This window comes from Vibrio diabolicus (genome assembly GCF_011801455.1).
Taxonomy (GTDB): Bacteria; Pseudomonadota; Gammaproteobacteria; order Enterobacterales; family Vibrionaceae; genus Vibrio; species Vibrio diabolicus.
In genome coordinates this window covers 56963-114633 of the sequence record NZ_CP042452.1, presented here as the reverse complement: position 1 = coordinate 114633, position 57671 = coordinate 56963, and the positions used below count along the sequence as shown (strand labels likewise).

Annotated in this window: 57 protein-coding genes (1 of these 57 cut by a window edge); 28 read left to right on the top strand and 29 right to left on the bottom strand. The window is 46.9% G+C overall.

The genetic code is table 11. The features are described from left to right. The 4 genes from FR741_RS15935 to FR741_RS15920 form a co-directional block, all read left to right on the top strand. Positions 1 to 237 carry the 3' portion of a glucose 1-dehydrogenase gene (locus FR741_RS15935; protein ID WP_167427174.1) on the top strand. Its footprint begins 495 nt before the window's first position, so 237 of the gene's 732 nt are visible here — the last part of the coding sequence; its start codon lies off the left edge, out of view; the stop codon is at positions 235 to 237. Position 238: 1 nt separating this feature from the next. After that, entirely contained in the window at positions 239 to 709 is a 471-nt protein-coding gene (locus tag FR741_RS15930; protein WP_085344580.1) for a GNAT family N-acetyltransferase, read from the top strand. A gap of 118 nt (positions 710 to 827) precedes the next feature. Then, positions 828 to 1295, top strand: a complete 468-nt coding sequence (locus FR741_RS15925) for an HAD family hydrolase (RefSeq protein WP_085344581.1) — start codon at positions 828 to 830, stop codon at positions 1293 to 1295. 33 nt (positions 1296 to 1328) lie between these two features. Next, positions 1329 to 1841 carry a GNAT family N-acetyltransferase gene (locus FR741_RS15920; protein WP_074190229.1) on the top strand — a complete coding sequence of 171 codons (513 nt, stop codon included), beginning with the start codon at positions 1329 to 1331 and terminating at the stop codon, positions 1839 to 1841. Here the strand turns inward: FR741_RS15920 and FR741_RS15915 are convergent. From FR741_RS15915 to FR741_RS15905, 3 genes are all read right to left on the bottom strand, one after another. Continuing rightward, positions 1825 to 2352, bottom strand: a complete 528-nt coding sequence (locus tag FR741_RS15915; protein ID WP_005391876.1) for a hypothetical protein — start codon at positions 2350 to 2352, stop codon at positions 1825 to 1827. The two genes, FR741_RS15920 and FR741_RS15915, sit on opposite strands and share 17 nt — an antisense overlap. A gap of 238 nt (positions 2353 to 2590) precedes the next feature. Then, a complete protein-coding gene (locus FR741_RS15910) occupies positions 2591 to 2875 on the bottom strand; it encodes a hypothetical protein (RefSeq protein WP_047009765.1) in 285 nt (94 codons plus the stop codon). 67 nt (positions 2876 to 2942) lie between these two features. Continuing rightward, entirely contained in the window at positions 2943 to 3842 is a 900-nt protein-coding gene (locus FR741_RS15905) for a DMT family transporter (protein WP_167427173.1), read from the bottom strand. A 92-nt stretch (positions 3843 to 3934) separates the two neighbouring features. Here FR741_RS15905 and FR741_RS15900 point away from each other — a divergent pair, with 92 nt between their 5' ends. After that, positions 3935 to 5371: an aminotransferase-like domain-containing protein gene (locus tag FR741_RS15900; protein ID WP_167427172.1), complete on the top strand. Its 1437-nt coding sequence runs from the start codon at positions 3935 to 3937 to the stop codon at positions 5369 to 5371. A gap of 96 nt (positions 5372 to 5467) precedes the next feature. Here FR741_RS15900 and FR741_RS15895 read toward each other — a convergent pair whose 3' ends face one another. The 3 genes from FR741_RS15895 to FR741_RS15885 all read right to left on the bottom strand — a co-directional run bounded on the left by FR741_RS15895 (position 5468) and on the right by FR741_RS15885 (position 9274). Next, positions 5468 to 6604, bottom strand: coding sequence for a glycerate kinase (locus FR741_RS15895; RefSeq protein ID WP_048625545.1), 1137 nt, complete (start codon positions 6602 to 6604; stop codon positions 5468 to 5470). A gap of 16 nt (positions 6605 to 6620) precedes the next feature. Further along, positions 6621 to 7973, bottom strand: coding sequence for a GntP family permease (locus FR741_RS15890; RefSeq protein ID WP_005391886.1), 1353 nt, complete (start codon positions 7971 to 7973; stop codon positions 6621 to 6623). Positions 7974 to 8131: 158 nt separating this feature from the next. Next, positions 8132 to 9274: a sugar diacid recognition domain-containing protein gene (locus FR741_RS15885; protein WP_005460816.1), complete on the bottom strand. Its 1143-nt coding sequence runs from the start codon at positions 9272 to 9274 to the stop codon at positions 8132 to 8134. A gap of 234 nt (positions 9275 to 9508) precedes the next feature. Here FR741_RS15885 and FR741_RS15880 point away from each other — a divergent pair, with 234 nt between their 5' ends. Continuing rightward, a complete protein-coding gene (locus tag FR741_RS15880; RefSeq protein ID WP_005391896.1) occupies positions 9509 to 9682 on the top strand; it encodes a hypothetical protein in 174 nt (57 codons plus the stop codon). 69 nt (positions 9683 to 9751) lie between these two features. Here the strand turns inward: FR741_RS15880 and FR741_RS15875 are convergent, their stop codons facing one another. Continuing rightward, entirely contained in the window at positions 9752 to 10114 is a 363-nt protein-coding gene (locus tag FR741_RS15875) for a hypothetical protein (protein ID WP_047009761.1), read from the bottom strand. 283 nt (positions 10115 to 10397) lie between these two features. Here FR741_RS15875 and FR741_RS15870 point away from each other — a divergent pair, with 283 nt between their 5' ends. The 5 genes from FR741_RS15870 (at position 10398) to FR741_RS15850 (ending at position 14620) form a co-directional block, all read left to right on the top strand. Further along, a complete protein-coding gene (locus tag FR741_RS15870; protein ID WP_167427171.1) occupies positions 10398 to 12245 on the top strand; it encodes a M3 family metallopeptidase in 1848 nt (615 codons plus the stop codon). 65 nt (positions 12246 to 12310) lie between these two features. Beyond that, a complete protein-coding gene (locus tag FR741_RS15865; protein WP_140288289.1) occupies positions 12311 to 12847 on the top strand; it encodes a DUF924 family protein in 537 nt (178 codons plus the stop codon). 25 nt (positions 12848 to 12872) lie between these two features. Beyond that, complete coding sequence (locus tag FR741_RS15860; RefSeq protein WP_167427170.1) at positions 12873 to 13583, top strand: HAD family hydrolase; 711 nt, start codon at positions 12873 to 12875, stop codon at positions 13581 to 13583. A gap of 96 nt (positions 13584 to 13679) precedes the next feature. Beyond that, positions 13680 to 13997: a DUF4144 domain-containing protein gene (locus FR741_RS15855; RefSeq protein WP_025506254.1), complete on the top strand. Its 318-nt coding sequence runs from the start codon at positions 13680 to 13682 to the stop codon at positions 13995 to 13997. A gap of 137 nt (positions 13998 to 14134) precedes the next feature. Further along, a complete protein-coding gene (locus FR741_RS15850; RefSeq protein ID WP_029846111.1) occupies positions 14135 to 14620 on the top strand; it encodes a VOC family protein in 486 nt (161 codons plus the stop codon). A 72-nt stretch (positions 14621 to 14692) separates the two neighbouring features. On the opposite strand, the gene FR741_RS15845 is transcribed toward FR741_RS15850, so the two are convergent. Further along, a complete protein-coding gene (locus FR741_RS15845) occupies positions 14693 to 15607 on the bottom strand; it encodes a LysR family transcriptional regulator (RefSeq protein WP_171058451.1) in 915 nt (304 codons plus the stop codon). Between the two features lie 141 nt (positions 15608 to 15748). Between FR741_RS15845 and FR741_RS15840 the strand changes: the two genes are divergently transcribed. The 4 genes from FR741_RS15840 to FR741_RS15825 all read left to right on the top strand — a co-directional run bounded on the left by FR741_RS15840 (position 15749) and on the right by FR741_RS15825 (position 19202). After that, positions 15749 to 17056 (top strand): DUF1254 domain-containing protein, encoded by a 1308-nt coding sequence (locus FR741_RS15840; protein WP_053313895.1) that lies wholly within the window; start codon positions 15749 to 15751, stop codon positions 17054 to 17056. A gap of 151 nt (positions 17057 to 17207) precedes the next feature. Further along, on the top strand, positions 17208 to 18050 hold the full coding sequence (locus tag FR741_RS15835) for a LysR family transcriptional regulator (RefSeq protein WP_167427169.1): 843 nt from the start codon (positions 17208 to 17210) through the stop codon (positions 18048 to 18050). Between the two features lie 154 nt (positions 18051 to 18204). After that, the gene (locus FR741_RS15830) at positions 18205 to 18630 is read left to right on the top strand and encodes a VOC family protein (RefSeq protein WP_167427168.1); all 426 of its coding nucleotides are present in this window, start codon (positions 18205 to 18207) and stop codon (positions 18628 to 18630) included. A gap of 59 nt (positions 18631 to 18689) precedes the next feature. Then, on the top strand, positions 18690 to 19202 hold the full coding sequence (locus FR741_RS15825) for an O-acetyl-ADP-ribose deacetylase (protein ID WP_046875590.1): 513 nt from the start codon (positions 18690 to 18692) through the stop codon (positions 19200 to 19202). 132 nt (positions 19203 to 19334) lie between these two features. Here the strand turns inward: FR741_RS15825 and ygjK are convergent, their stop codons facing one another. The 3 genes from ygjK to FR741_RS15810 all read right to left on the bottom strand — a co-directional run bounded on the left by ygjK (position 19335) and on the right by FR741_RS15810 (position 24500). Then, on the bottom strand, positions 19335 to 22025 hold the full coding sequence (gene ygjK / locus FR741_RS15820) for an alpha-glucosidase (RefSeq protein ID WP_167427167.1): 2691 nt from the start codon (positions 22023 to 22025) through the stop codon (positions 19335 to 19337). 115 nt (positions 22026 to 22140) lie between these two features. Continuing rightward, entirely contained in the window at positions 22141 to 22908 is a 768-nt protein-coding gene (locus FR741_RS15815) for a transcriptional regulator (protein ID WP_167427166.1), read from the bottom strand. Between the two features lie 455 nt (positions 22909 to 23363). Continuing rightward, positions 23364 to 24500, bottom strand: a complete 1137-nt coding sequence (locus FR741_RS15810; protein WP_167427851.1) for an MBL fold metallo-hydrolase — start codon at positions 24498 to 24500, stop codon at positions 23364 to 23366. A 180-nt stretch (positions 24501 to 24680) separates the two neighbouring features. On the opposite strand from FR741_RS15810, the gene FR741_RS15805 reads away from it, so the two are divergent. Continuing rightward, complete coding sequence (locus FR741_RS15805; RefSeq protein WP_005460845.1) at positions 24681 to 24926, top strand: Rho-binding antiterminator; 246 nt, start codon at positions 24681 to 24683, stop codon at positions 24924 to 24926. A 96-nt stretch (positions 24927 to 25022) separates the two neighbouring features. On the opposite strand, the gene FR741_RS15800 is transcribed toward FR741_RS15805, so the two are convergent. The 3 genes from FR741_RS15800 to ompW form a co-directional block, all read right to left on the bottom strand. Next, the gene (locus FR741_RS15800) at positions 25023 to 26513 is read right to left on the bottom strand and encodes an MDR family MFS transporter (protein ID WP_167427165.1); all 1491 of its coding nucleotides are present in this window, start codon (positions 26511 to 26513) and stop codon (positions 25023 to 25025) included. Next, entirely contained in the window at positions 26510 to 27535 is a 1026-nt protein-coding gene (locus tag FR741_RS15795; RefSeq protein ID WP_167427164.1) for an HlyD family secretion protein, read from the bottom strand. The genes FR741_RS15800 and FR741_RS15795 overlap by 4 nt, the downstream gene beginning before the upstream one ends. Positions 27536 to 27749: 214 nt before the next feature. Continuing rightward, on the bottom strand, positions 27750 to 28394 hold the full coding sequence (gene ompW, locus FR741_RS15790; protein ID WP_167427163.1) for an outer membrane protein OmpW: 645 nt from the start codon (positions 28392 to 28394) through the stop codon (positions 27750 to 27752). 496 nt (positions 28395 to 28890) lie between these two features. On the opposite strand from ompW, the gene FR741_RS15785 reads away from it, so the two are divergent. Genes FR741_RS15785 through FR741_RS15775 form a run of 3 tightly spaced genes read left to right on the top strand, consistent with a single transcriptional unit; the run spans position 28891 to position 30521 of the window. After that, complete coding sequence (locus FR741_RS15785; RefSeq protein WP_167427162.1) at positions 28891 to 29541, top strand: Qnr family pentapeptide repeat protein; 651 nt, start codon at positions 28891 to 28893, stop codon at positions 29539 to 29541. 9 nt (positions 29542 to 29550) lie between these two features. Next, on the top strand, positions 29551 to 29862 hold the full coding sequence (locus tag FR741_RS15780; protein WP_048625536.1) for a cupin domain-containing protein: 312 nt from the start codon (positions 29551 to 29553) through the stop codon (positions 29860 to 29862). 38 nt (positions 29863 to 29900) lie between these two features. Then, positions 29901 to 30521, top strand: coding sequence for an HAD-IB family hydrolase (locus FR741_RS15775; protein WP_048625535.1), 621 nt, complete (start codon positions 29901 to 29903; stop codon positions 30519 to 30521). 116 nt (positions 30522 to 30637) lie between these two features. Here the strand turns inward: FR741_RS15775 and FR741_RS15770 are convergent, their stop codons facing one another. Both FR741_RS15770 and FR741_RS15765 read right to left on the bottom strand, forming a co-directional pair. Beyond that, positions 30638 to 31816, bottom strand: coding sequence for a lytic polysaccharide monooxygenase (locus FR741_RS15770; protein ID WP_167427161.1), 1179 nt, complete (start codon positions 31814 to 31816; stop codon positions 30638 to 30640). Between the two features lie 215 nt (positions 31817 to 32031). Next, positions 32032 to 32472, bottom strand: coding sequence for an Lrp/AsnC family transcriptional regulator (locus tag FR741_RS15765; RefSeq protein WP_029862756.1), 441 nt, complete (start codon positions 32470 to 32472; stop codon positions 32032 to 32034). 114 nt (positions 32473 to 32586) lie between these two features. On the opposite strand from FR741_RS15765, the gene FR741_RS15760 reads away from it, so the two are divergent. The 3 genes from FR741_RS15760 to FR741_RS15750 all read left to right on the top strand — a co-directional run bounded on the left by FR741_RS15760 (position 32587) and on the right by FR741_RS15750 (position 36334). Further along, entirely contained in the window at positions 32587 to 33171 is a 585-nt protein-coding gene (locus FR741_RS15760) for a LysE family translocator (RefSeq protein ID WP_006740964.1), read from the top strand. A 255-nt stretch (positions 33172 to 33426) separates the two neighbouring features. After that, positions 33427 to 35349 carry a S9 family peptidase gene (locus tag FR741_RS15755; protein ID WP_167427160.1) on the top strand — a complete coding sequence of 641 codons (1923 nt, stop codon included), beginning with the start codon at positions 33427 to 33429 and terminating at the stop codon, positions 35347 to 35349. Between the two features lie 211 nt (positions 35350 to 35560). Beyond that, positions 35561 to 36334, top strand: a complete 774-nt coding sequence (locus FR741_RS15750) for a siderophore-interacting protein (protein WP_167427159.1) — start codon at positions 35561 to 35563, stop codon at positions 36332 to 36334. A gap of 86 nt (positions 36335 to 36420) precedes the next feature. Here the strand turns inward: FR741_RS15750 and FR741_RS15745 are convergent, their stop codons facing one another. The 4 genes from FR741_RS15745 to FR741_RS15730 form a co-directional block, all read right to left on the bottom strand. Continuing rightward, on the bottom strand, positions 36421 to 37587 hold the full coding sequence (locus FR741_RS15745; protein WP_167427158.1) for an oligogalacturonate lyase family protein: 1167 nt from the start codon (positions 37585 to 37587) through the stop codon (positions 36421 to 36423). A gap of 56 nt (positions 37588 to 37643) precedes the next feature. Further along, positions 37644 to 39416, bottom strand: a complete 1773-nt coding sequence (locus FR741_RS15740; protein ID WP_005487072.1) for a sodium:solute symporter family protein — start codon at positions 39414 to 39416, stop codon at positions 37644 to 37646. 300 nt (positions 39417 to 39716) lie between these two features. Further along, complete coding sequence (locus FR741_RS15735; RefSeq protein ID WP_167427157.1) at positions 39717 to 41945, bottom strand: right-handed parallel beta-helix repeat-containing protein; 2229 nt, start codon at positions 41943 to 41945, stop codon at positions 39717 to 39719. Between the two features lie 15 nt (positions 41946 to 41960). Continuing rightward, a complete protein-coding gene (locus tag FR741_RS15730; RefSeq protein WP_167427156.1) occupies positions 41961 to 42638 on the bottom strand; it encodes an oligogalacturonate-specific porin KdgM family protein in 678 nt (225 codons plus the stop codon). Between the two features lie 129 nt (positions 42639 to 42767). Here FR741_RS15730 and FR741_RS15725 point away from each other — a divergent pair, with 129 nt between their 5' ends. Beyond that, positions 42768 to 44507 carry a sodium:solute symporter family transporter gene (locus tag FR741_RS15725; RefSeq protein WP_167427155.1) on the top strand — a complete coding sequence of 580 codons (1740 nt, stop codon included), beginning with the start codon at positions 42768 to 42770 and terminating at the stop codon, positions 44505 to 44507. 185 nt (positions 44508 to 44692) lie between these two features. On the opposite strand, the gene FR741_RS15720 is transcribed toward FR741_RS15725, so the two are convergent. The 7 genes from FR741_RS15720 to kduD all read right to left on the bottom strand — a co-directional run bounded on the left by FR741_RS15720 (position 44693) and on the right by kduD (position 49653). After that, on the bottom strand, positions 44693 to 45316 hold the full coding sequence (locus FR741_RS15720; RefSeq protein ID WP_167427154.1) for a bifunctional 4-hydroxy-2-oxoglutarate aldolase/2-dehydro-3-deoxy-phosphogluconate aldolase: 624 nt from the start codon (positions 45314 to 45316) through the stop codon (positions 44693 to 44695). Between the two features lie 11 nt (positions 45317 to 45327). Further along, positions 45328 to 46257, bottom strand: a complete 930-nt coding sequence (kdgK, locus tag FR741_RS15715) for a 2-dehydro-3-deoxygluconokinase (protein ID WP_005482884.1) — start codon at positions 46255 to 46257, stop codon at positions 45328 to 45330. A 98-nt stretch (positions 46258 to 46355) separates the two neighbouring features. Next, positions 46356 to 47267 carry an alpha/beta hydrolase gene (locus FR741_RS15710; protein WP_167427153.1) on the bottom strand — a complete coding sequence of 304 codons (912 nt, stop codon included), beginning with the start codon at positions 47265 to 47267 and terminating at the stop codon, positions 46356 to 46358. 77 nt (positions 47268 to 47344) lie between these two features. Then, on the bottom strand, positions 47345 to 47980 hold the full coding sequence (locus FR741_RS15705) for an RpiB/LacA/LacB family sugar-phosphate isomerase (RefSeq protein WP_005460779.1): 636 nt from the start codon (positions 47978 to 47980) through the stop codon (positions 47345 to 47347). A 40-nt stretch (positions 47981 to 48020) separates the two neighbouring features. Beyond that, the gene (locus tag FR741_RS15700) at positions 48021 to 48341 is read right to left on the bottom strand and encodes a cupin domain-containing protein (protein ID WP_005467181.1); all 321 of its coding nucleotides are present in this window, start codon (positions 48339 to 48341) and stop codon (positions 48021 to 48023) included. A gap of 7 nt (positions 48342 to 48348) precedes the next feature. Beyond that, on the bottom strand, positions 48349 to 48873 hold the full coding sequence (locus FR741_RS15695) for a YgjV family protein (RefSeq protein ID WP_005497706.1): 525 nt from the start codon (positions 48871 to 48873) through the stop codon (positions 48349 to 48351). Between the two features lie 18 nt (positions 48874 to 48891). Beyond that, entirely contained in the window at positions 48892 to 49653 is a 762-nt protein-coding gene (kduD, locus tag FR741_RS15690) for a 2-dehydro-3-deoxy-D-gluconate 5-dehydrogenase KduD (protein WP_005482916.1), read from the bottom strand. A gap of 255 nt (positions 49654 to 49908) precedes the next feature. Between kduD and kdgR the strand changes: the two genes are divergently transcribed. From kdgR to FR741_RS15675, 3 genes are all read left to right on the top strand, one after another. After that, positions 49909 to 50691, top strand: coding sequence for a DNA-binding transcriptional regulator KdgR (gene kdgR / locus FR741_RS15685; protein ID WP_005460804.1), 783 nt, complete (start codon positions 49909 to 49911; stop codon positions 50689 to 50691). Positions 50692 to 50774: 83 nt separating this feature from the next. Further along, positions 50775 to 52643, top strand: a complete 1869-nt coding sequence (locus FR741_RS15680; RefSeq protein ID WP_005482867.1) for a DUF294 nucleotidyltransferase-like domain-containing protein — start codon at positions 50775 to 50777, stop codon at positions 52641 to 52643. A gap of 2 nt (positions 52644 to 52645) precedes the next feature. After that, positions 52646 to 53356, top strand: coding sequence for a 3'-5' exonuclease (locus FR741_RS15675; protein ID WP_167427152.1), 711 nt, complete (start codon positions 52646 to 52648; stop codon positions 53354 to 53356). Here FR741_RS15675 and FR741_RS15670 read toward each other — a convergent pair whose 3' ends face one another. Beyond that, positions 53357 to 54226 (bottom strand): LysR family transcriptional regulator, encoded by an 870-nt coding sequence (locus tag FR741_RS15670; RefSeq protein WP_167427151.1) that lies wholly within the window; start codon positions 54224 to 54226, stop codon positions 53357 to 53359. Between the two features lie 80 nt (positions 54227 to 54306). Next, positions 54307 to 55113 carry an arylamine N-acetyltransferase family protein gene (locus FR741_RS15665; protein WP_167427150.1) on the bottom strand — a complete coding sequence of 269 codons (807 nt, stop codon included), beginning with the start codon at positions 55111 to 55113 and terminating at the stop codon, positions 54307 to 54309. 293 nt (positions 55114 to 55406) lie between these two features. On the opposite strand from FR741_RS15665, the gene FR741_RS15660 reads away from it, so the two are divergent. Together FR741_RS15660 and fghA are read left to right on the top strand one after the other, a co-directional pair. After that, on the top strand, positions 55407 to 56555 hold the full coding sequence (locus FR741_RS15660; protein WP_167427149.1) for an S-(hydroxymethyl)glutathione dehydrogenase/class III alcohol dehydrogenase: 1149 nt from the start codon (positions 55407 to 55409) through the stop codon (positions 56553 to 56555). Positions 56556 to 56616: 61 nt separating this feature from the next. Further along, positions 56617 to 57456, top strand: coding sequence for an S-formylglutathione hydrolase (gene fghA / locus FR741_RS15655; protein WP_167427148.1), 840 nt, complete (start codon positions 56617 to 56619; stop codon positions 57454 to 57456). The last annotated feature ends 215 nt before the right edge of the window (positions 57457 to 57671 follow it).

The following is a 57671-nucleotide window of genomic DNA, read 5'->3' as shown; positions in this document are numbered from 1 at the left end:
CTATCGCTTGAATTGGCAAACCGAAATATTCGCGTCAATGGCGTTCGACCTGGTTTCATTTACACCGATATGCACGCCGATGGTGGAGAACCAAACCGAGTGGATAGGCTCAGCCCTCAAATACCACTGAAACGGGGCGGTACGGTAGAAGAAGTGGCGAATGCGATCGCTTGGCTACTCAGTGATGAAGCTTCTTATGTTACAGGCTCTTTTATCGATCTTTCAGGCGGTAAGTAAAATGGAAGTCAACATTCGACAAGCAAGTCCCGACGATTTGGATGCAATTTTTGAATTAAACCTACAAATCAACGCACTGCATTTTGCCAATGCGCCTGAAGCTTTTGTAGCACCTTCGGAAGACGACCGAGCGTTCCTCACTCAGGCTCTCGAGAATGATGAACGCTTGTTTTTAGTCGCAGAACATGAAAAGGAGGTAGTCGGCTTTTTAACCGCGATGATCACTCAGAATGAAACCGTCAGCTTTCTGATCAAAGATCCAATTTGTCGAGTAGGAACGATTGTCGTCAATGAAGAACAAAAGCAGCAGGGTATCGGTCGCCAAATGCTTGAGGCCTGTGAGCAATGGGCGCGCGATGCCAATGCTACACAAGTTCGATTAGAAGTGATGGAATTCAATCAACCAGCACAGCGGTTTTACGACAAGCAAGGTTTTAAAACTAACTCACGCATTATGCTGAAACATTTGTAACGATAACGACAATTAAGCGCTTTTCACGACTAAAGCCACCTAAATCGCATTTATCGATGCAATTTATCCCCTGATTTTAGAAAAGACGATATGATGTGCGGATAAAGGAGATTCGAACATGATTTATCTTTTCGATTGGGGGAACACCTTAATGGTGGATTTCCCTCACGCACAAGGAAAAATGTGCGATTGGGAACACGTAGAAACGATTCCTCTGGCCAAAGAAACACTGGCAACACTTTCCCAAAATCATGCTATTTACATCGCGACCAGTGCGTCTGATTCCAACATGGAAGAGGTTCAGCGTGCATTCGTCCGCGTCGACTTAGACCAGCACTTAAATGGCTACTTTTGTTTTGCCAATCTCGGCATCGCTAAAAAACAACCTGAGTTTTATCTTGCTATCGCAAAACAGCTAGGGGTTAACGTGAGTGAGTTAACTATGGTTGGCGACTTGCCTCATAAAGACATTTACCCTGCAATGCAAGCTGGCGTAAATACGATTTGGTTTAATCCAACAGGAGCCAATGCGCCAGCCGATCCCATTCCGAATCAAATTCGCTGTTTATCTGAACTCGTACCTTAACCATCACTAACCTGCACTAATCAAGGAAGATGAATGCAAATCAGACCCATCCAGGTAAGCGATATTGAGCGCTTTACCGAACTGTGGAACCGAGTCTATGCCGAAGGTAAATACCTGCGCAGTCCGGCTCCAGATAAAGACACCCTGACCAATATTTTACGTCGCGTAGAACTTGAATCGATTCCTCAATTTGTTGCTTTGGACCATCACGTTCTGATTGGTAGTGTAGAGATTTTTCCTGCCGAACTGTGCGGTTATGAAGGTGGTCAACTCACTAGCACAGGCATTTTAGGTATTCATATCGATAGAACATTCAGAGGAAAAGGGCTAGGTAAGCAGCTATTGTCTGTCGCACTTAAAAGTGCCTGGGAATATGGTTACGACACCATTGTACTTAATGTTTATAAGGACAACCTTGCCGCGATAGCGTTGTACGAACGATTTGGATTTGAGCACCATGGTGAACTAGGAGAAGTCACTCTCCCCAATGGCGAAGTGTTGATGAGTCAGAAGATGATGTTAAGCGCGCCTAACAACCCTCAGTAACGTGCCCTCGGACGATAGACTCTGTGGATGCTTGATTTACATAATAGAAATAGCATGCCTCTTCTGCCAAGGTATACCCTTGCGGCCAAATGTACACCACCCGATCAAGACCTGACTGGTCGACAAATTGATAATCGGGAATAGACACAAAGTGGGTACTATTTGGGTGTTGCTGACCAATAATACAAAAGTCACTGCCTTTGCAGGGAACATCAATTTTGGACACGCCACTCTGCGGCAAATCGATTTCTAATAACGCGCCAATGCTATTGGCGCTCGCTTCTGGCATACCACTTAAGGTTTTTACGTTCCTATCAATATAGTGGACTTGGTTTTGCTCGGCAGCATTGTCTATCACCACTCGGGCGTTAAAAAATTTAAGCGCGGTACCCAATGACGAATTGGAACTGTGTAACATCGACGCATAGGCTTGGCGATGAATGTGGAGTAGTGTTGGCAACGCAGCCAAAGCGATGAAAGCCAAAGTGGCGAGCACTATGGTGATTTCCATCAGAGTAAATCCCTTTAATCTCACTTTTTTATCTCAGCAGAATGAATGGTCGTTTGCCTCACATCCATGTGAGACCTTGCCAATATATCGCTGATTTAAAACGTTTAAAGCCCTAGTAGATGACAAACAAGAGTCATGGGCCAAAGTTGAGACCGCTCGCCAAGTTACTATGCAAACGCACACATTTATGTGTCAATTTTAGGACTTTATTTATCAATCACTTATTTACTGAAGTAGATTACCCGAGTAGTGGAACGTTATTACGCACAAGTCCGCGACGTACGTTAGTGCACATCTTCCCGAAACGACGGATCTCATCAAACTGCGGAATCACACCCCGCTCCATTGCCGACTCCCAATAAGTAACCTCTGAATCGACCATTTCTAATAATTTCTTTGGACAACCGATGCACTGCCCTTCCGGCCCACACACAAAGGTTTCCGGTTCGTAAATCGGTAGTTCAGCTTTTACTTGCTCGATGATATTACGCATCGCGGTCATTCGATCTGGCTTTAACGTCATCACTCTGCTCCACGGATTAAGATGAAGCAGAATTGTACTCACTGGCACGTTAATGTCCCTACCCAATTTAGGTATATTCTGTTTGAACCGATTTTTTTATCGTCAGATCTGGCTTTTTAACCACTAGATAGACCGCCGTGGCCGCCAATGCAAAGCCAGAAATGCCCATCCAATCAAACGACTCACCAAACGCGAGCCAAGCTTGAATCGCGGTTGTTGGCGGCACTAGGTAAAACACAGACGCCACACTCGAAGACGCGCCATTTCTCACCATGTACAGCAGCAGCAGGATAGCCACACAAGAGAGCACGACGACCAACCACAACACGGTCAAAATAAACTCCAGTTTCCACTGAACTTGCATGGTTTCAAACTGCATCGCAACAGGCAGAAACATGATGAGTGCGGCCAAATATTGCACCGTCGCACCACCAACCATATCCACCTGTTGGCAATATTTCTTCTGATACAGCGTCCCTAACGTTATACCAACCAAAGACAGTAAACAGACTCCAATGGCTAAGAACTTATGTTGCTCAGACTGCCACTCCATGTTTCCCATCAGCACCATAGCGATGCCGACAAAGCCTAGAGCCAAACCCAGCCATTGCGAGGGTTTAAATTCCTCACGAACAAACACCACCAGCAAAGCCGCGGTTAAAATCGGCTGAATGCCCACCAACAACGAACTCAGCCCGGCAGGCATACCCAAATCAATAGCGAAATAAGTGCCGCCTAAATAGAAGCCATGGATCAACACACCCACCACACAGCTGTGCCAGAAATCGCTTCCTGTTGGCAACCTTCTACGCAACATCGCCACAAGAACCAAAAACAGTAAGACATTGAATGCCATACGGATAGAAAGTAGTGTCGCTGGCTCGGCATACTGCAAACCAAAACGCGCACCAACAAATCCAGAAGCCCAAAGGATGACAAATACAAAAGGGATGGCTCGGATTAACATGATCGCCTCACTCACGCTTGTTTTATGTTTTGAGATACTGTTAATGTAATTAGGTACAGTGTTTTCAAAAAGTGACAGATGGAAGTGTTTTTATGGGCACAGATTTATTGGAAAGCGGTGAAGGGAATAAGTACCTCGTGGTGGAAAAGCACCTTAAACAAGCCATCAATGGTGGCGTTTACCAAGTGGATGATCGACTGCCCTCCATTCGCTCATTGAGCCAAGAATTAAGCGTCAGTAAAAACACCGTGATTCGTGCGTATCAAGAGCTGGAAGCGCAAAACTTGGTGTACTCGGTTCCCAAGTCGGGTTATCGAGTAAAAATCGCCTTGCCGACCTCTCGCTCAATTCCGGATCCGACTCGCGTGGATTTGCTCTCGATCTGCAAAGAAATCCTCACGTACCCTGAATACCAAGAGCGTTTGCCCGCAGGCTCTGCCCACCCAAACATTGACTCCCCCGCGATCAAAAGCTTGTACGCCGAGATTGGCCGCCACAGCCGCCAGCAAACGCATGTACCGAGCCATTACCAATTGCCACCCGGTGATCACCTCTTAATCAAACAACTGGCGAAAATCACACAAGATTTGGGCACGCCAACCAAGTTGGATGAGATCATGGTGACGCACGGCGCGCAGCAAGCAATTAGCCTAGCGCTGCGCGCAACGACACAAAAAGGCGATATCGTCGCGGTGGAGTCCCCTTGCTATTTTGGTAATTTATTGATGCTCGAATCACTCGGCCTCAAAGTAGTGGAAATTCCGAGTTGCCCACGAGACGGTATGTGCCCCGAAGCCTTAGCAAAAGCAATGGCGACATGGGACATAAAAGCGATCATCGTAACGCCAAACTTCACCAACCCAACTGGTGCCATGATGCCGCTAGAAAAGCGCCAGCAATTGCTATTGTCGTCTGGCAATATTCCTATTATCGAAGACGATGTGTTTGGCGGGTTAAGTTATAACAAGCCTTTGCCAAGCTTGAGGTTGCTCGATGACAAGCAACGCGTAATTTACGTGAATTCGTTATCCAAAACGCTCGATTCGCGTTTGAGAATTGGTTGGATGTTGGCGGGGCGATATCGAGATCAAATTGAGCAATATCTACTGTGTGAGAACATGGGCAGTTTGAATCTGATGCAATCTGCCGTGGCAACGTTTCTAACGTCAGGCAAGTATCGAACGCATACTGCGCGAATGGGTCGGGTTTATCAAAACAACATGCGCCGATTCATCCAGATGCTTCATCAATACTTAGATGAATACGAATCTCTAAAAAATCGATACCAGATCAACGCCGTGCAAGGTTCGTTCTTGCTTTGGTTGCGCCTGCCCAAAGAAACGGACAGCTATGCGTTGTATCAAGCGTGTAATCAACACAGAATCAGCCTACTTCCCGGTACCGTATTTGGCACTCAAGGACAATATCGACATTGCGTGCGCCTCAGCGTAGCAAACTTTGGTAGTGAAACCGATTGGATTCACGCGATGCAAACACTGGCAAAGTTGATAGCAAAGCATGTTCGTTAACTCGCTCTTGCTAAATGAACTTATGCCCGCATACGTAGACTGGTAACAACAAAAAACTCCACGCAAAGGTGGAGTTTTTTCGTATCGTTATCGCCCTCAGTGCGACTTAATTTGCCACATTCTCGCGACGTTTTCGGCTAAATTGGCAACGTTGACGTCGGCCTCTTTCATGGCCTCAGGTAAGCTCATCGCCCTTGGTACACAAGCAAACACCGCATCAATGCCGCACTCATAAACCGCCTGATAGTTGTCGCCCACACAGCCTGCTAATGCAATGACTGGTAAATTACACTGCTTAGCCACCTGAGCAACGCCCATCGGCGTTTTGCCATGTGCGGTTTGATGATCGATTCGACCCTCGCCTGTAAATACGATATCCGCATCCGCAACATGCTGAGCAAGTTTGACCGTTTCAAGCACAATCTCAATTCCCGGTTGCAAACGTGCTGGCGTGTACCCAAGCAAGGCCGCTCCCATACCACCAGCAGCACCCGCCCCTTCACGAGTCAGTACGTGCTTACCCGTCGCTTGTTCCGTCAACTCGCCAAACTTGCGCAATGCGTTATCGAGCAGAGTGACGTCTGACGCCGTCGCTCCCTTTTGTGGGCCAAAGATAGCCGACGCGCCTTTGTCACCACAGAGTGGGTTATCAACATCGCACGCTACCAACACTTCGCAAGTTGCTAAACGAGGGTCAAGACCAGAAATATCGATGGACGCAAGCGCCGCTAACCCGTCTCCATTTGGGGTAATTGCATGACCAGATTCATCAAGAAACGCCACCCCCAACGCGGTCAACATGCCCACGCCACCATCATTGGTAGCGCTGCCACCCAAACCAATGATTAAGCGTTGAATACCTCTGTCTAGCGCGTGTTTGATCAGCTGTCCGGTACCAATGCTGCTGGTCAGTTTTGGGTCGCGAGCATCACTCGGCACAAGGTGCAGCCCACTGGCCTCCGCCATTTCAATAACCGCGGTTTCGCCGTCGCCGAGGATGCCATAAAACGCTTCAACATCATTCCCTAATGGCGCGGTCACCGTTGTGAAGACTTGTTCGCCTTGAGTTGCATCAATCAAAGATTGAACCGTGCCTTCGCCACCGTCTGCGACCGGAACCGTAACAAACTCAGCATCATGCCATACGCGAGCAAGACCTGTTTTGATTGCCTCGCTCACTTGTTTGGCGGTTAAGCTTTCTTTAAATGAATCAGGTGCAATTACCACTTTCATACGTATTTCCAGAGACTTATAAGAGAACGAGGCTCAAAATGTACACCAATGCCATTGCCGTGACACCTTGAACGAGCGTAGCCATGGTTTGCGCGCGGTACGCTAAGCCCACCGACATGCGACTAAACTGCGAAACTACCCAGAAGAAACTGTCGTTTGCATGAGAAACCGTCATCGCACCTGCACCGATCGCCATCACCGTTAATACGCGGCCCATTTCTGAATCGAGCCCCAATTGCGTAAGCATAGGCGCAACCAAAGCCGATGTGGTCACCAATGCAACCGTTGATGACCCTTGCGCCGACTTTAGCGCAGCCGCAACGATAAATGGCATGAAAATACCCACGCCCAGCGCCGATAGCGTCGTACCTAAGTATTCACCTAGCGGCGTGGCTTTTAATACCGCGCCAAATGCACCACCCGCACCGGTAATCAAAAGAATAGGCGCAGCAGCCGTAATACCTTGGCTGATTCGCTCGCCAAATTCTTCAATCTTGTTGTCTGACTTGAGTAGGCGAACAGAAAGGAACAGGCCAATCACCAATGCCGTTAGTGGCTGTCCTAAGAAAGTCAGAACATCAAACACAAAACCTTCGCCCAACGGTAAGCTTGGGAATTTCGCGATAGAGCCAAAACAGATCAATAAGATAGGAACAAAAATAGGAGCGAATGCTTGGCTCGCCGTTGGCAATTTGCCGTAAGACGCTTTGAGTGCTTGCCAGTCTTGCTGAATTTCTTCTACGGCTTCAATGCCATCTGGTTCAACATGTTGGAATCGGTTCGCCCACAGCATACCCGCTAACGCCGCAACCGCTGCAACAAACACACCCACACCAATCACTAAACCAAGGTTAGATTCCAGGCCTAAGTTACCCGCAGCGGCAATCGGGCCAGGAGTTGGCGGCACAAACGTGTGCGTCGCGTATAGGCCAGTAGCCAACGCCACACTCATCGCAACGCTTGAGGTTTTTAAACGCTTCGCGAGTGATTCTTTGAGCGAGTTCAGAATGACAAAGCCTGAATCACAAAATACCGGAACAGAAACGATGTAACCGATGATGCTCATAGTCAATGTTGGGAAACGCTCACCCAACACTTTAATAACCGTATCAGCCATGGTGATCGCCGCACCACTTTTCTCCAAAATAACACCGATGATGGTACCTAAAACGATAACCAAGCCAATGTAACCAAGGATGCCGCCAAAGCCAGAAGCAATGGTTTTGGCAATGCTATCTGCCGGTAAGCCGTAAGCAAATGCCGCAAGGAACGCCGCGATGATCAGCGCTAAAAAGGGATGTAATTTGAATTTGGTGGTCGTGAGCACAATAAATGCGATCACCCCGAGCAGGATTAATATAAGGTTCATGATAACTCCATTTATTCTTATTTTGCTGAGCGAGTCCGTGTTGGCTCACTCAACATGTAGGGACGCATGAATTATTAATCGTTTGCTTTCGAATTCCTTTAGGCGGAGTGACAAATGATGTGGTCAAAAAATGACGCGTATTGTGCAAATGCACAATATCACGCCATTTTTGAGAGCCGAGTCGCAATATAAAGCTCCGCTAACCCCACAAAATTGGTGGTTGGCAGCCCTGTTATCTCGGTGATTTTTTCTAACCGATAACGCAGAGTGTTCCGGTGAATAAACAGCATTTTAGAGCATTCCGTCACATTGCCATTGCATTCAAACAATGCATCTAGGGTTTTCAGCAATTGCCCAGACTTGTCTTTCTCTTTCAATCGTTTCACGCCATCAATAATTTGTTCACCTTGCCAAATATCCGCCAACGGCGCTAACAGCACAGGCAAACGAAGTTCATCGAACAGGTACTTACGTTTCTCTGGGTAGAACTGCTTGCCAATGGCTAATACCTGCTTCGCGCTTTGGTATGACAACGCGACATCTTTAGGCTCATTAAACAGCTGCCCTAGCGCAATGTGAAACGTATGCGAATCGTGATCGCTTAAACGCGACATCAACTTATCAATGCGTTCACTTTCGATTTGGCTATCCCACTGCTTGGCGGAATGACACGGTTTCAACACCACAATTTCATTCACCGAGACAATCGCAACCAGATTGTTACGCTCCGGATATTCAAGCAGCTCAACAATATTGCGCACGCTCTTCATGCTTTTTGAAGCGGACGGCGTCGAGACTTCAATCACCGTTGCCACTCTTGGTTGAGTCACATCGATAGAAAGACGCATCGCCCAATCTTTCAGCTCTTCATCGGTCAATTTGCCATTGATCCAAGCCAGAATAAACTCTTCGCGATGACGTCTGTCCCACTGAAATTTTTCCACCAGCGCGGCTTGCTCGATTGTTAGTTCAGCGGTCATTTTGACCAGCTTGGCGAAATCTCGGATTTTCTCCGGCTCGCCTGTCACACCAACAATACCGACCACGTCGCCATGCAATTTCAACAGCATATTGATTCCGGGTTTGACACCTTGCAACGTCAAGCATTGCTGCTCATTCAGCTCTAGTGAATCGCCGTGATTCAACGCCAATACCGCGCCATCATGCACTTGCCCAACGCGTTTGGGATCGCCACTGCCAATGATGATGCCTGCGGAGTTCATCACATTTACGTTGTGACCAATGATGGACATGGTTCGATCGACAATTTGCTGTGCTAGGGAGTGGTCGAGAATAACCATTTCGATTTTCCAGATTGACAATTTAATCATTCAATAAATCACAAATAGCCAACTGTCGCGATGATGCAGTTAAAAATAACTGAAGCAGCTCAAAGCATTACTCAATTAACCACACGATAAAAATGGATTAAACCCTCATTTTGAGCTGAGAGTTATATACTTAGAACAAAGGTCACCGATGCATTCGTCACTGTGCATCGATACCGCTCGTCTACCTACAGAGGAGGAAACAACATGGAATTACGTAATAAATCGGGTGAAGTCGCAAAAATTGCAGATAATCTCACTTTGAAGGAAATCACAGAAATGGGCTACACCGTAGATTTATGCGATGAAGCATTTGACCCCGGTGAGCATTGGAAAGCGGAAGGTAAAACGCAAGGTATGGGCGAGTACCCAGAGGAGTAAACGTCCTGACGGGCCAGCGCACGAAGCGCTCCATAAACAGAAAAACCGAGCGACTTAACGCTCGGTTTTTTACTTTTGAACTTCTTGAATAAACAAGCCCATCTCTTCAAGATAATTGCCGTTTGAGCATCCCCAATCGGTGACTTCAATCAGCTCGGTAACTAACTGTCCAGATTCATCATTTTGTACTCGTTGCACAAACGCTTCAAAGCGTTCTAACTGCGCCTGAGTTTTAATGCCATGCACAGCATATTCTACAAGCAAGCCGTTGTATGTCTGCCAGCGCTGTTCACCTGAAACATCACTGCTTAAAATTACAGAGCACTTTTGTTGAATGTTCTCAACCGCATCATTTCTTGGCGGCGTGACAGAAGAGCATCCAACCAAAATCGTACCTAGCGCCAATAGCGTAACTTTTGTCTTATTTATCATATCGTTTCCATATGTACTGCCGCGATATAGAAATATTATTACACATGACAAAGATCATCGAGAGCGCCTAGCAGATTAATTAACTGATGAACTGTAAACCCCGTGCCAATCTAAACACTGCGCACTCCAAACTCGTAACAACTCTTGCTAACTCATTAAAATGTAAACAAATAGTAAAATCACGTTTACGCAGTACACTACCAGCAAATTAATTTGTCCCTCCTTTATTATCAACAAGCGTGCAATAATTAGGGGTCTACTCCCAACCATTTGAAGGATCAAAATGACCGCAACGGATTATCTCAACGACCTCAATCAACGTTACCTCTCGATTCACCGCACCAAAGAAGATTTCTTTTGGGAAACTTACATGGGGATCAGCGATGACCATGATGGCTCGACGCAAGCACAAACGGCGTGGACAAGCTTTTTGAGCAACGCCGAGCAAATTACTGCCATCAAACAACAGCTTGAAGCCGCGGACTCAATTACCGACCCACAAGAGAAACAGCAAACCATTACGGGTCTTTCTGGTTGGCTAGCGATGTTTGAATCTCACGCAATCGAGGGAGAAAAAGCACAAGCGTTGAAAAATCAGCTCATTGCCTTTGAAGCTGAACTATTCGAGAAAAAACAGAACCACGTACAAACGTTTACCGATGAAAACGGCAAGCAAGTGGAAGGTTCACTGCCAGTATTGAGCTCAACCATTCGCACCAACAATCATGAAGAAGTTCGCCAATCGGCTCACCAAGCGTTGCTGAACCTTGAACAATGGCTACTGCAAAACGGCTTTATAGAACTGATCAAACTGCGCAACCAGTTCGCTCGCTCACTGGGTTATGCGACCTTCTTTGATTACTCCGTACAAAAAACGGAAAAGATGAGCTCTGAGCAGCTATTCGAGATTTTGGAAGATTTCGAACAACGCACGCGAGATGCGCACCTAAACAGCTTAGAAAACTTGGCGAAAGAGAAAGGCGCAAGCGCACTAACGGGTTTCAACTTTGTTTACTCGTTCGCGGGTGACGTCATGCGTGACCTTGACCCATACGTGCCGTTCTCTAAATCTCTGAGACGCTGGGTAGAATCGTTTGGTCGTCTGAATATTGATTACTCTGGCGCGACGCTAACGCTGGATTTGTTAGACCGCAAAGGTAAGTACCCGAACGGGTTCTGTCACGGCCCTATCCCTTCTTTCTACAATCAAGGCGAATGGGTCGCAGCACAGGTGAACTTCACCAGCAATGCCAAACCAGACCAAGTGGGCAGCGGCTACGATGGCATTAACACGCTGTTCCACGAAGGTGGCCACGCAGCACACTTTGCGAACGTAAAAATGAACGCGCCTTGTTTCTCGCAGGAGTTTGCGCCGACTTCAATGGCTTACGCAGAAACTCAGTCGATGTTCTGTGACAGCCTGTTAACCGATGCCGATTGGCTAAAACAATACGCACTGGATGATGAAGGGAATCCGGTTCCTGATGAGATCATTCAAGCGATGATCAACAGTCGTCAGCCATTCAAAGCTTATGAAGAACGTAGCATCTTGGTTGTGCCGTACTTTGAACGCGCGTTATATCAACTTAGCGATGACGAGTTAACGCCAGAGCGCATCACTAAGCTGGCTCGCGATTGTGAAAAACAGATCCTTGGTTTGGAATGCAGCCCTCGCCCACTGATGGCGATTCCACATTTGCTATCCGACGAAGCGGCTTGTGCGTATCAAGGTTACCTACTCGCGCACATGGCGGTATACCAGACCCGTGCATACTTCCTTGAGAAGTTTGGCTATCTGACGGATAACCCAGAAATTGGCCCACTGCTGGCAAAACACTACTGGCACGCAGGCAATCATTTGTCGCACAACGAAACCATTTTCAGCCTGACTGGCGAGGGGTTCAATGCTAAGTACTTGGCAGATGTATGTAATCTATCGCCAGAGCAAGCGTGGGAAGTACAGCAGAAGAAAATCGACTCACTTGCAACACGAGAACGAGCACCAGTTGCTTCACTGAACGCGACAATTAAAGTCGTCGACGGCAGTAAAGAACTGGCAAGCAACGTCATCTCTGACGAACAAATGTGTGACGATTTTGAACGTTACATCGTAGAGACTTACGGTCGATAACACGCCAAAAGCCAGAAGCCACGCTTCTGGCTTTTTGCTATTAAGGCACAACAAAAGGAAGCGCCATGCATCAACAAATCATCAAGTTCTGGTTCGAAGAGCTAACGCCTCAAAACTGGTTTGAAAACAACCCAGAACTGGACAAACATATTGCATCACGATTTGCCTCGGTACTAGAACAAGCCGCTCGTTGTGAACTGTTTAATTGGCGTGACAGCGCACAAGGACGATTGGCCGAAATCATCGTCCTCGATCAGTTTTCACGGAATGTGTATCGCAACACCCCAAAAGCATTTGCGCAAGACCCGCTCGCATTAGCATTGGCTCAAGAAGCAATTCGGTTAGGACACGATCAAGAATTAGTGCCTGAGCAGCTAAGCTTTTTGTACATGCCGTTTATGCACAGCGAATCTCGCCTCATTCATGTCGAAGCAGAGAAATTGTTTCGCGCATCAGGGCTTGAAAATAACTACGATTTTGAGCTAAAACACAAAGCCATCATCGACCAATTTGGACGTTACCCACATCGCAACGCCATCTTGGGTAGAGAAAGCACACCCGAAGAGTTAGCATTTTTGCAGCAACCCGGTTCCAGCTTTTAACCATCAATAACAACGAGAACGTTGAATGAAATTAGACGCCATATTGTGGGATTACGATGGGACACTCGTAAACTCTGTACCGAAAAACATCGACATCACCAAAGCGATCTTAGCCATCGTTGCCCCGCATTTAACTGGCGATAATTTACCGAAATATCTCCATTCAGAAGCCAACTATCACTACGCAAACCACGCGGCGAAAAACTGGCAAGAGCTCTACGTGGATTACTACGGCATGTCCCATGATGAAATGCTAAAAGCTGGTGGTTTATGGGCAGAGCATCAAGAGAAAAACCAAACACCAGTAACCCTGTTTGAAGGCATTGATGGCGTGATTAAAGAGTTTGCGCAGCTGCCTCACGGCATTTGCTCTCAAAACTCACAAAGCAATATTCGTCGAGTGCTGTCCGACAACGGCATCAGCGCGCCGTTTAAATCCATCGTCGGGTATGATGACGTCTCAAACGGGCACCAAAAGCCCAATGCTTACAGTGGCATCAAATGCGTTGAGTCGATTTTTGGTTGCGCAGAAAATCGACAGCTGATGTACATCGGTGACCATGAAGCCGACACGCAATTCGCACGCAACATCGAACAGCAGTTGGGTGGCCAAAGTAAGGTGATTGCCGTTGCAGCAGCGTACAGCGGCGCGATGCCAGAGCGTTGGAGCGTGCAACCAGATTACGTGGCAAGAACGGTTGACGAGCTGTTTTCGATTATTGCTCAACACATGTAATTTTTGACTGCGGTTTAAGGCCAACACCTTGAATATCAGCGCTCACCTTGCCCTTTCAGACATTGAAACAATTTTAGCCACTACACTGGAGGCCCCATGGTTACATGGCCATGTTTATTGAAACTCGATGGCGACGATGAACTTATCTATTTGCGTTCTCATGCCGATCTTGATTCCGAATGCGAAGCGCTCATTTTGGGGCCAGATGATTACGTAATTGACTCAAATGGCAACACGTTCGGGTTGCAATACAACGATTCGAACACCACCGTTTTACAACCGGAAGAACGCACTCTGTCCGTCGAGGAAGTTACGTCGCTCATCCAGTCGCATGAGTTTAGTCTCGCACAAAGGTGCATCATCAAAATTCACTTCACCTCGGTACAGCAAGCAGTTGAGGCATTAGCCAATTAGCTCGAACTCTGCTCCATTGATTACATAAAATTATTATTTTTATAATTTATGATAATTTCATGTGATTAAAACCGCACCATATACTCTCCCACATCGAAACAAAACAACGTTTAAGCACACATGTTGGGAGCAAACAAATGAAAATGAATCATGTCGGTATTATGGTCGGAGATATGGATAAAGCGGTTGAGTTTTACACGCAAGCGCTTGGTCTAAAAGTCGTTATGGGTAACACGAAAGTGATTGAAGAACGCGAAACCGCAATTGGCAGAATGTGTATTGCGGTCTTTGGTAAGGGCTTTAAAGGCTTCAACATTGCGCATCTAGTGACAAGCGATGGCATCGGACTTGAGTTATTTGAAATGAAAGAGCGTCAAGAGCGCCATGAAGTGGATTTTTCTCGCATCGGTATCTTCCATTTCTGTTTGCAGACGGACGACTTTGAAGGTGCAATCAAGCGCACTGAAGCGTTTGGTGGCAAAGTTCGTATGGACATCATGCGTTACCACCCAGAAGACGATAACAAGCCTGCGAAAATGGTTTATCTAGAAGACCCATTCGGCAACCTGTTCGAGCTTTACTCGCACACTTATGAAGAAACTTACGCTTCTGAATACGAGTAATTACATCATGCAACACAACCGGGATCAGTGCGTTACTGAACCCGGTTGTTCAAACCGTTTCACCAACCATTGTTACGACTCAATGCCTAACGACTTCATCAACGATTCAACGGTATTGTTAACCCACAATATCAACGGATCATTACGGCGCTTTACGCTGTAAACGTAACCGAAGTTACCCTCTAATTTCGGCAGCGCGTCATCAAATTCGATAAAAGAAAAACGCTTATCTAACTGATTGATCAAGTGACGCGAACAAGGAAACAGCACATCGCTATCCGCAACCAAATTCAAAATGGTGTTGATGTGCGTGGTACGCAGTTGAATTCTTGGGACAACTGAAAAAGGCTGTAATAAGCGCGAGATGTGATCTTCTTTTTCATTCCAATGTTGGATGATGTGAACCGCGTACGCGTACTCTGAAATGTCATCCAAATACATGCGTTTGCCACCATGCGGATGCGTCGCGCGACAGGCCAGAGCAAAGTCGTCCCGCCCGCCTTTTTTCTGAACCAGATGCTTCGGCAATTCCATAGGGAAATAGTTGATGCCAAAAGCGATTTCACCCGCATCGATTTTGTCTGGCGTGGTTTCCGTCCAGTCTTCGATCACCAAGTTCATAAACGGCGCTTCTTTGGCTAGCAGCTGAGTAAACGCGGCAGAAAACCATTGCGCAATGGACGAGTTGATCGCAACACGCAGAACACAGCTTTCGGTCGCAGGATCAAAACTATGAGAAACATTCACTAGCTTGTCGATGTCGTTGATGATCCCAGAAAGCTGCGCTTTGATCTCTTCGGCTTTCGGCGTGAGCTCCATATTGGTGCCCTTACGCACTAAAATGTCGTCGTTAAACAAATCCCGAATTTTACGCAAGCTTCGACTCACAGCTGGCTGGCTGGTGCACAAACGCTCCGCAGCCGTTGTGGTGTTGCGTGTTTCAAGAATCACCGCAAGCACCTTGAGCAAATTGTAATCAAAGTTCATCAACGTTATCTCTTTAGCTTTTCTCAAAGCATATCACTTTTGATATAGACTAAATACTCACAATTCATTTCTGTAATAAACGGGTTAACGACTAAGCTTAGCTGGAAACATATCCTCACAAACAAATGGATGAAACCAGCCATGAAACAAAAATTACTCGTTACTCTATTGGGATTATCAGCGCTAGGAGCCAGCTCTGTATTTGCGGCTAACACCAATGTTGATCTTGCAGAAGATGCTTATATCTACGGCTACTCTATCGATGAAGCGTACAAGTTTTTCTATCACACGGCGGTAGAAAACAACTATCCACTGAACCGCTTTCAGAATATTCGTGCTCTAGCTGATGACTCTTACACCGCTCACCCAACCATTAATAACGATACGCTTCACCTTATGGGCTGGTTAGATGTTGCTGCAGAACCTGTCATTGTGAGCGTGCCTGATATGGATGAAGGCCGTTACTGGATCTTGCACACAATGGACATGGGCCACTACACCAACGCAGCGTTCAGTTCTCGTACTCGCGGAACAAAAGGCGGCCAGTTCATGTTTGCAGCACAAGATTGGCAAGGTGAAGTGCCAGCGTCTGTCGACGAAGTGGTTCGCGTAGACAGCAATCTTGTGAAGCTGATGGGTCGCATCATGGCAGTGAATGACGAAGACGCAAAAGTCGCGCTTAACTACATGGACCAATGGAACATTCGTACCCTATCGGAATATTTAGGTAAGAACGGGCCAAAACCAGTACAAAGAACGTATCCAGATCCAAAAAATTCAACATGGCTTGAACGCGTGAACTTCGTGCTATGTGATGGCTCGATGGGCAATGCAGACAAACAGTGGTTGGACAAATACCAATCTATCGGCGTTGAACCATGCAAAACTGACTTCACACCTGAGCAGCTAAAACTGGCAAAAGTTGGTGAGAAGAAAGGCATGGAACACCTCGTCGAACTTGCACCTAAAATGACAGATGCTCGTACGTTGCTTGGTACACGCGATACCTTGGGTGATGCGCCACGCGATATTTTTGCAGAAGGTACTTACCTTGGTCAGTGGGGTTTACCACCTATCGAAGCGTCTTACCGTAAATCAGATTTCGACAGCACTGGTCAAAAACTGGATGGTTCGAAGCATGATTACGTGATGCGCTTTAAAGCGCCGAACGTCAGCGAATTCTGGTCTGTTACTATTTACGGCAACGACAACCGTTTGATGGCGAAAAACGACCTAAACCGCCACAGCCGTGGCGACCGAACCATGAAAGCGGACAAAGACGGTTACTACACCATTTACATGAGTGCGAACGAGAAAGGCCGAGCAGACGATCCAAACTTCTTGCCAGTACCTGAAAAACCGTTCTACGCCATCATGCGTTTTTACGGCGCAGACGATGCAATCCAAAGTGGTGAGTATCAAATGCCTGAAATCAAAGTAGTCAAATAATTCGTTTTAACGAACCACTACTCTGTCGCCTCCTTAGCTCGTAAGTGCGTTAAGGAGGCTTATTTCAAGGTGGGTGCCTAGGGCGAACATCTAGCCCAAAAATCAAAGATACGCCCACTGAATCTAGTGATTATTTTTATTTAGGTATCGTATGGATTTTAATCTAATCCAAACCTTTTTAATTGTTGCTGAATATCAATCTTACTCTCGCGCCGCAGAGCACCTAGGGCTAACTCAGCCAGCGATTAGCGCATCCATGAAGCGTTTGGAAAAAGAAACCAACAAATCGTTATTTGTGAAGGATGGGCGACAAATCAAACTCACTTCTGTAGCGCATCAGTTGCTACCTAAATTTCATCAGGCGTTTGCGATGATCAATGATGCCATTTCCGATCAAAGCACTTTCCGCCTGAGCTGTAACGAAGCGCTGCTCCACCGCATCACACCAACCAACACGATCAGCATTTGCGCCGATACGGATTTACCTTCGTTATTGAACGATCTACGACTTAAACAGATCGATTTGATTATTAGCCCAACGACCATTCATGACCCATCATTTATCAGTGAGTCAATTTTTGAAGAGCCAATGGTGGTGATTTGTCGTCAAGATCACCCACGTATCGCAGGAAAAATCGAACAAGAACAGTTTTATTCTGAAAAGCACTGTCGGTTTGTCGGAGACGAAGACTTCCCAGTTAGCAACACCGAAATTCACCAGCCAGGGCTGCAAGAGCGTGATGTGGAAATGATGACAACATCGCTCTCTGGCATGATGCTTTATGTGGCGAAACACGATTGCTTAGGCGTGCTTCCCCTGTCTTTGGCGCAGAAATGGCAATCGGCTTTGAATCTGCAAGTCATTCAAACTCCAATGTTTTCCGAGCCAGTCAGCTATAAGCTGATTTTCCATAAACGAGATGAATCCAGCACTTCCCATCAATGTTTGCGAGCTTGGGCGCGTGAGCAATTTGCTACAGGCCTAAACGCCTGACTCGGTCGCACATCAAGGCGTTTCGCCAAAAACTCTTTCTCTCTTCTTAAACGCACTCTTTATGACTAAATGCGCATATGTTAAAAATGGCTTAACGATCAATATGGACGTTCAGGTCGTATACTTTTCCATAACCGCACAAAAGGAGTGAAGCATGCCCACCAACAACCCAATCGCAATCCAAGCCCTTGATCATGTCGTGTTAAGAACGTGCAACCTCGACGCCATGTTGCATTTCTATCGAGATATTTTGGGCTGCCCTGTCGAGCGCGAAGTAATGGAGCTTGGTTTAACCCAGCTCAGGACTGGTAACGCATTGATTGATGTGGTGACGGTGGACAGCGAGTTAGGGCAACTTGGCGGAAAGCCACCAGCTCAAAATGGTCGTAATATTGACCATTTTTGCCTGCAACTAGCGCCTTTTTCCGAAAATGAAATACTGGAATATCTGCGTTCGAACGGCATTGAAACCGAAGAGTTTGCGAAGCGGTATGGCGCACAAGGGTTCGGTAGATCACTCTATATACATGATCCGGAAGGAAATGTCGTCGAGTTAAAACCTCAAGTGATTGATGAGTAAGCTACACTTAACTGTGTTACTGACCATTTGTTTCTCATCATTGTAGAAGGCTCAAAAAAATGAACGCGATCTCGTTAGTCCAAGGCGACATTACCACCGCACATGTCGATGCCATCGTGAATGCAGCAAACCCGAGAATGCTCGGCGGAGGTGGCGTCGATGGTGCCATTCATCGCGCAGCAGGGCCTGCGCTTATCAATGCGTGTTATGCCGTTGATGATGTCGACGGTATTCGATGCCCGTTTGGTGACGCACGCATTACTGAGGCTGGCAATTTAAACGCGCGTTACGTCATTCATGCCGTTGGCCCGATTTACGATAAATTCGCCGATCCAAAAGCGGTGTTGGAATCTGCATATCAACGTTCGCTGGATCTCGCGCTCGACAAGCATTGCCAAAGTGTGGCACTGCCTGCGATTTCTTGCGGAGTGTATGGTTACCCGCCCCAAGAAGCAGCAGAAGTCGCGATGGCCGTTTGCCAAAGACCGGAATACGCGGCACTCGACATGCGCTTTTACTTGTTTAGTGAAGAGATGCTTTCGATTTGGCAACGCGCCCTGACCCAGCACTAAAATCTGTGTGACAAGAGACATAAAAAAACCGGACTGCCAATACAGTCCGGTTTGTCTTATTTATCACTGAATTATCGTTCGTTAAGCGCTACGAATGCTAGGGGGTCATCCAAAGCGCCTAATGTGTGCGATCTAGTTTTTGAAGAATCCGTTGTACATCATGTACAAATGCGCCGCAGACCAAGAAAAGTTCGACGCACCTTGTACCGCGCCCGTCTCTGGGTTGTAGTTTTCACGAATTGGCATGTCACCCGTCATACCTTCTGCGTTGTTAAACAACTCATTCGCCATTGCAATCGCTTCTTCTTTGTAGCCGTAGTTTTCCATTGCACGGAAGCCAAAGTACACTTGATCTAGCCACACGCGACCACGCCAGTACACATCTTTACCGTAAGCAGGGTTGGTTTGCGATGCGGTCGGCAAAGGCACACCCGTTCCTTGGAATTTATCTGGCGTGTTGAACTCGTCTTGATCACGCATCACCGCGATCACTTTATCGGCATGCTCTTGCGTTGCTGCACCATTAAACAGCGGCGACCAACCTTCAGGGCCACGTCCACGCTCTACAATCGGCAAACCCGCACAGCCATTTGCAAGAGGCTCAGGAGTAGTGCCATCTTCAGCCACATTTAAGTGAATGTCGTAGAAGAATCCTGTGCTTTCATCAAACATACATTGGTTAATGTACGTCTTGATTTTTTCTGCGCCGTTAAGGAATTCTTGCGCACGATCTTTACCTTCTACGCCATCGGACACCAACTTCGCCATTTCCGCTAAGTATTTGTTGTCTGAGTACATGTAAGAGGCTTGATCCACCGATTCTTGCAGCATAGAGAAGCCAAGCAGCTCACCGTCCGCTGCGTTATTGTTGGTGCGGTTTTCTGCAAAACGAACTTCCCAATCTTTCTTCGCTAGATCGAGTTTCGCTAAGTTTTCCGCTGACGTATTGCTGTACACCCACTCTTCGCCTTCCAGCTTGATGCTGTTATCAAAGCCGTACGCACTTGCCGCGTAGCGACCAAGTTGATCCACATTTCTGTCTGGATTACTGATGTCTTCAGCTTGCGAATTCATGTTGTGGATATTGTAGATAAAGCCAAAACGAGCCGCGTTATCCATGCCCGATTCCCAGCCCGCCGCTTCTTGTGCGCCGACGTGAATCGTCATGTAATCCACTTCATCGAGAATCTTATTGTAAGACGCCATGCCTTTTACTTTGTAAGAATTGCCGTTTTGCTCGATGATGTCTTCTGCAGGAATAATGGTCGTGAAGTTAGGATCGCGCGTTTCTACCCAAACGTACATCACGCCTTCTTCCGTGTTGTGTGCTGGGTCTACTGCCGCGCCGTATTCAGGCACACCATTTTGGTTGTGGTCGCGGTTGGATAGCCACCAATCGTGGTATGCCACCAACTTCGGATACATTTCATCAATGAATTTTTGCGCGTCTTCTGGGCGATCAAACTGGTTCACGAGAGCGTAATACACCTCCATCACAGACCATGCCGCCAACGATGGTTTCGTATTGCGTTCGTTCCAGTTTTCAGAGCCAGCACCACCACGACTAACAGGTTTGGTGTACGTCAACACATCCAGCAAGTAGCCTTTATCTTGCGGACGAATCTTGTCATCAGCTTGAACTTGCTCTTGGAATACCGTGCGAATGTTGTCCATCGCAACATCTGGGTTGAAATGCGCCATCGCGTACGCTCGTTTCCACGAATCCCACGGCCATGTTAAGTTACCAGAGAACCAACGCGCAGTGACCGATGGCGTGACTGTCGCTTGTTCAATATCGCCCGCCGCAGAGCGCCAGTTACCGTTTAGGGTCTCCATCGCTTTTACCGCTACGCGAGCTTGGTCTGCTGTCGCTTCTTTGTTGATAAGACCATTCGCTAAATAGCCGTCCCAACGCGCTTTCGACGCTTCCATGTATTGAGTTGGATTCGCCAATACATCTTGCAATTTCAACGATTCTAACTGCACTTCTTTCGCATTGTGCAGGTTAGAATACGCCGTATAAACCGCCGATGTTTGCTCAGCTGGTAGGCTCATCTCCGCGGTAGAACTGAATGAGGTTTCGTTGGTGAACGTCTTCGTCGGTAGAGAACGAGTAATGCGGAACTCGGCATCGCGGTCATTACGGATCGCCCAGTTGTCTTTCATCTCGCTAAAGTTAATTTTAATGCCGTTTTCGATGGTCGAAATCTGGCGCTTGTAATCTGGGTAGTACTGCGCCACGGTTTGGTCTTTGCGCGTCGACAGCGCGTATTTCACCAACTCGCCGTCCCACTCCAACGCCAAGTTCATATCACGATCAGTTTTGTTAGTGATGAGCGTTTCCACCAGCGAAGAGCGGTCAGTCACGAAGCGCAGCACCATTTGCACGTGAATATCGTCCAAGTCCAACACCTGCACTAACGCACCTGGAATGGAATAGACTTTCGCTTCTGCGTTCGATAAATCGTAAGTTTGGCCACTCACTTTGTCGGTCAACGTGAGCTTGTCGAACGTTTGGCCAGACATAAAATGCGCGTACTCTTGCGTCACTTGCATAATACCGCCGAAAGCGCCATAACCCGCCGCATCTTCAGGTAGCAAATGGCCATGCCACGCGCCGTTGTCCGTGAGTGCATTGTACTTCAGGTTCGAATAACTGTCGTAATCACGCAGGTAAGTTGGATTACCAGTGCGATCAATCACGTTAGTAAATTCTGACGTTGGCGCCTGTGGTAAACGGATTTCAGTTTTATCATTGGAACCACATCCAACAAGCGAAATAGTAGCCCCGATCAGAATGGCAAGTGTGCTCTTTTTAAACATACTTTTTCCCTATTATTTACGTTATTTTTATATTCTCATTTATATAAATGAGTGTTTTTAGTGTGCAGAAGCCCGGCTCGCACTAAATAAGCACAAGCTTCCGATAATTATTCTTTTATTTTTCTTTAGCGACAGTGATGGATTTTAATAAATCGCCATTAATATTCGGAATTGTGTCAGCCAAAAATATCTGATTACCAGGTGTAAAAGTGAGTAAAACGTTTTTTAGGCGTTGACTGTTTTCACTGGTTTTATTTTGAACATCAAACTCAATTAATTTGTTGTACACTTCATTTGCCAGTTTTTCTTCTTGTTCTTCGGTAATCGCAATACGTCCAACACAAATTGGAGGTCGAATATCGTGGCTAAACACTTCTTCACGAAAGCGCTGTGCAAATAGCGAGTCTAAATTTGAACCTTCTTCAAAAATAAAGCGGCCTGTATCTTTAAATTGATAGTGTTTATCCCCTTTCAGTTCAATGTAATCCATCATTTCTAGTGCACGTAAATAGAGCGCAACGGAAGTATCACTCAGCTGGTATCTCCGAGCGATCTCTTCTAAAGACCACTCAGGTCGACGCAAAAGATAAAGAAAATCAAATAAGTGAGGATATTGATGGAAAATCTCACTGTTGGTGTCGGTGATAAACTGTTCACTCTCTTGCTGCAGCTGCTTACCTCGCATGGATAACTCAACCAAATCCGTATCAAGGTGCGTGGCGTACAACAAGATTTTATCTAAACCAAGAGACGTATTGTGAAGCTGCCTTTTTATAGTAGAAAGCGGGATTCCAAGTCCAATAGAAAGCTCGGAATATCCAATGCCTTTTTCTTTTATTTTTTCTCGTAAAGCAGCAAGTAAATACGTTGCAGAATTATTCATCTAACAATGCCTGTATTTTATTTATTCAGCATCCATGATGATAAATTCAAGAGAGTCCTACTCTTGTGATTTTGGTCTCAATATTCTATCTTGTTGGCGTAAAACATATCTTATCCATTAAATTTTTTACTTTTCTTTAACTGGATGTATTTTACCCAATCTGAACAAGTTATGGACATTGCTCTATGGGCTTATCAAGATAATAGTCAGTATAATTGTTTTGAAGAGTAAAATTAAGATGGCAAAGATTTTTACTAAAACTTTTCTGATAAGAGCGCAAATTTTCATATGAAAAGTATCAAAAAATGACACCAATCGATTTATAAAAGCGTGAGATCACAATTGGAAAGTGAACCTATGGAAATTTTGAATTTCAATGACCAGTAAAAACCTTGTTATATTCTGAAAATAACAAGGTTAATTTATAAAATAATTATTGAAGTAAGATCATGTTATTAAGTAAAAATTATATCTGGCTCACATATTTCTTTTTCTCGCCACCATTGTTTATTTATATGTTCTTGATGAACGTAAAAACTCTCCCCCGGCATTGGCGTCAGCAGCGTTATATGTTCTTTTTGACAATGGGTAAGCAAATCTAAAATCGGTTCGTCCCAGCGGTGAGTAAACAGTTCGTATGTAGCCCAATGTACTGGCAACAGTTTTTTCGCATTTAAATCGCGAAACGCTTGCACGGTATGATGAGCCTGCATGTGCCCCCAGTTTTCGACCGGATAACCTTGGTCTTTCACATCGGCAGCCACTTCCAAACAGGCAATGTCGATTGGCCCACATCGCTGTGCGATCTCAGAAAAGTGCGAATCGTAAGCTGAATCGCCACTAAAATAGAGCGTCTCTTCTTTGCCTTTGATGACCCAAGAAGCCCACAAGGTCGAGTTTTTATCGAAATAAGTACGACCCGAATTATGGTTAGCGGGCGTACAAATCAGTTCGATTCCAGCATAGTGCACGCTATCCCACCAATCGAATTCCACGATGTTGTCTGCGCAAACGCCCCATTTTATCAGATGCTTGCCAACCCCTAAGGGCACATAAAACGTCACGGGTTTATCGGCGTAGAAACGTATGGTCGACGCTTCTAAATGGTCGTAATGATCGTGCGAAATCACGATAATTTCAGGAATCGGCAAACAATCTCTGGCGTGAGTATTGGGAATATTGCGTTCAAACCACGCTTTTGCGATGAACGGAGAAGCGTAATCAAATACCGGATCGGTCAGAATTCGAATGCCATCGACCTCCACCAGCATAGTGGAATGGCCCAGCCAAGTAAGGCGCATCGATTCACTTCGCTGCGCAAACTGCGTGGGTTGAATTGGGGAATGTGGCAGATGTTCGTTAGGACTCAACGGTGTTCTACCACCAAGATAACTCCAACAAACCTGCCAGAACGATTGCGGACTAGGGACATTTGGCATCTCGTTTTTAACGCGGCCGTTTTCAAATTGAGGCGAGTGGTGAACACGGTGCGCCAACTGCTCATGGTAGGTTTGAGGCGGAATCAGTGAACTTGGCTTTTGTGTCTTTTGTTCACTCGTTAGGTATGTGCGCTTAAGTATCGTCTCAGACATATCGTTGTTTTGTCTCGCTTGCGAACGCTCAACAGTAGGTTTATTAAAACGTGCGTGTATGTCTATTTCGTGACCAAAATGAGGTGTAAGATGAAGATTCAGTTTCAATCAAACGTCTTCTATTTAAGGATACGGTTCTCAAACCTTCTGAATACTGCGTCGGTTTGAAAGGAGAAAACTATGGTGACTTGCAGCCAATACGATTTTATTGAAATCGCCTGTATGTTTAAGCTCCCTATCGAGATCACACTAAAAAATGGTGAAACTCATCAGGGCAACGCGTTCGACACAGGCTACGACATGCAGCGACAAGAGTGCTTGTTTTTAGATATGGATGGTGAGCACACCGCTTTCCCGACTGAACAATTAGTCGCAATGCGCGCGCTCAAAGCCAATCCGCATTTTGACGAAGTGACGTTTGAGTAAACGTTCTTCTTTCACTGACGCCGTCCAATAAAAAACGCCTCTCAAGCTGACACAACTTGAGAGGCGTTCTCTTACACGGTTCACCTGAACTTGTTGTTATTCACGCGACCGGATGAAAACTAGCATCGGCATCATGATCACGAACATCACTCCCACAAGCTGGAAGGTGTGCACAAACGCGACCATTTGCGATTGCTGCTGCAACATCTGTTGGTATTGGTCTAACGCAACCGGGTCAGTAATGGAAAGCCCCTGATTGGCCGCCCAGTCATGCAAGTTGGGGTTATAAGGATTAATACCCTCTCCCAGCGCATGCCATTGCTGCTGACTATCTCGATATTGGAACGTGGTGGCGATAGAAATACCAAACGAACTACCAATGGTACGGAACAGATTGTAAATGCTCGCCGCCGCGACAGATTGCTCTTTCGGAATCGTTAAATACGCCAAGGTGGACAGCGTCGAGAAGGTTAAACCAAGCCCCATGCCCTGAATCATACTCGGCATCACAATCCAAAATGTATCGATCTGCAGTGAGTATTGCGTCATCAAATAACTACCAATCCCGATGCAGCTCAAGCCAAAGACTATTTTGATTCTGGGATCGAATTGCGGATTGAGTTTAATCACCAAAATCAACATCGCCGCTGACGCCAATCCACGCGGTGCCATTAACAAGCCAGTGGTTGAGACCGGATAATTCAGCAAGCTTTCCAACAACATCGGTTGTTGAGTCGTCAGACCAAACATCGCCATCGACACCACAGCAATCATCAGCGACGAGACCATAAGATTTCGGTCTTTAAGCAGCCATAATGGCGCTATTGGGCTTTTGGTTTTCCAACTGCGATGGATCCACATGACCAATCCCATGACCGCGAGCAATATCGCCGTCTGAATCATGCGTGAGTTGAGCCAGTCTTCTTCGTTACCTTTATCCAACACAAACTGCAACGCGCCCACACCTAACGCCATGTAACCGATGATCCACCAGTCAAAGTTAGGTTTGGATTTGTTGTCGATATGGATATAGCGATAAATCAAAGAGGTACAGATCAAACCGAATGGCAAGTTGATGTAAAAAATCCAGCGCCAGTTAATGTTGTCGGTGATCACACCACCTACAACTGGGCCCAAAATAGGACCAAGCAAAATGCCGATGGAGAAAATCGCCATCGCTTTGCCTTTTTGCTCATACGGATAGATCTGCACTAACGTCGACTGCGCCAATGGAATCACCGACGCGCCGAAAGCGCCTTGGATAATGCGAAATAGCACCATCTCTTCAAGAGACTGTGCTTGCCCACAAAGCGCACTGGCAATCACAAAACCGATCACAGCAACCAGCATGACTTTGCGTTCACCAAAGCGCGACACCCAGAAACTGGTCATCGGAATGAAGATCGCTTCCGCCATGCTGTAACCCGTCAGCACCCACGTAATTTGGTCTGCTGTTGCGCCCAACGCGCCCATCATGTGCGATAGCGACACGTTCGCAACGGTCATATCGATTAACACCATGATGGCAGAAAGCATCACGGCGACGGTGGCAATCCCCCGTTTGTCTGCCGTAATTTGATGGTTCATTGCACGCTACTTTGCAAATCAATGGTGACTTCTGAGCTCGCACCCACGCGAAGTTGCGGCGCATGAGCCGGTACTTCTAATGCCAAACGTACAGGGAAACGCTGTTTGATTTTAACCCAGTTACCCGTTGCGTTTTCTGGTGGCATCAAGGAGAACGACGTACCACTCGCAGGTGATAGCTGTTCTACCGTTGCTTTCCACACCACGTCTGGGTACATATCAATCACCACATCCGCATGCATGCCAGGTTTAATGTGAGTAAGATCGGTTTCTTTAAAATTCGCGCGTACCCAATAGCTATCTTTTAAAATCACAGGGAACAGCGTTTGACCCACGCTAACGACCGAGCCTACGTGCGTATTGATCTCACCGGCAATGCCATCCACTGGTGACGTAATGTCGGTGTAGCTCAAGTTCAGCTCCGCTTGCGCTAACTGTGCTGCCGCTTGTTGAACAACCGCAGCCTCTGCGCCTTCTTCACCACGGTTCGCAATGGCTTTTTCTACCGTCGCGCGCGCTTGCTCCAGACTCGCTTGGGCATTGGCAAGTTTGTTTTTCGCCGTATCTAAATCTTGGTCCGAGGCCAGTTTGCGTTTCACCAAGGAATCCGTACGTTTGTATTCTACTTGCGCTTCTGTCAGGTTAGAGCGCGCCGCATCTAAGCCCGCAACGGCTTCAGTTACCTGCTTATCGGCAACGTCATGTTGCTGGACCGCCAATTGGTATGCCGCTTTTGCTTGCTTCACTGCCAACAAATATGGACGTGAATCTATCTTCAGCAGTAGGTCACCTTTGTTAACAGATTGGAAATCTTTGACATCCACAGAAACCACTTGGCCTTTTACTTGAGGCGCTACCGACAAAATTTTTGCCCTAACGTAGGCATCTTCCGTGCTTGGATGACTGTCTGAATACTGCCAAGACCAATACATCGCACCAAATGCGATAACACAGAGAGTAAAGAAAAGAGTTTTTACCAGCTTAGATCTGGAGGAAGAATGCTTCGCTATGTCGCCGCTCATTTATATTGTCCACTTGTTCAATTATGTGATCAGTGTAGGACTTTTCGATCTTCCGACAATAAAATGATCTGCAAGGTAAAGATCCAATTTTGCATGTTGCTAAGTGGAGTAAATGATGTGCAATCAAAACGAGGATAAAAAAGAGGGGCAGTCCCCGTAACCGCCCCCAAAGTCATGCCAATAATAGTAATGTGCGTGTAACTACTGGTTTTTCTTAGAACTTGTAACCGCCGCTGATCATAAATACCCAAGGGTTAATTTTGACGTCGGTTTTTTGCTTCGCTCCACCTGCTTTGTAAGTTGCTTCTGTTTCAATGTTTGCGTACCACGCAGCAGCGTTGAGGAACCATTGATCGTTAATCATGTAGTCCACACCAATATTCGCTGCTAGACCGAATGAGTCCTCCAACTTAAGATCTGAAAGGCCAGCGCCTTTACCCGTGCTATTGAAACCCTCATCAAAGAACATGGTGTAGTTGAGACCTGCACCAACATATGGACGGAACTTACTTTGTGGCTCGCCAAAGTAGTACTGCACCATTAGCGTTGGTGGAAGATGTTTGGTGTCCGCGATATCACCAAGACCTAACAAATCTGTTGAGATATCGTGGCTGAATGGTGTTGCTGCTAGAAGCTCTAGGCTGATGTTATCTGTGAACATGTAGCCAAACGTCAAACCAAGCTGCGTATTTGAATCCACTTTCAATTCTTCTTGAGAACCAAGAATCTTATCGCTGCTGTCATTTGGAACGACAGACGCCGCACCAACACGAAGAACGAAGTCACCTTGTTTATGAGCGAAAACACTTGGTGACACGAGTGCAGCAACCACTGCTAGACTGCAGATTGTTTTTTTCATTTTTTATTTCCTTTTATAGGGCTTCGTTATGTCGTACCCAAAGGTGTGCCTGCTGACTGGCCTTAGATTTCAAGTAAACTCATCGCCTTGAAGCACACGGGCATCTATATTTTTTTGAGCTGCGCGCAATCTAGCACATAGAAACCCTACTATTTTGATGGAAATCAATTTGTGAAAAATATAGGTTTTTTGTATAGAGAAACGCCATACCGATCAACAAATTATGCAAATCGGATACAATCCTGTAATGCAAACTGTGCGTGTGAGAAGCTATACATGCTCAACAACACGAATCCTCTCGCTAAGGTCCGTAGACAGCAAAAACTTTTTTCTTCCTCTACGTCTTCTATTTTCAAAAAACCACCTACTTAAAACGCTCATTTGACCCCTTAAAATCGCGATTTGAGGGGTTTGTAAAACACTGAAATACAAGAAGTTATTTTTCTGGAAAATCAGTCACTTGGAGTGCTAGTCTGCTCGCAGCTAAGGAGAAGATATGTTAAAAACCGATCTCATTTTTGAACGAGAAAACTTTTCTCATCACGATTTTCAGAATGCCATCTTTAAAAACTGCCACTTTTATATGTGCAGTTTCGACCATGCCGATCTGCGCGATGCTAAGTTCATCGACTGTCGCTTTATCGAATCCAAAGCGCTAGAGGGGTGTAGTTTTCGCTTCGCGAACTTAAAAGATGCCAGCTTTACAAACTGTATGTTGGCGATGAGCCTGTTTAACGGCGCAAATTGTATGGGCTTGGAGCTGCGTAAGTGCGATCTCAAAGGGGCAAACTTCCAAGGTGCGAACTTTGCTAATCGCGTCAGTAACACCATGTTTTTCTGTTCTGCTTTTATTACTGGCTGCAACCTCACCTACTGTAACTTCGAGCGAGTGTTACTAGAAAAATGTGACCTCTTTGAAAACCGTTGGAACGGAGCGAACCTCGCGGGGGCAACTCTTAAAGGCTCGGATTTATCTCGCTGCGAATTCTCGCCAGAACAATGGGGAGCCTTTAACGTTGAGCAATGTGATCTGACTCATGTCGAACTAGACGGGCTGGATGTTCGCCGCGTTTCTCTGTTTGGTGTTAAAATTTGTGATTGGCAACAAGAGCAATTGCTTGCGCCTTTTGGACTGATCATTATCTAAGGAAAGGCCATGAACCTGTTTAAAGACTTACCGAATAACCTCGACGAGGAAGTGTTCGAAGACCTGCTGACCCACAAAAACCTGCGTATAGAACGCATTGTCTCAACAGGGCAAACCTCGCCCAAAAGTGGCTGGTACGATCAAGAAGAACATGAATGGGTATTGGTTCTTAAAGGAACTGGAGAGCTGACTTTTGAATCAGGTGCAGTGAAACGACTTGAGGCAGGCGATCACATTACGATTCCAGCTCATACTAAACACAAAGTGAGCTGGACTGACCCAACGCAAGAAACCATTTGGTTGGCAGTGTTTTATCAATAAACACAAAACGATCTTAAATCGAAAAATAGGCGCTGAATTTGCTCGATACTACCAAGCCGTCACTGGCACTGTTTGATTTTGATGGCACCATTACCCGAGAGGATATGTTTAGCCTTTTCCTCCACTATTCTGCTTATGGCCTGCGCAAGCGAGTAGGAAAGGTCGCTATCATGCCATTTTATGCGCTGTACAAACTCGGAGTGTTACCCGCTCGTCTTATGCGTCCGCTCAGCAGTTTTATTGCATTTTCAGGGAAAGAAACGCAGCAAATTGAAGCGATTGGCGCTCAGTTTGCCCATGAAGTGATCCCGCTGTACTTACGGCCAGAAGCGATGGAAAGGTTGGCGTGGCATCAACACAGAGGCGATACCATTGTGGTGGTGTCGGCATCACTCAATGCGTATCTCAAGCCTTGGTGTGAAGCGAACGGTTACCGCTTGCTGTGCAGTGAACTGATCTCAGAACAGCCAAAACTGAGTGGCTTTTACCAGCAAGGTGATTGCAGTTTAGAAAGAAAAGTCTCGCGCGTTAAGGCGGCGTTTTCGCTCGACGAGTTTGAGTCTATTTATGCCTACGGTGATACACACGAAGACATTCCGATGCTCAAACTGGCAGACTACGCGATGCTCAACTGGATCGAGTGGAGAGCAAGCGAATAACGATATGTGCTCTGATTTTCAAGACAACCACTCCGCCAAAGTGGTCGTTTTAGACTGAAAAAACAAACCCTTCTCACATGAGAAGGGTTTTATTGATCAGGGCCCGAATAAATGGCTTAACGCCATACACCCCATTGACCCGTTGTGCCTGGTTCCTCACCAGACGTCCACCACTGGGCAGTCCATTCTTTACCGTTGTGCGTCACCACATCACCTTGGTCGTAAACGGCCGTCTTGTCCCATAAGTTGGTTGGTTCAACTGGTGGCGGTACATCCGCTTTGATCAGTGACAACGCATAACTGAAGTCTGCGCTTGGCGCTAATACTTGGTTCGCATTCACGTTCTTACCATCGAACATGTAGTGGTTCATCTCTTGATGCCAAATGCCCACATACCAATCGCCCGTTTGCTGCGCGTTAAATTGATCCGCAATTTCTGCCGCCCAAGTCGTCGTATTGTTTGCGCTGATTGGCAGTGAAATATCAACAATTTCATTGCCTGTCGCATTAAGCGTACGGAAACGGATGGTGTCACCCGCTTCTACTGGTCCAAAACCTTGCTGAACAAAGTAGCCCAGAGATGTCAGATTATTACCCGGTTCGGTTGGATCAACGGGGTCAGTCGGCAGCGTCGTACCTGTTCCGTTTAACGTAATGTCACTACAGTTGTAGAAACCTTCACCAGCCACATCAATGCGCTGCCAACGAGTATAAAGCACTGCATCGCCCGAGCGCTCAGCTGGGAAAGTCACCTGTATACGGTAGCGTTTTTCCGCATCAACATACACATCACCTGCGGTGTCGATCAGCTCTAAATCACTCCAAGTAAGAGGCTTTGAATCATCATAGGTCGGCTTGGTGAGATAGAATTCCCAGTATGATGGGTTGTGCGGCGCCTTGCCGTAAAACACCAATTCAATCTGGTTATTTGCATCTGGCGTAACATTGGTGCGCTGCCAGTTTGGAGAAGGAATGTTCAAGCCTTTCTTAGCCGCATCTCCAGCAGAACACAGTTCGCCGTCACGGACTACGGCTTTAACATGCTCCATATCTCGGTAATTTGGTACGTTTGCTGCAATTTCACTGCGTTGCACAAACGGGTAAGCACCAGATTCTTCAAAAGCCGCTTTACACGCTTGGTTGGGGATCTCATTAGTCCAAAAACCACCGTCTAAATAACACGTATTCTGACGAGCACTTGGAAATTCTACCCAGCCGTGGGCGTTGACGTTAAATGAGCTCAATGCGGCAACAGCGCTTAAGCTCAAAAGAGGAAGTGTTACATGTGATTTCATCGTTCATCCTTAAATTTGCTGACTCGCCGCTCATGAACACAAGCGGTTTAAGCAAAACTAGCAGGATGAGATTATTTCGAAGGTGAGAATAAAGGTGGAAATTGTAAGAGTGCCATCTGCTTTCCAGCATTTGTTGTGTACTTATCTCATACTCGACTGACTCTTTCGAGTCACTTCAAATTCATGTGCCACAAAACCATGCCACTCTTGACCGACTAACGTTCGTCTTTCGGTGTGTCCATTACCACCATGGTTGTGATCGACTTGACGTGCTCACACTCACCCAGTACATCGGCATGGAACGCTTTATATGCGGCTAAACTTTGCGTTTCTACGCGTATTAAATATTCATTAGCTCCCGTAATATTGTGACATTCCACCACTTCATCCACAAAGCGCACGTGTTCTTCAAAACCAAGCTGTGCTTGCTTAGAGTGCGAGGCCAAACCAATCGACACATAAGCGACAAAACCCACGCCAAGTTGCTGATTATCCAGTACTGCTCGGTAGCCTTTGATCACGCCTTTACGCTCTAAATCTTGCACTCGGCGTAAGGTTGCAGACGGAGATAAACCAACGCGTTCCGACAGCTCCACATTGGAGATTCTTCCATCTCGTTTGAGCACTTGCAATATTCTTTCGTCAAATCTATCCATGATGATGTTTCATTGCTTATTTAGTTTCTAATCATCAAATAAAAGCACAATATTGACCTCAGTTCTACTTATAGTTGTTCTCAACTTATCGAGAACTGATTCAAGGAACAATCTATGGAATATCATCAACTGGGCGCTTTGGCGTTGTTCGCTTTTGTCTCCACTTTTACGCCGGGTCCCAATAACATTATGTTGATGACCTCAGGGGCAAATGTTGGATTTAAACGCACCATTCCACACATGTTGGGCATTACCTTCGGTTTTGGTGCCATGCTGATTTTAGTAGGCATTGGTTTGATGAGTCTCTTCAACGCTTACCCGATTACTCACTCCATTTTGAAAGTATTGAGCTTGAGTTATTTGCTGTACTTGACGTACAAAATCGCCACGAGCGGCAAAACCGAAGCAAAACACGATTTTCGCCCAATGTCTTTTTTAGGGGCGGTGGCATTCCAATGGGTGAACCCGAAGGGTTGGTCGATGGCGTTGACGGCCATTACGGTATACACCAGTGGCGGTTCTTGGCTTGAACTGACTTTTATCGCGGGTATCTTCTGCTTAGCTAACTTGCCATCGGTAACATTTTGGACTGCGGCAGGCATGCAACTTCAACGCTGGTTGACCACATCTAGGCGTGTAAAAGGGTTTAACTATGGGATGGCAGCGCTTTTACTGCTGTCGACTATCCCAATGATATAGAAGACAAAATATCCGTAAAACCGTGATCTAATACAAAGTTCAGGTAGATACTGAATCAATAATCATAATCTAACGCCACTTTTGGACAATGCCAGGGTCATAGTAGCGAAGCAATGCGCTATTTATTAAAAGCACGCTAATCATAAGCCACAGCTATTTTTATGTTCGTTGCTTGCTCGCAGTAACTGCGATGAATCTATCACCCTGGCCAAAAGCTCATGAGCTTAAGGTCCTTTACACAAGGAGCGTTACACAATGCACACTCGCAAGCTTATTCTTGCTGCCACTTTTGGATTATTATTGGCGGGTTGCAGTCAAACATCCACTACAACCGATGCTGAAATGATTCCACCCGAGTATCCAGTGGATTATTTCTTTAAAAACAGCGAAGTTTCTAGCTATCAAATCTCTCCTGCTGGTGACTACATCTCAATGATGAAGCCATGGCAAGACCGTAAGAACGTCTTTGTTTATCCCACAGATAACCCCGATCAGATAAAACGCGTCACATCCGTAACAGGGCGCGACATTGCATACTACTACTGGGTTGGCGAAGACACCGTAATTTACTCTCGTGATACGGGAGGAGATGAGAACTTTTATCTCGTGACGGTTAATGTCAAAACAGGCGAAGAGAAAACCATCACACCGACATCCGGTGTTGTGGCATACGTTATCGACACACTAGACAATCAACCCGATGACATTTTGATTTCGAGTAACGAGCGTAACCCGCAAGTCTTTGATGTCTATCGACATAATCTAAAAACAGGCGAAAATACTCTCGTCGCGCAAAACCCGGGCAATGTGCGCTCATGGGGTACCGATCACGATGGCAACATTCGTGTCATCACCACATCAGATGGTGTTAATACCTCCGTTTTATATCGCGATACGGTTGAAGATGAATTTAAGCCGCTAAAGAATCTCACTTTCAAAGAGAGCTTTAGCCCCATTTCATTCACGCCGGACAACAAAAACTTATATGTGGCATCACGAATTACGCGTGATAAATCAGCCATCGTTGAATACGATGTAAAAGCCAATAAAGAAATACGAGAAATCTTCTCTCACCCGGAAGTTGACGTGAATAGCGCTCACTACTCTGAAGCGCTTAATAAGCTGGTTTCAGTCTCTTACGTGACAGATAAAAACCACTATCACTTCTTAGATGATTCCTACCAACAAACCTTCGAGCGCCTCTCAGAGAAACTGCCAAATGTAGAAATTTCTGTAACCAGTGCGACGCGAGATGAAAGTAAAATGATTGTCGTCACCTACAGCGATGTCGATCGACCAAATTACTACTTCTACGATCGTAAAGCAGACAAATTGGAGAAATTGGCAGAAAACGCTCCATGGCATAAGCCAGAACATATGGCGAAGATGACGCCTATCCAATACACCGCTCGCGATGGAGAAACCATTCATGGGTACCTAACGCTGCCGAAGGGTCGAGAAGCCAAAGATCTGCCTTTGCTTGTGCTCCCACACGGTGGTCCATGGGCTCGTGATCACTGGGGATTTCAGCCTGAGGTACAATTATTCGCTAACCGTGGTATCGCCGTGCTGCAAATGAACTTCAGAGGCTCAACTGGTTATGGTCGCGAGTTTTGGGAGAAGTCGTTCAAGCAATGGGGACAATCCATGCAGGATGACATTACCGACGGTGTCAAATGGGCTACCGAACAAGGTTACGCACAAGATGGCAACGTATGTATTTATGGTGCCTCTTATGGCGGCTACGCAACTCTGGCGGGGGTGACATTCACTCCTGATTTGTATAAGTGCGGAATCGACTACGTTGGCGTATCTAACTTATTTACCTTTATGGACTCCATTCCACCTTATTGGGCACCATTCCTTGCAATGTTACACGAGCAAGTAGGCAATCCGAATGATCCTGAAGACGCGAAAATGATGAAAGCCTACTCACCAGTGTTCCATGTCGACCAAATTAAGGCACCCTTATTGGTTCTACAGGGAGCACAAGATCCACGCGTGGTGAAGAGCGAGTCAGACCAAATCGTTAATGCACTGCGTGAACGAGGCGTCGAGGTCGAATACATCGTGAAGGAAAATGAGGGGCACGGATTCCGCTCTTTAGAGAACCGTCTTGATGGTTACCAAGCGATGGATAGATTCCTAAAAACACATTTACTTGAGCAGACTCAGTAAGCCTTTACATCGTTAAGTTCGAGAGGGCATGTTGGCGTGCCCTTTCTTATTTTTTCTACGTATTTTGCTCGCCCCAGTCCCCAGTACTACTGCAATACTCCAATAATCCAGCTCAATTCACAGTGTAAATTTATATAAAGACACTACCCTCTTATGAGAGATCTTGATAACCTTAAATGAGAAAGAGAATAATTATCGAGTAGAGTCAAAGATGAAGAAGAAGCCTCAACCTAAAACGATTGTTGTCACAGATACAGAGACAATTACCCCAAATATGCAGCGTATTACTTTGCAAGGTGAAGCGCTAAGCCAGTTTCCACGCGACTGCGAAGGTAGCTACATCAAGCTATTGTTCAATGAGATGGGCGGTACCGATTTGAGCACGCTAAGCGACGATGACCGACCATTAATGCGAACCTATACTATTCGTCGTTTCCATCCGGAAATACACACCATCGAAGTCGACTTTGTCCGCCACACCACACAAGATTTACAGTGTGGCTTTGCCGCACGTTGGGCAATGGCCGCGCAAAAAGGCGACACGATCAGCATCGTGGGGCCGGGTAGCATCTCCAACTTAAATACTGAGGCGGATTGGTTCTTCATGGCTGCCGATATGACGGCACTTCCAGCGCTTTCTGCGAAAATTCGTACGTTGCCAGAAGAGGCCAAAGGCTACGCAGTGATCAGCGTGATGTCTCCAGCCGACATCCAACCCCTACACGCGCCAGCAGGCATGGAGTTGATTTGGCTAACCGAAGGGCAAACCTTGGCTGATAGCGTTCGCGAACTCGAGTGGTTAGATGGTAACGCTTCGATATGGTGTGCGTGTGAGTTCGATTCAATGCGTGCGCTGCGCCAATATTTCCGCAATGAGAAAGAAGTCGATCGCGAGAATATCTACATCAGCAGCTATTGGAAGCAAGGCGTGTCTGAAGATGGGCACAAAGTGATTAAACGTGAAGACGCGGAATCCAACCAATAGTGGTTCATGTCTTTTCGATTCCAGCTCTCATCCCAATAAAAACGCCCGGCATCACCGGGCGTTTTTCATCATCATGTTTGACGTAATCAGTGTTTGTAAGACTCCGGCACGTCCGCAATGTAAATCGCAGGAACGCCTTCAAAGTCACTGGTAAACAACACGCCATCATCGTTCGGTGTGAATGACGGATGCGGGTGAGTAATTTGGCGATCGCCATCCAACACATCCCAAGATGTGCTGTGCTTACACAGTTTTTGCGCCGATTTCGCTTTTGTGTTCAATATATACAAGAACGGGTCATTTTCGATGTTGTAGCTGTCTGCATCTGCAACATCAACTGGCGCATCGCAACCATCACCGACCATCAAAGAACCATCGAAGTTACTCATGAGGTGAGAACAAGGTGGCATCACCATCACTTCTTCATTCTCTAATGTCTCTGGGTTAGCTTTGTAAATCACGCGATCAGTTTGACCTTTGAAGTAAGAAACGTACGCCATTGCGCTGCCATCTGGAATCCAGAACTCGTGCGTGCACGATTCACCTTCTGCGTGCTCTTTGATCTTACGAACGTTGCTGCCATCTTCATTGACCAGCCACATGCGCGCATCCACCAAATCATGCGGACCTTCATGACAGAAACCAACCGTTGAGTCATCAAACGGACGGTAAATCGGGTGACCTAGCCACGCAGTGTCTTGATGGATCACCTCCAGCTCACCGGTTTCGATATCCACTTTAATTAGGCGGCAAGTTGGATTGGTGTGGTAGAACTCGGCAAACTTTTCCCACGATGTCAGCGGTTGCCAATCACGTTTTAAAATCTCGATGCCGACTAACTTGGTACAGTCAGAATTTGCCACCCAAGTACCGTAGCCTTTCCACTCTTCATCGACCGTATAAATGACTTGTTCTTCCAGCGTTTCTAAATCGACTTTCATCAAATTCAGTTCGTTTTTCACGTAGAAAAAGGCACGCTCATCCGTCGAAATGAAACCGCCAAAGGTGTTGTCACCTTTACCTTCCGTCAGTTGGACTGCTTGTTGCGTTTCAAGGTTAAGCAGGTAATAGTTGCGATTTCCGTCGAAATCACCTGCAAACAGCAGCTTTTTTCCATCCTGAGTAAAGCACTTCTGGTAAAAGTAGTTACGGTGACAAATCACGTCCGTTGGCGTTAATCGCGTCACTTTCACTTGGGTATCACTATCAACAAACGTTTCGAAGTTGAGAGTAATCACATCACCTTTAGCCATAATATATCTCCACAAAAGGGCTGCCCAAGCGAGGGCAGCCAAAACAAAAATTCAGATTATTGGGTCGTTGTCGCGGCTACTTTAGAGGGCTGCGTGTCTAGCTTGGCACTCTTCTTCAAGCCGTAGCCCACAGCAAAGACTGACGCTGCACAGGCAAGGAACAATAAGCGGCCCCATAGTGGGTTTGGAATCAACACCATCAGTGTTAAACCTGCGGCCATGTAGATAACCAGCGTACCCAATTTCGCGCGTTGCATGCGGTCAACAATGTCTTGGCCTTCTTCTGCAACACACTCGGTGTCCACATCTTTAAAGAATTCCGCCGTTGTCTCTTTGTGCGTGTCTGTTTCTTCTTTGTAGAACAGAGTCGATAGGCAGAAGAAACCAGCAGTAAAGACAAGGTGAGCAGCAATGGTGATCATTGTGCGCATTTCACCTGCTTCGCGGCGTGTTAGCTCATCCATACCGAACCAGCTACCAACAAATTCTGGAGTGAAGATTTTCACCACTGACCAAGAGACAAACATACCAACCACAACTGTTGCCCATGGTGCCCATTTCGGCGTTCTGCGAATGATGATGCCAAGGAACAATGGAACTAGGATTGGTGATTGAAGTAGCGTCGCCACTTGCATCATTAGGTCAAACAAGCTTAGGTGTTTCAGTGAGTTGAAGAACTGAGCCATCATGATAACGAGGATGCCGTTCACCAAACATGCGATTTGACCAGCACGCAGTAGCTCTTTATCCGAAGCTTGGCCTTTACGCACGATGTTTGAGTAGAAGCTGCGAACGAAAATACCTGAGTTACGGTTTAGTGCTGAGTCCATCGAAGACATGGTCGCCGCAAACAGACCTGCCATGAGCAGACCAACGGTGCCTAGAGGCATTGTTTCACGAGCGAAGACAAGGTAAACCGCATCGCTTGCTTTCGCACCCAATGATGAGTATTGCGTTGCTGCATCTGGGTACAGGATTGCTGAAGCCCAAGGTGGGATGAACCAAATTACCGCGCCAAATAGCATCATCACAAGCGCCATCAGCGCAGCTTTGCTTGCGTTTTTCGAATCTTTCGCGTTAAGGAAACGGTAAGACTCCTGCATGTTGTTGATACTTTGCAGCTGTTTCACTACGAAGAAGATGAACGTACAAACTAACAGTAGTGGGTAGTTCATATCTGGGCCCATGATGAAGCCACCAGGGAAGTTCTCAACGATCTCGCCAGGGCCACCAACGACGTACAATGCAACTGCCGCACAAGCAATGGAGATAACCGCAACAACCAGCGTTTGAATAAAGTCCGACGCCACTACGCCCCACGCACCACTCAGCAATGAGATAGCCAATACCGCAAGGCCAGTCACCCAAATAGTAGTCACGATGTCGGCATTAAATACCGCAGAAGCAAACACACCCAAACCGTTTAGCCAAACACCCGCGTTAATCACACTTAACGGAATGATTACCCAAGTGAAAAACTGCTCGTTAGTGTTACCAAAGCGGCGTTTTACCCCTTCAGTTGGTGTATCGACTCGCATTTGGCGGAAGCGGCGAGCAAAGTAGAAGTAAGCGAAAACGTACGCCACCATGTTGCCAACAAACACGGCCAATACCGCGAAGCCATCGTTAAACGCTTTACCCGCTGCACCGGTAAACGTCCATGCAGAGAACTGAGTCATAAATGCTGTGGCACCAACCATCCACCAAAGCATCTTACCGCCCCCGCGGAAATAGTCGCTGGTACTATTGCTTGCCATTTTTTTGAACAGCAAGCTGATTGCCACCATCAGGGCAAAGTAGCCTGCTATTACTAAGTAATCGTATTCCATAATAGAAACCTCGAAACGCTGTTTTAATTTAGATAAATTATATTTTCAAAAAACAAAACTAACTGAGACAAAAATCAAAACAACGGTTCATTTTTTATTTTTTGCGTTCAAACGTGATGAAGATCAATAGTGAGCGTCTTGTAAATAATTGCGGATCCATACTCGTCGTTGCTGCATTCCCTTAGTTAATCTTAGAACCAAAAAGAGATTGTCACTGACAAGTCGAAAAGCGTAAAAATGCGACCGTTGTAAGGTGAGTTTTGACGAAAAAAAGGGCTCCTGAGAGCCCGTAGTTACTCGTTAGTGAATAAGTTGCTTAAGCTGCATCGCCTCTTGCTTACCCGGAATGGCTTGCTGGGTATCAATCACCGACGCTTGCTTTAATGGCGCGAGCGTTTTGCTGTCGACCGCTTTGCCATCACTGGTGTAAGTCGTGCCATTTTCGACCAACGCATTGCCAGTCGATTTCGCACTGTTGATCACGTCGTCATATTTGCTGCTGACGTGGAATCGGTAAGAACGGTTATTGGTGAACGTGCCTTGCTCAATCTCGCCGGAATATGGGCTCTTACGGAACAAGTAGTTGAAGCGCTTGTTATCAATCGACACGTTGTCGCTCAATACCAGTGCACCAGGGTTAAAGTTGTCCGTAAATCCGTCCATATTGTTATTGAAAGACAGGCTGTTTTTCACCACATGTGGAACCGGAATCCCCTCGCCGCCTAGCTTGAAGCCGTTACCAATCGTGCCACCCTTGTTGGCAACATCGAGTGCGCGCCCGTTGCTGAAAGAGATGGAATCCAAAATGGTCACCGCACCGTTTGCGCCATCTTCCACTTTGTTGAACAAGTCCCAACCGTCATCAATGTTGTGGTGAGACAAACAACGGATGAAGGTGTTGCCATCGCCGATACGCATCTTGGCCGCAAAACCGTCTGCGTTGATCTGCGAAGGATCCATGTTGTTGTAGCTTTCGCTTTCAATCACTTGGTTGTAACTTGCCCACAGTGCGCGGCCAATGTTTTCAGGAGAGGTGATCACGAAACCAGTATCTGGAGCGCCGTGTGTCACCATTTTTTCGAAGGTGTTGTGGCTACCATGAACAATGAACTGCGCACCCGCAACTTCAATACCTTGGTAATGCCAGTAATTTGCCTCGTGACGAAGTTCCGAAACAAAGCGAACATTGTCTCTTTCCGCACGTAGGTGCTTGAGCTTGTCGACACTGCCACTCGCCGTCAGCGGGATTTCCATCCCTTGGTAGTCACCATCTTTCAAAATGATGGTGCCACCAGCAGGAAGCAGTTCTACTGCGGTAGCTAAATCAAGCGGTTGTGCTTGAGATCCGTTGCCTTTGTCGCTGCCGTTTGGTGCAACATACAGCGTCATTGGGTCTGGCAGAGAAACAACGTCAACGCTGTAACGATGCGCTTGTGTCTCTTTGTTTGGGCCGTCAATGGCGGTGAATCTCACTTCCATTTGATTCGCGCCGCTATCGAGTGTCAGCCACTGGCTGAACAACTCGCCCGCCGTCACGGTTTGCTTCGCAACCACTTTGTCATTGTGCAGAACTTCAAATTCGCCCGAGTAGTTGGCACGAGCTTGAACCGGATACTCCTTGGTTGCAGATCGAGGTGAAGAAGCGATTTGGAATACCAATTCTCCCTGCTTGGCCGCGTATTTTGGAGCGTCCACGGTATCCGCCGCAGCAAGCTGCAAATCGACATTGCTCACCGTCATTTTTGCATTGCGTGACGCAAAGAAGCCGACGTATTGCGAGTCTGAGTTTTGCATTTCAACGATATTGGCATTCGCGCCTTTTACCGCTTGCTCAACGAATTTTTCGCCATTACGGTAGCTGACTTTGAAACCATCATTGGTGCGTGTCAGCGTCATGCGGTAGGTTTCAGCCGTGCCGTAAGGCACCCCTTCCACATAATCGACACGGCTTAAACGGTTACCCGGTGTTCCCCAAGGTTGATAAACGCCTTCACGAAACGATGCGTTGATGTTGGTCATGCCATCGTTCGTGCGGGTGTGAGAACGCATTAGGTTCATCACCATGTTCGATGCAGACGGAAACTCTTCATGGCCCTCAGGTTGCGGCACTAAACGCTCGGCACCTAGAATGTCGCGCACCATCAAACCTGCGCCTTCTTGGCGGTTGGGTGTCGCGCCCGTTTCTGGGCCAAGCTGTTCAAGCACCACATCGGCACTGAGGGTAAAGTTCACATCGGTTGGTAGCTCGGTGTAGTAAAAGGTGAGTCCTTCATGCGAGTTAGCTAACTTGCCGCCGCGGCTTTCAATGGTAAATGTGGACGCTAACTTGCCAGCAGCGACAGCCTCACCATTGACCGTCACTTGGTTCACGCCGACTTTTTCCGGCAAAATGGTTGAGCCAAAGTTCATGTCGGTCGATTGACCAAAAGTGATCGCTTTCCAAGTCAGGTCTTCGACCTTAATCTCAGCAGCGTGTGCGACTGGGGCCAATATGGCCGCCAGACACAAGGCTAAAGTGTGTTTTTTCATGGTCACTTTTCCTTGTTAGAAGTTGTATTTCAAACCGACACGGAAACGAGGAACATATTCATCTTTAAACTCTGAGCCGTCACCCTTGTGCGTGATAGCCGCGATAGCGAAGAATGGAATCACGCCACTTTCTAACTTGGTGTATTCGCCTTTAAAGTCGATCAGCTGATCATGACCTTTGTCTTTCCAGCCACCTTCACCGCCATGAATATCTTTGTACTCCGCTTCTACGCCAAGCTTGCCCCATTCAAACTTACGGTTTGCGTAAAGGTTGAGCTGGTTGTAGCGCGAGTCGTCCGTGTTTTTGTCCCCATGACGAATACGCGCAGCGACATCCCACTCGTCATTGATTTTGTACGCGCCAGTCAAGTTGTACTTGAACACTGACGCACCCGATGGGCTGGCATCAATGTTAATGCCCGGCGTTAGAGAGAAATTGTCGGTCGCTTTCCAACGGTAGCTCACGCCAGTTTCATGGCCTGCATTGCCCATGTGACCATCTTTGTAGTTCCATTTTGCTTCCACGCTAAAACCGATTTGGTTGTCGAAACGGTGAGAAACGTAAATACGATCTCGATGTTCGTCACCATCACGATCAGGCACATATTCATGACGAATATCCACCGATGCGGCAGCCGCTAAACCAGAAGTCATTGCAAGTAAGAGTGCAGAAGTAAGGTATCTAACTTTCATTTTGAAACACCATTTTATTTTATAATAAATCTTGTTTTAATATATTCATTATTACGTACTGATAAAGTTCTTATCGGTATTTTTGTGATCTTTAAAACGGTGTTTTAATTTTTTCGTGAGCTATGACACATGACTTTATTGGATTCGATGATCGTAATGATCTATCTGCTCTTTATTGGGATCGCTGCGTGGCTATTTCGCCGCTTTTCCACCTCGTCGAACGACTTCCTTCAAGGTGGAGGAACCATGATGTGGTGGATGGCTGGCGCGACCGCATTCATGACGCAATTTTCAGCGTGGACGTTTACGGGTGCCGCAGCCAAAGCGTATGAAGATGGCATCAGCGTGATGTTCATCTTTTGGGGAAATGCGTTGGGATTTTTCGTCGCGGCAGCATTTTTTGCGCGTCGCTATCGAAGGTTACGCGTAGAAACCGCCATGGAAGTGATTCGAGTGCGGTTTGGCCACACATCAGAACAGCTATTCACATGGTTAAGCTTTCCGCTGACTTTGATCGCCTGTGCTATTTGGATGAATGGATTGGCGTCTTTTTTCTCTGCTGTTTTTGCCATTGAGATGTCGACCACCATTCTCGCTATGGGGGTGGTCGTCACTTTGATCGCCGTGAGCGGAGGCGCGTGGACGGTGTCTGTGACGAATGTAATTCAATTAATTTTGCTGATCGCCATTACTCTAGTGATCGGCTATACCGCACTGCAACGCTTTGACTCACCAAGCGAAGTATTTGCGCACGCCACGCCAATTTATGGTGAACAGATCAGGATGCCGTCTCTGTTTGTGATGTGGGCAATCGCCATGCTGCTGCAACAAACCATGAGTAATAACCACACCTTGAGCTGCTATCGCTTTCTGACCACCGCCAACGATAAAGACGCCACCAAGGCCGCATTCGTTGCTGGTGTGCTGTTTGTTTTTGCCCCTGTACTGTGGTTTATGCCAGCGTGGTTCGTGGCAGCGCAAAACATCGATTTACTGGCAATCTATCCTGCACTAGAGCAGAGTGCGAACAACGCCGCTTATCTTTACTACATCCAACATTACATGCCTCAAGGTTTACTCGGATTGGTGATGGTGGCATTGGTGGCCGCGACCATTGCACCGCTTTCATCAGCACACAACCGCAACGCTGGCATTGTGGTCAAAAGCCTCTACCAAGTGTGGTTCAACCCAAATGCTACCAGTCGTCAGCAGTTGATGGTTGGAAAAATTGCGACGATAGTATCTGGCGTATTAGCCACGGTCACAGCTTTGCTGCTGGCGTCTGTTGAGTCGTACAGCTTGTTCGACATGATGATTGTGTTCGCGGCGTTCATTCAGATGCCAATCAACATCCCATCTCTGCTTGCGCTTGTCAGTATGAAAACACCAAACTGGTCGGGGTGGGCCACCGTTATGGTCGGATGCGCAGTATCGCTCTTTATGATGTTTATCTTTGATGTACAGTGGCTCTCTTCCTCGCCATTAACGCCAAGAGAAAGCAAAGACCTGTCCGTGGTCGCTACGCTTGCCGTTCATTTACTGGTGACGGGAGGCTTCTTCCTGTTTACGCGGGTCTTTTATGCCAAAGAGCCACCATCAATCCAGCAAAGTCGCACTGCACTTGCGATTCAACTCGCCACACCGATCAGCGACGAGGAGCAGTCCCCTATCAATCATAAGCAAGGACTTTATGTCGGCTCCATCACAGCGTTGGCGGGCATGTTACTGATTCTAGCCGGCGTCGTGTTAGCGGGCTCTTCTCAATCCATCTTTGTCGCAATTGGCTGCATTGTGTTGCTGTTTAGCTTGTTCCTACTACAACCTACCCAGCACTCTAAACGTGCTTGGCAGAAACAAAAAACTAAGTAAGTAAATGGGTAAGTAAACCGAGTTGGGCGCGTTGTTTTGTGTCGCGCCTAATGGAAAGCTGGCTTTTTAACTCGCCAAAACTGCACATAAAAAAACGCCTACGGTGGAGCCGCAGGCGTTGGCAAATTGCTCAAAAGATCGTTCGACTATCTACGATAGTTCTCGGCGCTAACCGGGGTGAGGAATTATTCGATAATTCCCGCAACTTCACGAACCAGCTTCGCCAGTTCATCCCATTGCTCGTTGTCAATCAAATCACCGGGTACCATCCAAGTACCACCACACGCTAAGACTGAAGAAATAGACAAGTAATCTTTAACATTGCTTGGGCTCACGCCACCGGTTGGCATGAATTTTACAGGGTAAACCGCAGACAATGCTTTTAGCATCGCGACGCCGCCTGACGGTTCTGCTGGGAAAAACTTCAGCGTACGCAGACCCATTTCCATTGCTTGTTCAACCAAGCTTGGGTTGTTGACACCAGGGACGATGGTCACGTTACGCTGTTGGCAGTATTTCACTATAGTTGGGTTGAAACCTGGGCTCACAATAAAGTCCACGCCCGCATCAATCGCTTCATCCACTTGCGCGCTTGTCAGCACAGTTCCCGCGCCAATCAACATCTCTGGGTACGCTTCGCGCATGTTTTTGATCGCTAAAGCGGCATCCTCAGTACGGAACGTCACTTCAGCACATGGCAGGCCATTTTCAATCAGCACCTGTGCCAATTTCACTGCCTTGCCTGCGTCTTTGATCGCGATAACAGGGACTACTTTAATTTCTGAAAGTTGTTGGTTCAGATCTTTCATTTCATCGTTCCTTAAATAGTTGGCATCGCTTGGCTTGGAATGATCGCGCCGCGATGTTGAATAACCGTGCCAGCCACTTTGTGCCCAGCAAGCGCAGACTCAGCAACGTCTCCGCCTAAAATTCGTTTTGCAAGATAACCCGCACTAAAAGAATCACCCGCCGCCGTAGTATCCACCACAGCATCGACCTTCAAGGCCGCAACGGTGTGTTGTTGATCTTGTGTTACAACAAAACAGTCGTCCGCGCCACGTTTCACGATGATCTCTTTCACGCCAAAGTTTTTCGTACGACTGATCGCTTCATCTTCGTGCTTATCTCCCCACAGCATGACCTCGTCATCGAAGGTCAAAAATGCCATGTCGGTGACGCTGAGGATCTTTGAGTAAAAATCACGAGCTTGCTCGATGTTAGGCCAGAGCTTAGGGCGGAAGTTGTTATCGAATGCGATTTTCACACCTTCTTTACGGCACATTGTTAGCAGCTCAATCAACATCTGACGACAATCGTCCGAGATGATCGCCAAGCTAATACCACTCAGGTAGATCATTTGATGCTGACAAAGATCTTTCACCAACGACAACAATGCTCGTTCACGCAACCAGTATTTTGCTGCCGCATCATTACGCCAGTAAAAGAAGCTACGCTCGCCATCTTCGGCGGTTTCAATCGCGTAGATGCCTGGCAATTTATCTTCAGAAAGGTAGACCATGTCCGTATTGATCCCCTCTTCACGCCATGCCGTTAGCATTTCACGACTAAACGGATCATGCCCTAATCCCGTCACATACGAAGTTTCGACCCCGTGTTGTTTGGTTAGACGAGAAAGGTACACCGCGGTATTGAGCGTATCACCGCCAAAACCTTGCTGTAGCACGCCGTCATGTTTTTTAAGCTCCACCATACATTCGCCGATGATGGCGACACGACTGATTGGGTTCATGGGAAGTCTCCTCAGTATTTGATGTCGCCATTATTGCAATTACAAAACCAGTTAACAATAAAAATAAAACAATGGTTCATTTATTTCGTGAACTTGATCTATCTGCGTGCTTTCTCGGCCAGATTTTGTAGCCATGCAGAGAGCAATTGCGGCCACGCCGCGACAGGCAAACCTTGTGCATCGCGAATACCAAAACCGTGTTTACCTTGCTCAAACAGATGCATTTCGGTCGCGATTTCGTGCTGGCGAAGTGCTTGCCAAAACACGAGGCTGTTTTCCGCACTCACGGCGGTATCGTCACTGGCATGTAAAAGAAAACAAGGCGGCATGTCTGACGTCACCTGTTTTTCTAGCGAAAATCGGAGAAGGTCAGATTCACGTTCCAAATTAGCCAGTAACTCGGCACGCGAGCCCATGTGCGCAATATCGATGTTCATACTGATCACCGGGTACATCAAAGCGCAAAAATCGGGCTTGGCAGATACACGCTCCGCCTCATCTTGAAGAGGATAAATATCCAATGCGTTATTCGTCGCTAAGCTCGCTGCAACGTGTCCGCCAGCCGAGAAACCTAAAACACCAATCGATGATAAGTGAGACGCCAAAGGCAACCGACGCACCAAACGCATTGCTCGCTGCGCGTCCGCCAGTGGCGTCCAAGATCCAAATTCGTGCCCTTCGTTTGGCATGCGATAGGTCATCACAAACACGGTAAAACCTGCTTGGTTCAACACGTGTGCGCTGTCCGCCCCTTCTTTATCCACCGAGACTCGCTGATAACCACCACCGGGCATCAATAAAATACCAATCCCGTTGGATTGCTCTGGTTCAAACACGACAATTTCGGGATGCGTGATCTCAAACACTTCGCGATCTGGTAACAACTCGTTCGGATTTCTTTCTTGATAACTTTGCACCAGATGGGAGGGGATTTGAGGCTCAGACCACAAAGGCAAAACGAGATGTTCAGGAAACCAAGTCTGTAGTGAAGTAATCGGCGCAACGTGCATGGCATTCTCTCCGGCTTAAAAACAAAAAAAGCCAGCACAATGGCTGGCCTTAACCTATTTCCCGATAAAATGAGTGCTTAGTCTAGTAGCGACTTCACATATTCTGCAATTTCAGGTACTTGGCAGTGCGCGAAGAAACACTCTTGGAATTGCGTGCTGCCTACTGCAGTTTTCACTAGCTCTTGGTCGATAGCACGTAGACCTTCAACCACGTCTTTTGCTACCGCTGATTTCACGTTGTTTAGGATAGCTGCGTTCGCTTGCTGAGGTGCTGCTCGCTCAATTGGGTAACCTTCGCCGCGCTTGCCTGTGAACGCTTTTTCGAAGATGTAACGAACGTTCAATTCACCCGCCCAACCAAAACCTTTCGCAAATGCTAGAGAAATCGCGTTGCCGTTATTGATTTGGTTGAACAGGAACGCGTCTGATGGCTCTAGGCAGTAACCACAAACAACGCCAGGGTGTAGGTTGCAAGACATCAATGCACCTTGGCCAGTACCACAACCAGTTACCACGAAGTCCACAGCTTTTGAGTTCAGCAGAATGCTCGCCATGATACCTAGGTGAATGTAAGTTAGGTGATGGTCGTTTTCATCCGTCATACCAACGTTGAAAACATCGTGACCAAGGCCACCTGCTACTGAGTTAAGCTCACCAGCCACCATTGCGTTTTTCGCTGCTTGGCTGTTTTCCATCATTAGTGCAATTTTCATGTGTTACTCCTGCGGAAACTCCGCATTCAAATTTCAATTCTTAAACAAAATCTTTGCGCATTGGGGTGAAAGTATCGATAAGTACACCCGCTTTCAGACAAACACAGCCATGCTCAATGTTTGGCTCTTTGTACATAGTATCGCCCGTTTTGACGATTTTTTTCTCATCACCGATGGTGAATTCAAACTCACCAGAAAGCACGTAAGTCAGCTGCTCGTGCGGGTGTGAGTGCATCGCACCAATTGCACCTTCTTCAAAGTGCACTTCTACCGACATCATGTTGTCGCTGTGTGCCAGTACTTTGCGTGAAATCCCTTCGCCGAGATCTTCCATCGGAATGTCTTGGTTAAATACGAACATGGTTCACCTAATAACTTGATTGATTAATCATGGATTCTGATTGCTGACGATGTAAGCGATAAATCGTCAATAAATTCATCACGATCACGGTCATTTCTAACAGCGTTCCACCAATGGACCCCACCAGAATATTATTGGTTAGCCAGCAAGACGCGCCGAGCAAAAAGCCAATGCGCATCCTGATCCCTGACAAGCAGAACACCGAGTATGTACCAATCACCGTCCCGATAATCGGCCATAAATCACGCCATTGCTCTGCTACCCAAAAGCCACTGACTAAACTGATCACAATAAAGACAGCAGCGACTCGTTTCGACGAGACAAAAATCGCCGTGGTCGTTCTGAGCGCCGACAGCAATGCGCTCAGCGCAGAGACCATCGAGCCCAGCAATAAAAAGTGGAGAAGATGATTGAGGTTAAAAATCAGCATCAAGATTTTTAGGTGCCTGTCATTCTTCTGGTAGAAGACGGAGAATCCCAAACCAAAACTAATAAACCCTAAAGCTTGCGCTAATATCGTGGTATCCACCATCACCTTCTCGCAACTCGATTAGCGCGCTAGCCAGCCACCATCTACTGCGATGGTGTAGCCGTTGATGTAATCCGCAGCTTTAGATGCTAGGAATACACAAGGGCCAGCTAGATCTTCTGGCGTACCCCAGCGAGCAGCAGGAATACGGTCTACGATTTCTTTGTTGCGCTGTTCATCGGCACGCAATGCCGCGGTGTTGTTGGTTGCCATGTAACCCGGAGCAATCGCGTTTACGTTGATGCCGTGGCTTGCCCATTCGTTCGCCATTAGGCGAGTCACACCCATTACGCCACTTTTAGACGCAGTGTAAGAAGGCACGCGAATACCGCCTTGGAAAGAAAGCATTGATGCGATGTTGATGATCTTGCCGCCTTCACCTTGCGCGATGAACTGTTTTGCAACCGCTTGAGACATAAAGAACACAGACTTCACGTTGATGTTCATTACGTCATCCCAATCTTGCTCAGAAAACTCGATGGCATCGTTACGACGAATGATGCCCGCGTTGTTCACTAAGATATCAATGCGACCAAGTTCGGTTACTGCGCGGTCAACGATAGTTGGGATGTCGTCTAGTTTCATTAAGTTAGCGCGGATATCGACGAACTTACGGCCTTCAGCCTCTACTTTCTCAATCGTTTCTGTTGGTTCGCTGATGTTTACGCCAACAATGTCACAGCCCGCTTTTGCTAGACCAAGCGCCATACCTTGACCAAGACCAGTGTCACAACCAGTAACAATGGCCACTTTTCCCTCAAGGTTAAATGAATCAAGAATCATGTCGTTTTCCTCAATAGTAGGTAATGTCGTGATTTGGCGTCTTGGCCATGTCACTTTGTATGCATTCATCCTGACCCAAAAAGAAACTGTTTGCAATTTTTTTTGAAAAGGCGTTTTAAAAATATTGATTGCGATCTTGTTTTTATGGATTCTTTAATTGCGCGGTTTCAAATTTTTGAAAAGGCATTTTAAAAATACTGGTTCTTAAATTTTTCAGCGATATAATGCAGAAAACTAAGAATGAAAGGGGCAACAATGGAAAAGTCGACTCAGCCTGAAGCGGTTTCGTCAGTACTTAAGGTTTTTCATATTCTTCAAGCACTTGGTGAACAGAAAGCCATCGGCGTTTCAGAGCTTTCACAACGTCTAATGATGTCGAAAGCGACTACTTACCGTTTTCTGCAGACCATGAAATCACTCGGTTACGTGTCTCAAGAAGGCGAAGCGGATAAGTACTCTCTAACACTTAAGTTGTTCGAGTTGGGCGCAAAATCGCTTGAGTACGTCGATCTGATCGAACTGGCCGACAAAGAAATGCGCCACATTTCAGAACAAACCAACGAAGCCTTGCACCTTGGTGCGCTGGATGAAAATGCCATCATTTACATCCACAAAATCGACTCTGGCTACAACCTACGCATGCAATCGCGCATCGGTCGTCGCAATCCGCTCTACAGTACTGCGATTGGTAAAGTGCTGCTTTCTGAGCGCGATGAAAGCTTCGTTCGTGACGTATTGAGCGATGTCGAGTTCATTAAGCACACAGAAAAAACATTGGAAAACACCGATCAAGTGCTAGAAGAATTGGCGAAAGTGCGCGATTTCCACTATGCAGAAGATAACGAAGAGCAAGAACCAGGTCTTCGTTGTATCGCTGCGCCGATTTATGACCGCTTTGGTCAAATCATTGCTGGCTTGTCTATCTCATTCCCAACCATCCGTTTCGATGAAGAGAGAATGGAATATTACGTCGGCTTACTGCATCAAGCAGGTAAAAACATTTCTGAGCAATTGGGTTACCACGATTACCCGGCATAATCAGAAACAAGAGGCAGCCGCGAGGCTGCTTTTTTTGCCACTTAGAACAATGTTGAAACACCGGTTCATTTTAGAGGTAAACCATGGGCACATCCGTCACTCCAAACATCTTCGACTTTTTAATCAAAATTGACCCCTTTGATAAACTGCCAGAACCTGTGGTTGAAAGCATCGCGAACTCCGTCAAGGTCAAGTACCTCGTGAGGGGTGAAACCATCGGTTTTAGCGCCTTGTGCGATCAACGTTACCTCTACATTATCCGAACCGGCGCCATTGAACAGCGCACGCCTAACGGCGAACTGCGTGCACGCCTTGGACAAGATGATCAATTTGGTTTTACTTTCCTCGACCCACTCGAAAATGCCGAAGATGGTTACCAAGCGGAAGCGATTGAAGATTCATTGCTCTATTTGATCCCCCATTCTGAGCTAAAACTGGTCAGCGAAGAACACCCAGAATTTGCCGACTATTTTGCCGCCCAAGCCAATGTGCGCTTGAGTTCTGCGGTGAAGTACGTTTGTCGGAAAGAAGAAAAAGGGCTGTTCTTTCGTACTGTTGGCGAGATCGCCAGCGAAAACATTGCGATTGTCGATGTGAACGACTCTATCCGCAGTGTGGCGCAAACCATGTGCGGCAAACAACGCAGCTCCTGTGCCGTTGTGATGAAAGAAGGCGAGATTATTGGCTTAGTCACCGACCGAGATATGACGAAATCGGTCGTCGCACAAGACATGGATACCAATCAGCCCATTGCCGATGTGATGACGCCAAACCCCGTGTTGATCGAGGACGATGCTAAAGTGATTCAAGCCATTTCCTTGATGCTGCAATACAACATTCGCTGTTTGCCCGTGGTACATGGCAAGCAAGTGAAAGGACTTCTAACGACAACACATTTAGTGCATAACCACCGCACGCAGTCTTTGTTCTTAATTGAGAAAATCAAATACGCGAGTTCACTCAACGCGCTGGCGGCGTTGAAAGAAGAACGTCAAACCATTTTCCAAGCGTTGGTGGAAAGCGGTGTGAGTGCGGAAATTCAGGGTCGAGTGATGTCGATGATCATGGACGCTTTCACGCGCCGCATCATTCAGCTCAATGAAGAACTGTTGGGCCCACCGCCGTGTGATTACGCGTGGTTGGTTGCAGGCTCTCACGCCCGTAACGAAGTGCACATGCTGTCAGACCAAGACAGTGCGATTGTGCTTTCCGATGACGCCACCGAAGAACATAAACTGTACTTCACTCACCTTGCTATGCGGGTGTGTAATGGTTTAGCGGCGTGCGGCTATCCGCTTTGTGACGGCAAGTACATGGCGGCGTCACCAAAGTGGTGTCAGCCAATTCGTCGTTGGAAAGAGTACTATCAGAAATGGGTGGCCAGCCCAGAATACAACAAACTATTGAGCATTAGCGTATTCCTTGAAGTACGTGCCATTCACGGCAACCGCGAGTTTGTCGACCAAATCCAACAACACTTGCATGACTGCATTCAAAAGAGCCCGAGCTTTATTCCGGCTTTGGTGCGCGATGCGATTGACACTCAGCCGCCACTTGGCATTTTCAACAATTTGGTGTTGGAAAAAGGTGGGGAAAACAGCAACACGTTAAACATCAAAAAGTACGCCTTGAATCTGATCATCGATCTGGCGCGTATTTTCAGTCTTGCCGCTGGCGGCTCGTTAACTGGCACAGAAGAGCGTTTTCGCTACGCAGCCCAGCACGGCACATTGTCGAAAGACAGTGTCGAAAACATCATTGGCGCTTATCGCTTTATTACTCAGGTACGTTTCCGTCATCAACTCAATGCGATTCTGGCAGGCACCACACCTGACAACCACATCGCACCCGATGATTTCAGTAGCTTTGAACGCAAGCACTTAAAAGATGCATTTAAGATCATCAGTGAGCTGCAAGATGTCGCGAAACTGAAGTTTGTGAAAGGGGCGTAACCATGATTAAACGTTGGTTTAAGCGGTGGGAAACGCCGCTCTCTCCTGAGCAAAAACGCCAAGCCATTCACGTTATCGACGATTGGCCAATCGTGCTGAAAGACTATCTTCAACAGCCTTTGGTGGATGACTCAACGACCTTGAAGGATTTGAGTTTTGTTGCGTTGGACTTTGAAACCACAGGCGTGGACGCGCAAGGTGATAAAATCTTATCGATTGGCGTGGTTGACCTAACGCTGGACGGCATTGATATCGCCAGCTCCAAAGAGTGGTACATTTGTCATGGACAATTCATCAAACCAGAAACAGCGCAAATTAATGGCTTAACTCCGCAAGATCTCGCTAAAGGACTGCCATTGGATGAAGGGATGAATCGGTTGTTGGAACGCATCACAGGAAAAGTGGTGCTCGCCCACGGATGCTGCATTGAAAAAGCCTTCATTCACGCTTATTTTTCCTCTCGCTACCAAGTAGAGGATTTCCCCGCGTATTTTGTCGACACTCTGCAAATCGAAAAGCAGTTTAGCTATGCAGGGAAAAGCGGCTCGCACAGCAGTTATCAGTTGGACGATTTGCGCCGCTATTATCATCTGCCGGGGTACTTATCGCACTCTGCCGCCAGTGATGCCTTGGCGTGCGCGGAATTGTTCTTGGTGCAAAGTAAAAAACTGACCGCGCTTCCGGACGTCACGTTGCGTCAGTTGATGCGCTGATCACGCCAACTCTTGCGCCAAAAAGTCGATCAACAACCGCACTTTGGGCGACAAATTGCGACTTTGCGGATACAGCGCCCAAATGCCTTCGCGGTCGTCGCGGTAACTGGTCAGCACTTCGACCAACTCGCCGCTGTCTAACGCCTCTTGCACGTAGTAGTCCGGCAGCTGCACCAAACCCAATCCGCGTTTCGCTGCATCCACCAAAGCAAAGCCGCTGTTGCATTTGATCCGTCCCGACACGCGCAAAGACTTATCGCGTTTATTTTCCTTAAAGTGCCAATAGTCGACCGAGCCAACCAAGCACTGATGCCGTCCCAATTCCGACAACGTATGTGGCTCACCAAAACGCTCCAAATACATCGGACTGGCACACACATAGTTTTGGCGCGACGAAAGACGTTTAGCGATCATGCTGGAATCTTGCAAGCGGCCAAGACGAATCGCCACGTCCACACCTTGCTCAATCAAATCCAGCTTTTGGTTGGTCAGCACTAAGTCGAGATCCACACGCGGGTACTTTTCCAAAAACTGATGCAAAAGCGGCGCGAGGTTCATTTCCCCATACGTCACAGGAGCCGTCACGCGCAGTAAACCGCGCGGTTCCGTCTGCATTTGCGTTACGGCAAGCTCGGCCAGTTCTAACCCTTCCACCAAATGTTTACACTGCTGGTAATAGAGTTGTCCGGCTTCAGACAGGGAGACTTTTCGCGTCGTGCGATGCAGCAATTTCACCGCAAGTCGTTCTTCAAGTGCCGATACCCGACGACTGATTTGTGCCACCGATGTTTTCAGCTTAGCTGCTGCTCCGGTAAAACTGTTGGTTTCCGCCACAGCAACAAATTCGCTGACCCCTTCCCAATTCGCCATGCTGTATTCCTGTCGACCTCTTTTAGACAAATAGTGATGAAAATGTTTTCGGCGCGCTACGCTTTGAAAACGGGAGAGTTTTACGCATCAGGCAACGGACGAAGATCGCCGTACTGCGCATCAAGCTCAATGCCGAAATATTCTTTCAATGCATCAAGATAGGCTTGGCCCGGCTCTAACTCTAATTCTGTCTGCTCACCTTGGCTGGTGTATTTGAGTGTGTAGTTAAGCAATGTCACCAACCCACTTTCTGTTGCTTTCGCCGCGACTCTTGCGCTGGTAAAACGCGAGTTGGGAGAAGTGGAGGTAAAAAAGTTGCCACACGCGATGTCACCTGCAAACACAAACTCTAAATCGAAGCTATAAAGGTTGTTCCATGTGTCCGTTCCGTCCGTTGACAACACTTGAAGGAAGTAACCAAACTGAGCATCTTCGACAAAGCGGAAGGTTTGTAAATCCGTCTGAATCACTTGGTTGAGGATAAACGGCAATGGCGCGCGCGGCGTATTGGAGCCAAAGCCTACATCGACAATCCATGCTTGTTCATCCAGCGTCACCAACGTGATTTGATGGCTGCGACCTGTCGGCGTCCCCATCACGTGAACACGCCCAAGTAAGCTGCGCGCTTCAAACCCGAGGGTCTTGAGCACATCGAGCATTAAGCCATTCAGTTCAAAGCAGTAGCCACCACGGGAGTGATACACGGTTTTTTGAATGATGTCTTCAATCTCAACAGAGATGCCACGCTGCAACGAAATATCAAAGTTCTCAAACGGCAGGCAACGGTGCTGCGCTACGTGAATCTTGTGCAATGACTCCAAATCGGCGGGTAACTCACTCGACAAACCGAGCTTGGTTAAATAGGCGTTCAGATCCGTCTTATTCATAATCACTCTTACTTAGCTGATGGGTCGATTGTTTTCTACTCTAGTCCCTCTACCTAACCTCAGGTCAATCGCCTTTTCCGTTTTCCCTTCTGTTTTGAGGAGGCATCACACTCTTGTTGTCCACTCACTTTAACATTATTACGTATATGTAAAAATCATTTTCAAAATGGACGGATTATCATTTTTATTGAAACACCTAGAATGGATACCAGCAAAACGACGCAGCGCAGGAAGCAAACCTTAACTACGCTTATTACGTCACTCCATATACTGAGAATATAAAGGAAAATCCAATGACTGTTGAAATCAAACCTGGTCAAACTCACATCAAATCCAAGGCAATGGTTGCATGGGCCTCTGGCGAACCACTGAAAATGGAAGAAGTGGATGTACAGCTTCCTAAAGCGGGTGAAGTGCTAGTGCGCATCGTCGCGACAGGTGTTTGTCATACTGATGCGTTCACTCTGTCAGGCGACGATCCAGAAGGCATCTTCCCTTCTATTCTTGGTCACGAAGGTGGCGGCATTGTTGAAATGGTGGGCGAAGGTGTCACTAGCGTTAAGGTTGGCGACCACGTGATTCCTCTTTACACCGCAGAATGTGGCGAGTGTAAGTTCTGTAAATCGGGCAAAACCAACCTTTGTCAGGCCGTGCGTGAAACACAAGGTAAAGGTCTGATGCCCGATGGTACAAGCCGTTTTTCTATCAACGGTGAAACCATCTTCCACTACATGGGTTGTTCTACTTTCTCTGAGTACACGGTACTCCCTGAAATCTCGCTAGCGAAAGTAAACAAAGATGCACCACTTGAAGAAGTGTGTCTGTTAGGTTGTGGCGTAACAACCGGTATGGGCGCAGTTATGAATACGGCAAAAGTTGAAAAAGGCGACACGGTTGCGATCTTTGGTCTGGGCGGCATCGGTCTTTCAGCGATCATCGGTGCACGCATGGTGGGTGCAAGCCGCATCATCGGTATCGATATCAACGAAAGCAAATTCGATCTTGCAAAACAGCTAGGCGCAACCGATGTGATTAACCCACAGAAATTCGACAAGCCTATCCAAGAAGTGATTGTTGAAATGACTGACGGTGGTGTTGACTACTCATTCGAATGTATCGGTAACGTAAACGTGATGCGTCAGGCACTTGAGTGTTGTCACAAAGGTTGGGGTGAGTCGGTGATCATCGGTGTTGCGGGTGCAGGTCAAGAGATCTCTACTCGTCCATTCCAGCTAGTAACTGGTCGTGTATGGCGTGGCTCGGCTTTCGGTGGTGTTAAAGGCCGCTCTGAGCTTCCAGAAATCGTAAACCGTTACATGGCTGGTGAGTTTGGCTTGCAAGAGTTCATTACTCATACAATGGGATTGGCTGACGTAAACAAAGCGTTTGATCTGATGCACGAAGGTAAGAGCATCCGTACTGTTATTCATATGGATCAATAATGCTGCCTCAGGCTCTCCTTTTGGGGAGCCTGAATTCATTCTGTTGTTAGAGAGTTTATTCATGACCATTGAAAATGTAAGCCAGGCCAAAGTGTTTGGCGGTTGGCACAAACAATATACACACGAATCCAAAGCCCTAAACTGCACGATGCGCTTCGCAATTTTCTTACCACCGAATGCCACTAAATCGAACCCCGTACCCGCTTTGTACTGGCTATCTGGTTTAACCTGCACCGATGAAAACTTTATGCAGAAAGCGGGCGCATTTCGTATGGCGGCCGAGCTTGGCATTGCGATCATTGCTCCGGACACGAGTCCAAGAGGCGAAGGTATCGCTGACGATGAAAACTATGACCTGGGTAAAGGAGCTGGCTTTTACCTTAATGCGACTCAAGCACCTTGGTCACTGCATTACTTCATGTACGATTACGTGACTAAAGAGTTACCAGAGATCATTGAAAGCAATTTCCCTGTCTCAGAAGTAAAATCGATTTCTGGGCACAGCATGGGAGGTCACGGAGCATTAACCATTGGTCTGAAAAACGCAGAACAATATCGCTCAATATCGGCGTTTAGCCCTATCTGTAACCCAGTCCAATGCCCTTGGGGACAAAAAGCCTTTACTGCTTACTTGGGCAAAGATATTGAGAGCTGGAAGCAATACGATGCAAGTGAGCTTCTCAAGCAAAAACCATCACCACTTCCTATTTTGGTTGATCAAGGTGATGCTGATGGCTTCCTCAACGAGCAACTTAGGCCAGAAGCGCTGGTTGCTGCAGCAAAAGTGCATGATTCAAACCTGAACTTAAGAATGCAACCTGGTTATGACCATAGCTATTATTTCATTTCAAGCTTTATTGACGATCATCTCAACTTCCATGCGAAGTATTTGTTTGCCTAATTCATAGAAGTAACTTGATGAATTAAAAAATAAAGTCACCTACCTAGGTGGCTTTATTTTTGGTGCGTATTAACATACCAATCTTAAATAACATTGGAATAAAGATAGAGAACAATGTAAGGATGAAATCGGATTTGCTTGTACCTCAATCATTAACCCTTCTAATTCTCATTCACAATACAATTCATCGGTTGAAAATAGGATTAATTTCCATT

Excerpts from the sequence above, each read along its gene's own strand:
- FR741_RS15660 (WP_167427149.1), top strand. The coding sequence starts at position 55,407 with ATGACTGTTGAAATCAAACCTGGTCAAACTCACATCAAATCCAAGGCA.
- FR741_RS15765 (WP_029862756.1), bottom strand. The coding sequence starts at position 32,472 with ATGGATAGATTTGACGAAAGAATATTGCAAGTGCTCAAACGAGATGGA.
- FR741_RS15835 (WP_167427169.1), top strand. The coding sequence starts at position 17,208 with ATGGATTTTAATCTAATCCAAACCTTTTTAATTGTTGCTGAATATCAA.
- FR741_RS15885 (WP_005460816.1), bottom strand. The coding sequence starts at position 9,274 with ATGGTTATTCTCGACCACTCCCTAGCACAGCAAATTGTCGATCGAACC.
- FR741_RS15780 (WP_048625536.1), top strand. The coding sequence starts at position 29,551 with ATGAACCTGTTTAAAGACTTACCGAATAACCTCGACGAGGAAGTGTTC.
- FR741_RS15890 (WP_005391886.1), bottom strand. The coding sequence starts at position 7,973 with ATGAACCTTATATTAATCCTGCTCGGGGTGATCGCATTTATTGTGCTC.
- FR741_RS15745 (WP_167427158.1), bottom strand. The coding sequence starts at position 37,587 with ATGGCTAAAGGTGATGTGATTACTCTCAACTTCGAAACGTTTGTTGAT.
- FR741_RS15675 (WP_167427152.1), top strand. The coding sequence starts at position 52,646 with ATGATTAAACGTTGGTTTAAGCGGTGGGAAACGCCGCTCTCTCCTGAG.
- FR741_RS15845 (WP_171058451.1), bottom strand. The coding sequence starts at position 15,607 with ATGAACTTTGATTACAATTTGCTCAAGGTGCTTGCGGTGATTCTTGAA.
- FR741_RS15795 (WP_167427164.1), bottom strand. The coding sequence starts at position 27,535 with ATGAGCGGCGACATAGCGAAGCATTCTTCCTCCAGATCTAAGCTGGTA.
- FR741_RS15920 (WP_074190229.1), top strand. The coding sequence starts at position 1,329 with ATGCAAATCAGACCCATCCAGGTAAGCGATATTGAGCGCTTTACCGAA.
- FR741_RS15725 (WP_167427155.1), top strand. The coding sequence starts at position 42,768 with ATGACTTTATTGGATTCGATGATCGTAATGATCTATCTGCTCTTTATT.
- FR741_RS15910 (WP_047009765.1), bottom strand. The coding sequence starts at position 2,875 with ATGACGTTAAAGCCAGATCGAATGACCGCGATGCGTAATATCATCGAG.
- FR741_RS15875 (WP_047009761.1), bottom strand. The coding sequence starts at position 10,114 with ATGATAAATAAGACAAAAGTTACGCTATTGGCGCTAGGTACGATTTTG.
- FR741_RS15805 (WP_005460845.1), top strand. The coding sequence starts at position 24,681 with ATGGTGACTTGCAGCCAATACGATTTTATTGAAATCGCCTGTATGTTT.
- FR741_RS15810 (WP_167427851.1), bottom strand. The coding sequence starts at position 24,500 with ATGTCTGAGACGATACTTAAGCGCACATACCTAACGAGTGAACAAAAG.
- FR741_RS15900 (WP_167427172.1), top strand. The coding sequence starts at position 3,935 with ATGGGCACAGATTTATTGGAAAGCGGTGAAGGGAATAAGTACCTCGTG.
- FR741_RS15930 (WP_085344580.1), top strand. The coding sequence starts at position 239 with ATGGAAGTCAACATTCGACAAGCAAGTCCCGACGATTTGGATGCAATT.
- FR741_RS15850 (WP_029846111.1), top strand. The coding sequence starts at position 14,135 with ATGAAAATGAATCATGTCGGTATTATGGTCGGAGATATGGATAAAGCG.
- FR741_RS15720 (WP_167427154.1), bottom strand. The coding sequence starts at position 45,316 with ATGAAAGATCTGAACCAACAACTTTCAGAAATTAAAGTAGTCCCTGTT.
- FR741_RS15760 (WP_006740964.1), top strand. The coding sequence starts at position 32,587 with ATGGAATATCATCAACTGGGCGCTTTGGCGTTGTTCGCTTTTGTCTCC.
- FR741_RS15735 (WP_167427157.1), bottom strand. The coding sequence starts at position 41,945 with ATGAAAAAACACACTTTAGCCTTGTGTCTGGCGGCCATATTGGCCCCA.
- FR741_RS15915 (WP_005391876.1), bottom strand. The coding sequence starts at position 2,352 with ATGGAAATCACCATAGTGCTCGCCACTTTGGCTTTCATCGCTTTGGCT.
- FR741_RS15825 (WP_046875590.1), top strand. The coding sequence starts at position 18,690 with ATGAACGCGATCTCGTTAGTCCAAGGCGACATTACCACCGCACATGTC.
- FR741_RS15695 (WP_005497706.1), bottom strand. The coding sequence starts at position 48,873 with ATGGTGGATACCACGATATTAGCGCAAGCTTTAGGGTTTATTAGTTTT.
- FR741_RS15800 (WP_167427165.1), bottom strand. The coding sequence starts at position 26,513 with ATGAACCATCAAATTACGGCAGACAAACGGGGGATTGCCACCGTCGCC.
- FR741_RS15740 (WP_005487072.1), bottom strand. The coding sequence starts at position 39,416 with ATGGAATACGATTACTTAGTAATAGCAGGCTACTTTGCCCTGATGGTG.
- FR741_RS15750 (WP_167427159.1), top strand. The coding sequence starts at position 35,561 with ATGAAGAAGAAGCCTCAACCTAAAACGATTGTTGTCACAGATACAGAG.
- FR741_RS15705 (WP_005460779.1), bottom strand. The coding sequence starts at position 47,980 with ATGAAAATTGCACTAATGATGGAAAACAGCCAAGCAGCGAAAAACGCA.
- kdgR (WP_005460804.1), top strand. The coding sequence starts at position 49,909 with ATGGAAAAGTCGACTCAGCCTGAAGCGGTTTCGTCAGTACTTAAGGTT.
- FR741_RS15710 (WP_167427153.1), bottom strand. The coding sequence starts at position 47,267 with ATGCACGTTGCGCCGATTACTTCACTACAGACTTGGTTTCCTGAACAT.
- FR741_RS15700 (WP_005467181.1), bottom strand. The coding sequence starts at position 48,341 with ATGTTCGTATTTAACCAAGACATTCCGATGGAAGATCTCGGCGAAGGG.
- FR741_RS15670 (WP_167427151.1), bottom strand. The coding sequence starts at position 54,226 with ATGGCGAATTGGGAAGGGGTCAGCGAATTTGTTGCTGTGGCGGAAACC.
- FR741_RS15870 (WP_167427171.1), top strand. The coding sequence starts at position 10,398 with ATGACCGCAACGGATTATCTCAACGACCTCAATCAACGTTACCTCTCG.
- FR741_RS15665 (WP_167427150.1), bottom strand. The coding sequence starts at position 55,113 with ATGAATAAGACGGATCTGAACGCCTATTTAACCAAGCTCGGTTTGTCG.
- FR741_RS15730 (WP_167427156.1), bottom strand. The coding sequence starts at position 42,638 with ATGAAAGTTAGATACCTTACTTCTGCACTCTTACTTGCAATGACTTCT.
- FR741_RS15755 (WP_167427160.1), top strand. The coding sequence starts at position 33,427 with ATGCACACTCGCAAGCTTATTCTTGCTGCCACTTTTGGATTATTATTG.
- fghA (WP_167427148.1), top strand. The coding sequence starts at position 56,617 with ATGACCATTGAAAATGTAAGCCAGGCCAAAGTGTTTGGCGGTTGGCAC.
- FR741_RS15860 (WP_167427170.1), top strand. The coding sequence starts at position 12,873 with ATGAAATTAGACGCCATATTGTGGGATTACGATGGGACACTCGTAAAC.
- FR741_RS15785 (WP_167427162.1), top strand. The coding sequence starts at position 28,891 with ATGTTAAAAACCGATCTCATTTTTGAACGAGAAAACTTTTCTCATCAC.
- FR741_RS15770 (WP_167427161.1), bottom strand. The coding sequence starts at position 31,816 with ATGAAATCACATGTAACACTTCCTCTTTTGAGCTTAAGCGCTGTTGCC.
- FR741_RS15925 (WP_085344581.1), top strand. The coding sequence starts at position 828 with ATGATTTATCTTTTCGATTGGGGGAACACCTTAATGGTGGATTTCCCT.
- FR741_RS15895 (WP_048625545.1), bottom strand. The coding sequence starts at position 6,604 with ATGAAAGTGGTAATTGCACCTGATTCATTTAAAGAAAGCTTAACCGCC.
- FR741_RS15855 (WP_025506254.1), top strand. The coding sequence starts at position 13,680 with ATGGTTACATGGCCATGTTTATTGAAACTCGATGGCGACGATGAACTT.
- ygjK (WP_167427167.1), bottom strand. The coding sequence starts at position 22,025 with ATGTTTAAAAAGAGCACACTTGCCATTCTGATCGGGGCTACTATTTCG.
- FR741_RS15840 (WP_053313895.1), top strand. The coding sequence starts at position 15,749 with ATGAAACAAAAATTACTCGTTACTCTATTGGGATTATCAGCGCTAGGA.
- FR741_RS15880 (WP_005391896.1), top strand. The coding sequence starts at position 9,509 with ATGGAATTACGTAATAAATCGGGTGAAGTCGCAAAAATTGCAGATAAT.
- kdgK (WP_005482884.1), bottom strand. The coding sequence starts at position 46,257 with ATGAACCCAATCAGTCGTGTCGCCATCATCGGCGAATGTATGGTGGAG.
- FR741_RS15830 (WP_167427168.1), top strand. The coding sequence starts at position 18,205 with ATGCCCACCAACAACCCAATCGCAATCCAAGCCCTTGATCATGTCGTG.
- FR741_RS15815 (WP_167427166.1), bottom strand. The coding sequence starts at position 22,908 with ATGAATAATTCTGCAACGTATTTACTTGCTGCTTTACGAGAAAAAATA.
- ompW (WP_167427163.1), bottom strand. The coding sequence starts at position 28,394 with ATGAAAAAAACAATCTGCAGTCTAGCAGTGGTTGCTGCACTCGTGTCA.
- kduD (WP_005482916.1), bottom strand. The coding sequence starts at position 49,653 with ATGATTCTTGATTCATTTAACCTTGAGGGAAAAGTGGCCATTGTTACT.
- FR741_RS15680 (WP_005482867.1), top strand. The coding sequence starts at position 50,775 with ATGGGCACATCCGTCACTCCAAACATCTTCGACTTTTTAATCAAAATT.
- FR741_RS15905 (WP_167427173.1), bottom strand. The coding sequence starts at position 3,842 with ATGTTAATCCGAGCCATCCCTTTTGTATTTGTCATCCTTTGGGCTTCT.
- FR741_RS15865 (WP_140288289.1), top strand. The coding sequence starts at position 12,311 with ATGCATCAACAAATCATCAAGTTCTGGTTCGAAGAGCTAACGCCTCAA.